Consider the following 55,212-nt stretch of genomic DNA (forward strand, 5'->3'; position numbering starts at 1 on the left):
CATCGGCCTGGCCAGCGACAGCTGGGGCACCGTGGAATTCGGCCGCCAGACCAACATGGCCTCGAAATACCTGGCCGACATCGATCCGTTCTACACCAGCTACACGCAGGCCAACCTGGGCCTGGGCTTCAGCTCGGCCAACACCACCCGCTGGGACAACATGGTGATGTACCGCTCGCCTTCGTGGGGCGGCTTCGAGTTCGGCGCCGGCTACTCGTTCAACGTCGATGACGGCAACGACGACCAGACCGGCTTCCGCACCGCCGACAACACCCGCGGCATCACCGCCGGCCTGCGCTACGTCAACGGCCCGCTGAACGCGGCGCTGACCTACGACCAGCTCAACGGCAGCAACAGCAGCAGCCAGATCGACAACAGCGCCACCCCGCGCCAGTACGCCGTCGGCCTGTCGTACGACTTCGAAGTGCTGAAGCTGGCGGCCGCCTACGCGCGCACCACCGACGGCTGGTTCACCGGCCAGGACGTGCCGGCCGGCACGCCGTTCAGCAACGAGTTCGGCTCGAACCGCTTCGTCGACGGCTTCAAGGCCAATTCGTACATGGTGGGCGCGACCTTGCCCATCGGCGGCGCCAGCAACGTGTTCGCCTCGTGGCAGCGCGTCGACCCGTCCAACGACCGCCTGACCGGCGGCGACTCCACCATGAACGTGTGGAGCCTGGGCTACACCTACGACCTGTCCAAGCGCACCAACCTGTACGCCTACGGTTCGTACGGCAAGGACTACGCCTTCATCGACGGCCTCAAGAGCACGGCCGCCGGCGTCGGCATCCGCCACCGCTTCTAACGCGGTTCGGGCGGCGGGCCCGGCGCGGCCCGCCGCCATTGCGCCAAGGGCGGGACCATCACGCGATCGCCCATCCGGCGCCTGGCGCACAGCCGTCCGGCTTTATCGATAATCCTATTGACGATAGCGCCATCCCGGGCGTAGCCTGCCTGCACCTTCGACCAGGCCGCGTCACGATGACTTCCTCCCACGATACCCCGCCCGTCGACCACACCCTCTGCCTGGGCCCGCTGCCCGACGTGGCCCCGGCCAGCTTCGACATTCCGCCCGGCGCCTGCGACACGCACGCCCACGTCATCGGCGACGGCGTGCGCCACCCCTACGTGGCAAACCGCAGCTACACGCCGCCGCCCGCCCCCGAAGAAAACTACCTGGCCATGCTGGCTGCCTGCGGCATGGCGCGCGGCGTGCTGGTGCAGGTCAGCGTGCACGGCACCGACAACCGCTACATGCTGGACGTGCTGCGCCGCCATCCCGGCCAGCTGCGCGGCGTGGCCGTGGTGGACCCCGACGTGCCCGACCGCGAACTGGCGGCCATGCACGCGGCCGGCGTGCGCGGCGTGCGCTTCAACGTGTTGTTCGGCGGCGGCGTCGGCGTGGAAGCGGTCGACCGCCTCGCCCCCCGCCTGGCGGAACTGGGCTGGCACGCGCAGTTCCTGATGGACGTGCGGCGCCTGCCCGAGCTGGCGCCGCGCCTGGCCCGCCTGCCGGTGCCCTGCGTGTTCGACCACATGGGCCACATGCCGGTCGCCGCGGGCATGCAGCACCCCGGCTTCCAGGCGCTGCTGCGCGGCGTGCGGGACCACGGCTGGTGGGCCAAGCTCTCGGGCGCCTACCGCATCAGCGAGCAGTTCGACCATTACGACGACGTCACGCCGTGGGCGCAGGCGCTGATCGAGGCCGCGCCCGACCGCATGGTGTGGGGCAGCGACTGGCCGCACGTGGCCATCCCGCGCATGCCGGACACCGGCGTGCTGCGCAACCTGCTGCCCAAATGGGCGCCCGATCCGGCGCAGCGCCGGCGCATCCTGGTGGACAACCCGCAGGCCCTGTACGACTTTCCCGCCGCCTGAGCGCGGCCGCCATAACAACCCAACCACGCGGAGACACCGCCATGAGCTGGTTCAGCGAACTCGACCAAAACGGCAAGCGCACCTTCTACGCCTCGTTCCTGGGCTGGACCATCGACGCACTCGACTACATGGTGTTCACCTTCGTGATCTCCACGCTGGTGGCGCTGTGGGGCATCGACCGCGGCCAGGCGGGCATGCTGGGCACCGTGACGCTGCTGTTCTCGGCCATCGGCGGCTGGGGCGCCGGCATCCTGGCCGACCGCTACGGCCGCGTGCGCGTGCTGCAGATCACCATCCTGTGGTTCTCGGCCTGCACGGTGGGCATCGGCTTCACCCAGAACTTCGAGCAGATCTTCGTGCTGCGCGCCCTGCAGGGCCTGGGCTTCGGCGGCGAATGGGCGGTGGGCTCGGTGCTGATGGGCGAGATCATCAAGGCCCGACACCGCGCCCGCGCGGTCGGCACGGTGCAGAGCGGCTGGGCGGTGGGCTGGGGCATCGCCGCCCTGCTCTACACCATCGCGTTCTCGGTGCTGCCAGAGCAATGGGCCTGGCGCAGCCTGTTCTGGGTGGGCGTGCTGCCCGCGCTGCTGGTGCTGTATATCCGCAAGCACGTGCCCGAGCCGGAAATCTTCGAACAGGCGCGCAACCGCCGCGCCGCCGGCGAGCCGAAGGTCTCGCCGTGGCTGATCTTCTCGCCGGCGCTGCTGAAGACCACGCTGCTGTCGGCGCTGCTGTGCACCGGCATCCAGGGCGGCTACTACGCCGTCACCACTTGGCTGCCCACCTACCTGAAAGTGGAGCGCCACCTGTCGGTGCTGAACACCGGCGGCTACCTGCTGGTGATCATCCTCGGCTCGTTCTGCGGCTACATCGCCGGCGCGCACATGGCCGACCGCCTGGGCCGGCGCGTGAATTTCCTCATCTACTCGGTGCTGTCGGGCGTGTGCGTGTACTTCTACACGCAAGTGCCGCTCACCGACGGCCAGATGCTGTTCCTGGGCTTTCCGCTGGGCTTTGCCGCGTCGGGCATTTTCGGCGGGCTGGGCGCCTACCTGACCGAACTGTTCCCGTCGGAGATCCGCGCCAACGGCCAGGGCTTCGCCTACAACTTCGGGCGCGGGATCGGCGCGCTGTTTCCCAGCCTGGTGGGCTACCTGAGCAACAGCATGGGGCTGGCCATGGCCATCGGCATCTTCGCCGGCGGCGCCTACGCGGTGGTGCTGCTCGCCACCCTGCTGCTGCCCGAGACCCGCGGCCGCGCCCTGGCCAGCCTGGGCAGCCTGGGCGAGGCGGACTGACCGCGCCGGCTCAGCCGCGCGGCTGCAGGTGGCGGTTCAGCGCCAGGTAGGCATCGCGCGACGGCGCCAGGTGGCCGCGGCACAGGCGGATCAGGTCGTCGCGCCGGCCTTCCTGCAGCGCGGCGATCATGGCCCAGTGCTCCTGGCGCGCGCGCTCGCGATATGACGCGTCTACCAGCGAGCCGAAGCGGATGGCGTGGGTCTGGCGCGCATATTCCTGGATGGCCTTCTGCAGCACGCCGTTCTGGCAGAAGCCGAACAGCGTGCGATGAAACCGCTGGTTGGTATGGAACACCGCGCGCGGGTCGCCCTCGGCCACCGCGCGGTCGTGCTCGCGCTGGATCTCGGTCAACTGGCGCAAGGCCTCGGCCGGCAGCGGGCACGGCAGCGCGCGGGCGGCCTCGGCCTCGAGCAGTTCGCGCATCTGGTAGAGCTCGGCCACTTCCTGCGCCGTGAACGCCCGCACCTCGCAGCCCACATGCTTGCGGCGCTCGACCAGCCCGCGCCGCGCCAGTTCGGCCAGCACCTCGCGCGCGGCATGGCGCTTCAGGCCGAAGCGGCGGATCAGGTCGTCTTCGATCAGGCGTTCGCGCGGATGCAGGCCGCCCAGCACGATGTCTTCTTCGAGCACGCGCACCGCGTCGGCGATGGAAGCATCGGCGGGCGCGGCGGACGGCGTGTCGGACAGGACCTGGGACATCGATGGCGACATAGGAGCTGGCCCGGCTGGGCGGGGCAACCACTATATCAACAATCGATTCAGCGTTGGACCAGCGCGGCGGCGGCCGGCGCCGGCGCGGCCGCCCGGTCGTCGATCGGGAAATGCAGCAACGCCGCCACCAGGCCCGCCAGCGCGGTGGCCGCCCAGATCGGCGTATACGAGCCGGTCAGGTCGAACACCAGCCCGCCCAGCCAGGCCCCCAGGAACGAGCCGACCTGGTGGCTCAGGAAGCACACGCCGAACAGCGTGCCCAGGTGGCGGGTGCCGAACACCTTGGCCACCAGCCCGCTGGTCAGCGGCACGGTGCCCAGCCAGGTCAGCCCCATCACCGCCGCGAACAGCACCACCGACAGCGTGCTCTTGGGCAGCAGGAAAAACGCCGCGATGGCCGCGCCGCGGATCAGGTACAGCCAGCCCAGCACATGCTGCTGGCGAAAGTGCCCGCCGAGCCAGCCGCAGGCCCAGCTGCCCGCCATGTTGAACAGGCCGATCAACGCCAGCGCGGTGGCGCCCAGCCCCGCCGGCATGTGGCACAGCACCAGGTAGCCCGGCAGGTGCGTGGCGATGAAGGCCAGCTGGAACCCGCAGGTGAAGAAACCGAGAGTCAGCAGGCAATAGCCGCGATGCCGGCAGGCATGCAGCACGGCCTGCCGCAGCGGCACCCGCGGCTCTTGCGCGGCCGCCGCGCTGCCTGCGCCGGGCCGGTCCAGCAGCAGGCCCAGCGGCGCCGCCAGCAGCATCAGCACCGCCAGCCCCCACAGCGAAGCCGACACGCCCGACAGGTCGCGCAGCATTTGCGCGAACGGCACCAGCGCCACCTGCCCCAGCGAGCCGCCGGCGCTGGCAATGCCCAGCGCCATGCTGCGCCGCTCGGGCGCGGCGGCCCGCCCCACCGAGGCCAGCACCACGCCGAACCCGGTGCAGCTGATGCCGACCCCCACCAGCACGCCCATGCCCAGCACCAGCAACAGCGGCGAATCCGCCACCGAGGTCAGTGCCAGCCCGGCCGCGAACGCCGCCGCGCCGAACGCCACCACCGGCGCCGAGCCGTAGCGGTCGGCCGCCGCGCCGGCGAACGGCTGCGCCACGCCCCACACCAGGTTGTGCACGGCGATGGCGAAGGCGATCTGCGTGACCGGCAGGCCGCGGTCGAACGAGAAAGGGCTGATGAACAGCCCGAAGGTCTGCCGTACCCCCATGGCCGCGCTGAGTATCAGCGCCGCCGCCACCACGACGGCCAGAGCCGTATTGCCGGACGCCAGGCGCCCGCTGCTGTTTGCGGTCTGCATGATGCGTTCTCCTTGCCCGCATGGTGGCAGCGCGCGGCCGCGCCGGCAAAGGAAAAGATTTTGATGGCGGGTGAAGGTTCTTCATCCGCTCCGGGCGGCCTTGCAAGCGGCCGCGCCACGGCGCCGTGCCGGTTTTGCTCAACCGCCCGGCGCGCCGCCGAACGCGCGCGCCTCGTCCAGCACCCACTGGCGGAAGGCCAGCGCCTCGCTGCGGCGCTCGACCGCGTCGGCGCTCACCAGCCAGTACGCCGTCTCGGCCTGCAGCGCCGGCAGCGGCAGCTCCACCAGCGTGCCGGCGGCCAGGTCCTGGTCCACCAGCGGGCGCCGCCCCAGCACGACGCCCAGCCCCGCCACGGCCGCCTCGAACGCCAGCTGGATGGTGTCGAAGCGCAGCCCGCCCGCCAGGTCGACGCCATCGCCGGCCGTGCCGCCCGCGCCTTCCAGCCAGGCCTGCCAGTCCTCGCTGGCCAGCGTGACATGGATGAGCGTGGCGCGCCGCCAGTCCAGTCGTCCGCGCGCGTCCAGCAGCGTGTCGCGATACGCCGGGCTGCACACCGGCGCCAGCCGCTCGTCGAACAGCCGCGCCCATGACGCCGCGGCGATCGGGCCGCGGCTCATGCGAATGGCGAAATCGAAGCCGTCGACCGGGAACCCCACGTGCCGCTGCGTCGTGTCGATGCTCAGGTGCACGCCGGGCCACTGCGCGCGAAACGCCTGCAGGCGCGGCAGCAGCCAGCGCGAAGCCAGCGTCGGCGCGCAGCTCACGGCGATGGCGCGCCCGCCCGGCCCGGCTGGCAGGCGCTGCGTGCCGGCGGCGATCAGCGACAGCGCCTCGGACACGTACAACAAATAATCGGCGCCCTCCGGCGTCAGCGTCAGCCCGCGCGGCCCGCGCGCGAACAGATCGACGCCGAGCGCCTGCTCCAGCCCGACGATGCCGTGGCTGACCGCGCTGGGCGTCACGTTCAGTTCGGCCGCCGCCAGCTTGAAACTGCAATGCCGGCCGGCCGCCTCGAAAAAGCGCAATGCGGAAAGCGGGGGCAGGCGGCGCGGCATGAGCGGAAGTCCTTCGCTGGCGAAGCCGGCGGCGCTGGCCGGCGATGGCGCCAACTGTAGCGGACAGGCGCGCGGCGTGGCTAGGGCCTGGCCACCCGGGAAGCGGCCCCGCATGGACAGGCCTCGCGCCCGTTGACGCGATCTTTACGGCGCCGCCGCGCATTTTTGCGCGCTTTATACGGGCCGGCTCCTACACTGGCTGCGTCATCAACCCGCCCGGACGAGCCGCGTCGGCCTTCGATGCGGCAAGTCCCCCGCACTCCGCCATGCCCACCCGCCCCGCGCTGTTCCTGCACCATCCGTCCCATGCCCGGCCACGCGCCGAAGGCGCGCCCGACGCGCTATTCCTGATCGTGCGGGTCGACCCGCGCCATGCCTTCCTGGCGCGCCGCCACTTGCGGCTGGCCGCTACCCCGGCGCTGCGCGTGCGCAGGCTCGCCGACCGGCACGGCCACGGCCAGGCCTGCTTCCTGGTGCAACTGCGGCGAGGCGATGCAGACGCGCTGATGGACCACCTGATGCGCCACCTGCCCGCCGCCGAATTCGGCCGCCTCGGCGCCTGCCCCTCCGGAGTGGAGCCATGAACGCCCGGCCCGGCGACCTGCCCGGCCCGTGGGACGGCCTGTGGCTGCCGCTCGTCACCCCGCTGCGCGACAGCTACCTGGACATCACCGCGCTGCAGGCCCTGGCGCGCCACTACGCGCGCGCCGGCGTCGCCGGCTTCGTGCTGTTCGGCTCCACTGGCGAGGGCAACCTGATCTCGATGAAAGAAAAATTCCTGGCCTGCGACGCCGTGCGCGCCGCCGCGCCCGGCCTGCCGATCGTGCTGGGCGCGGGCGGGGTCGACCCGCAAGCCATCTACCATGCCGTGCGCAAGCTCGACCGCCTGCAGCCCGACGGCTGGCTAGTGCCGCCGCCCTACTATCTGCGCCCGGCCCCGGACGGCATCCTGTGGCATTACCAGCAGATCGCCTGGGCCAGCCGCCAGCCCATCATCATCTATGACGTGCCCAAGCGCACCGGCACGCAGCTCAGCGTCGAACTGATCGAAACCCTGGCGCGCCACGCCAACTGCGCGGCCGTCAAGGAATGCGACCCGGTCGCCCTGGCCGCGCTCAACGCGCGCCGCAAGCTGCCCTGCCTGTGCGGCGAGGACGCGCTGTTCCTGGACCATTTCCTGCAGGGCGGCGCGGGCGCCATCAGCGCCGCCGCGCACGTGCGGCCCGACATCTTCGTGGCCGTCATGGCGCTGGCGCGCGGCGGCCATCGCGACGCAGCCCGGACGCTGTTCGGCGCGCTCAAGCCGCTGATCCGCCTGCTGTACCAGGAGCCCAGCCCCGGCCCCATCAAGAAGGCCCTGGCGGCCGGCGGCATGATCGCCGACGAACTGCGCCTGCCGATGACACCGTCCAGCGACGCGCTGGCCGGCCGGCTGGCGCAGGCCGTGGCGCGGCTGCCGTCCGAGCGCGAAGTGGCCGGCCTGTTGTCGGTGGCGCACTGAGCGCCGGCAGCCGTCAGTAGCTGACGCCGGCGGCGCGCAGCTGCGAGGCGGTGTGCCGCAGTTCCGGCAGGAACTCGCGCAGCGCGGTGGCCTCGTCGAAACTGCCGGCCGGCAGGCTGACGTTGATGGCCGCCACGATGGCGCCGTCCTTGTCGCGCACCGGCACGCCCAGCCCGGCGATGGATTCGTCGAGCTCGCCATCCACCCAGGCATAGCCCTGTTCGCGCGCCCGCACGATGGCGGCCTGCAGTTGCGCGCGGTCCACCACCGTGGCGGCGGTCAGTTTCTTGAGCGTGGCGCTGGCCAGGTAGGCGTCCAGCGCGGCGTCGTCCAGGCCCGACAGCAGCACCCGGCCCATCGACACCGCGTGCGCCGGCAGGCGGCTGCCCAGCGACGGGCTCATCGGCAGGATGCGCCGCGTATGCAGGCGCTGCACGTAGACGATGTCTTCCTCGTCCAGCACCGACACCGCGCACGACTGCCCGATGCGCGCGCACAGCTCTTCCAGCGCCAGTTGCGCCTGCCGCCAGTACGGCAGCGAATACAGGTACGACAGCCCCAGCCGCAGCACCTTGGGCGTGAGCCAGTAGTACTTGCCGTCAGTCTTGACGAACGACAGGTCGATCAGCGTCAGCAGAAAACGCCGCACCGCCGTGCGCGGCAGGTCCACGGCCTCGGCCACGTCGCCGAGGGTCTGGCGGGCCGCGCCCTGCCCCATTGCTTCGATGATTTTCAGCCCGCGCGCGAAGGTGCGGACGAACGATTCGCTTTCCGGTGTTGCCATGCGCCCCCCTGCCGTGTGCTTGACACGACAAAAAACGCCTTCCACAATGACCATAAAGCGGATGCCAATATCCGCTAAGCGGTCATTGTAGCAGAATGATCCCGTTATTCAACCCTAGCCTCACCCTAGTCCGCGACCATGACAGAACCCACCTTCGAAACCGATTTCTGGAAAGACGCCCAGGCCCGCAAGATCTGGGACGACATCGTGCCCGGCCAGCCGCGCAAGACCATCCCCTACACCCTGACCCTGGAAGCCATCCAGAAATACTGCCGCGTGGTGGGCGACCTGCACCCGCTGTATTTCGACGAGGAATACGCGCGCAACTCGCCCTACAAGGGCCTGATCGCCCCGCCCGCCATCCACATCCTGCTGATGTTCGCCTGCACGCCGGCCGACGACTGGATGCGCAGCCCCGGCACCGTCAACGCCGGCCAGTCCTGGAGCTACCACACGCCCGCCCGGCCCGGCGACGTGATCCGCCTGCAGGCCCGCGCGCTGGACAAGTTCATCAAGAAAGACCGCCTGTTCGCCGTGCACGACAACGTGTTCTTCAACCAGCGCGACGAAGTCATCTGCGCCGGCCGCGGCTGGACCATCCGCCCCATGTGACCGCACGGCCCGTATCCAAGGAATATTCCATGACCACCACCGCATTCGAAACCCTCAAGGCCGGCCAGCAGATCGACGGCACGCCGTTCTCGCCCACCCGCGAATCCATCCGCGACTTCTGCGAGGCCTCGCTCGACTACAACCCCCTGCACCTGGACGACGACTACATGCAGGGCAGCTTCGGCAAGACCCAGTTCGGCGGCATCATCATGCACGGCATGAACAACTTCGGCGTCATCACCAAGATGCTGACCGACTGGCTCTACCCGCAGGGCGGCGTGCAGCGCCGCCTGGAAACCCGCTGGAAGATCCCGGTCAAGCCGGGCGACACCATCACCCCGCGCGCCACCATCACCGCCACCCGCAAGACCGAAAAAAGCCAGTGGGCCACGCTGGACGTGCAAGTCACCAACCAGCGCGGCGAAACCGTGGCGGTCGGCGAAGCCATGGTCGAATTCCCGCCCGCCTGAGCGCCGCGCGGGCCGGGCGCCGGCACGGGCCGGACACGCCCGCCACGTCTGCCAGGTGTCAGACACCCGCAGGGTGTCTGACACCTTCCCTCCACACACCAGAACACAACACAGGAGACAAACATGAAAACCTCGACGCAAGCCGCCGCCGCCGCGCTGGCCCTGGCCGCCGCCCTGGCCGCCCCGGCCAGCCAGGCCGAGCCGCGCCAACCCTTCCCGACCCGCAGCGTCACCCTGGTCGTGCCTTTCCCGCCGGGCGGCACCACCGACATCCTGGCGCGCCAGCTGGCCCACGAGCTAAGCCAGCAATGGCGCCAGACCGTCGTGGTGGAAAACAAGCCCGGCGCCAGCGGCACCATCTATTCCGAACAACTGGCGCGCGCCGAGCCGGACGGCTACACGCTGATGCTGACCGCCACGCACCACGTCATCAACCCCAGCCTGTACAAGAACCTGCGCTACGACACCCGCAAGGACTTCACCCCCATCGCCGAAGTGGCCGCCGTGCCCAACGTGCTGGTGGTCAACCCTTCCTTTCCGCCCAAGACCGCGCAGGAACTAGTCGCCTACGCCAAGGCCAACCCCGGCAAGGTCAACTTCGGCTCGGCCGGCACCGGCGGCGCCAACCATTTGTCGGGCGAGCTGTTCAAATCCATGACCGGCACCGAAATGGTCCACATCCCCTACAAGGGCGCCGCGCCGGCGCTGAACGACCTGCTGGGCGGGCAGATCCCCATGATGTTCGACTCCGTGCCCGGCGTGCTGCAGCACATCCAGGCCGGCAAGCTGCGCGCGCTGGGCGTCACCTCGCCGAAGCGCTCGGCCGCCCTGCCCGACGTGCCCACCCTGGACGAGGCCGGAATCAAGGGCTTCGAGGCCATGGCCTGGTTCGGCCTGTACGCGCCCGGCAACATGCCGCCCGCGCTGACCCGGCAGATCTCCACCGACGTGCTGGCCGCCCTGCAAAGCCCCCGCATCAAAGAACAGTTCGCCAAGCAGGGCGCCGAGCCCGGCACCATGAGCCAGCCCGAGTTCGCCCGCTACGTCGACGCCGAGATCGACAAATGGGGCAAGGTCATCGCCGACGCCCACATCAGCATCCAATAAGCCAGCAAGGAAGCCGCGCCATGCCCGACCCCGCCGTCCCCGCCGCCACGCCAGGCGCCCTGTCGCACCTGCGCGTGCTCGACCTGAGCCGCATCCTGGCCGGGCCCTGGTGCACCCAGAACCTGGCCGACCTGGGCGCCGAAGTCATCAAGGTCGAGCGCCCCGGCAGCGGCGACGACACGCGCGCCTGGGGCCCGCCCTGGACCCGCGACGCGCATGGCAAGGACGCCGCCGACTCCACCTACTACGCCGCCGCCAACCGCGGCAAGAAGTCCATCGCCATCGACATCGCCAGCGCGGCCGGGCAACAACTGGTGCGCGAACTGGCCGCGCGCAGCGACGTCCTGGTAGAGAACTACAAAATCGGCGACCTGCGACGCTACGGCCTGGACTACGACAGCCTGCGCGCCGTCAACCCGGGCCTGGTGTACTGCTCCATCACCGGCTACGGCCAGGACGGCCCCAGCGCCCGCAAGCCCGGCTACGACTTCGTGTTCCAGGCCATCGGGGGGCTGATGAGCATCACCGGCGAACGCGACGACCTGCCCGGCGGCGGCCCGCAGAAAACCGGCATCGCCATCGCCGACGTCATCACCGGCATGTACGCCACCATCGCCATCCTCGCCGCGCTGAACCATCGCACGGTATCCGGCCAGGGGCAGTACATCGACATGGCCTTGCTGGACTGCATCGTCGCCCTGGGCGGCAACCAGATCACCGGCTACTTCGCCAACGGCAAGATCCCGCACCGCTACGGCAACGCCCACGCCAGCCTGGTGCCCTACCAGGTCTTCGCGGTGGCCGACGGCGAGATCGTCGTCGCGGTCGGCAACGACGTGCAATGGCAGCGCTACTGCGCCGCCATCGAGCGCCCCGACCTGGCCGCCGACCCGCGCTGGGCCAAGGTCAAGGGCCGCATCGTCGGCCGCGACACCCTGGTGCCCGAACTGGCCCGCGCCATGCTGACGCGCGGCGCGGCCGACTGGATCGCGCGCCTGGAAGCCGCCGACGTACCCTGCGGCCGCATCAACAACTACCAGCAAGTCTTCCAGGACCCGCAAGTGCGGCACCGCGGCCTGCGCGTCGACATCCCCCGGCCCGGCGGCGGCACGGTCGGCACCATCGCCAGCCCGCTGCGCCTGCGCGGCACCCCGGTCAAATACGACCTGCCCCCGCCCACCCTGGGCGACAGCACCGACTACGTGCTGGGCAAAGTCCTGGGCTACAGCGCCCGGCAGATCGCCGACCTGAAAAACACCGGCGCCGTCTAGCCGCGCGCGACACCCAGGTACCTTGCCAGGTGCGGCGCCGGAGTGCTGGCAGGTGCGGCACCGAGGTGCTTGCCAGGTGTGGCAGCGGGGTGCTTGCCAGGTGCGGTGCCGAGGTGCTTGCCAGGTGCGGTGCCGAGGTGCCTGCCAGGTGTCTGACACCCCTACGAGACGCCCCATGCCAGCCACCATCGCGCATGGGGTGTCAGACACCTTCCTCCACCAACCCCAACCCCCAGGGCGATATCATTAGGAGCCCATCTCCCACCCCCGCCTCATGCCCCGCACCCTGCGCTCCATCCTCTGCACCTGCGCACTACTGCTCGCCAGCCCCGCCCCGCACGCGCAGGCCGAGCCGCAACTGCTGCACACCGAACCCTCCCGGTTCGGCAAGATCCTCGTCTTCGAAGAAAACGGCGAACGCTGCCTGAACTTCAACAGCATGGTCGACTTCGGCCGCCAGACCTGCATGAGCCTGGCCGAGCCCGACACCCTGGTGTTCCGCTATACCCGCATGATGGTCAGCGCCCTGTTCGTGCAGCCCGCGCCGCGGCGCATCCTGATCGTCGGCCTGGGCGGCGCCACCCTGCAGAAGACCCTGGCCCGGCTGCTGCCCCAGGCCACCATCGACACCGTCGAGATCGATCCCGCCATCGCCAAGGTCGCCGAAGCCTACTTCGGCTACCAGCCGGGCCCGCGCCAGCGCCTGTTCCTGGAAGACGGCCGCGCCTACATCGAACGCGCCCATCGCGAGGGCCGGCAATACGACATGGTCATGCTGGACGCCTTCGACGTGGACTACATCCCCGCGCACCTGATGACCCGCGAATTCCTCGAGCACGTGCGCGGCATCCTGGCCGAGGACGGCATCGTGGTGGCCAACACCTTCACCAACAGCGAGCTGTACGAGCGCGAATCGGCCACCTACGCGGCGGTGTTCGGCGGCTTCTTCAACCTGCGGCAAGGCAACCGGGTCATCATCGCGGCGCGCGGGGCATTGCCGGGGGATGAGGTGCTGACGCGCAATGCGGCGGCGCTGAACCGCGAGATGGGGCGCGTCGGCATCGACACCGCGGAAGCCATTGGCCGCTTTTCACGCAAGCGGGACTGGAGCCCCGGCGCGAAACTCCTCACCGACACGCCCGCCGTCCAGCCTTGACGGCATGCGGCCATCCAAAATCGATTGGCTGAACTCACATTCAGCCAAATTAGCGGACATAGCCAGCATTCAGAGACAAGTAAGAATTCTTCGTTTATCCATACATGTCGTATCATTTGCCGTCAGGAGACACTAAAGACAGAGAAGAACAATGTACGAGCACACCATGTACCTGCGCCTGCGTTGCCAGGATTCCGCCACCGTCGAAGAAATTCTCCGCGCCCTGAAACCGCTGCTGGACCATTGCGGCTATACGTCCGACATTGTTCAATTCCAGCAGCGCGAAAACGTCGCTGCGGATCCGGCCGACAACGACGAATTCGTAATAACGGTCGACCAGGCAGGCAAGCCCAGCGAGATCCACGCGACCACTCGCGGCGACGCCGACGATGCCTACGAAGACGTCCTGCGCCGAGTGGCAAGCAGCCTGGCCCCGCTCTGCGAGCCCGACACGATCGAGCTCCACAACCATGAAGCATCGGAAGAGGCAAGCGCCGTCCTGCACATCTGGGTGGGGCCGGAAGACGAACTGCTGGATCAGCACTCCCAGTCGGCAGGCACGCATCGCGCATCGTCCCACCCTGCGTCCGCCACCCCGCACCCTGGCCGCGCAAGCAAAGGCCGGGGAGCCGGCGGCCGGCGCAGGGTAAGAGTGGCGTAGCAATAAAAAAACGGCGTCGCCGCGCGCGATGCCATAAGCTCGGTGCGGCCAGGACCCCGTCCATACTGTTGCCGCATCGCGCTGCCGGCCGGGCCGGCGTTCCCCCTGCGCAAGCATCCTGGCATAGGCATGCGCCCATCGCGCCGCGCCGCCATGGGCGGCACCCATATCAAAAGCAAACCGTTTCCGCAAATTGTGGTTATCCCTAGATTTTCCTTGGCAAAATAGCCTGCATAATGCTGCGGAAACGTTTCCACTTTTGAGAAAACAAATGAGCAAGGATTTGCAGGCGGCACGGGTGCAGACCGTGATCGATCACATGGCGCTCGAGTGCGCGCAGGAATGGGACAAGGTCATCGACACCTTCGAGCACCCCAGATATGAAATGCACTCCAGCGGCGCGACGTTCGACGGGGTGGACGAGGTGATGGGGTATTTCCACTCGTCGCGCCAGTCCTTTCCCGACCTGAAGAACGAGATCATCGCGGTCGCGGCCGCCGAGGACGCCGACACGGTGCTGGTCGAATTCTGGCTGACGGGCACGCATGCCGGCCCTTTCACGGTCGACGGCAAGGTCTATGAGCCCACTGGCCAGACGTTCCGGGTCCGCATGGCCGCGACATTCGAGTTCGCCCCCGGCTCCGCCAAGATTGTCTGCGAGCGGCCCTACACCTGCCAGAACGCCAAGCTGCGGTCGCTCGGCCTGCTGTAGAGCACCCGGCCCGCGCCGTTGCAGCAGGCGGCGCCGGGCCGCCACACCAAGCACCAAGAAAAACCGCCCTGCCAGCGCCATGCGCCGGCGCACAGGGCCACCAGAGAGAGGAGACAACCATGAAGAAACTGTCGATCGCGGCAGCGCTGCTCGCCGCCATCGCGTGCGGCGCCGCCCACGCCGATGATTATCCCGACCGTCCGATCCGCATGTTGCTGCCCTTCTCCGCCGGCGGCGGCGGCGACACGCTGGGCCGGATCCTGGCCGAACAATTCGCGGCGGAGCTCAAGCAACCCGTGGTCGTGGAAAACAAGCCGGGCGCCGGCGGAACAATCGGCATCGCCGCCGTGGCCCGGTCGGCCCCGGACGGCTACACGATCACCATTGGCGGCATGACCACGCACGTGCTCTCGCCGTCCGTGTACAAAGACCTGCCTTATGACCCGATCAAGAGCTTCGTCTCGCTCGGCGCGATCGGCAATTCGGCCATCATGGTCATCGCCAACAACGCCTTTCCCGCCGACGACATCGCCGGCCTGCGCAAACTGGCGGAATCCCGGCAGAACCCGGTCCAGTACGGTAGCTGGGGCATAGGCTCCACCGGGCATTTCTGCGGCGAAGTGATGGTGCAGAAGGGCGACCTCAAGCTGCAGCATGTGCCGTACAAGGGCACCACGCAAGTCATCACCGACGTCATAGGCGGCCACGTCGATCTCGGCTTCATCGACATGGCCACCGCGACGCCCATGCTCACCCAGCACAAGGTCAAAGGCCTGGCCGTCTGTACCAAGCGCTCCCCCAGCGTGCCGGACATCCGCAGCTACAAGGAACAGGGCATCGACTTCGACCGCGACCTGAACTGGGCCATGTATGTGCCCGCGGGCACGCCGGCCGCCGTGGTGCAGCGCTTGTCCGCCACGCTGGAAAAAACGCTGAAGAACCCGGCCGTGGCGGAGAAGCTGCTTGGCCTGGGCATCACGGCCAACTATGTGCCGGGCCCTGAACACACCAAGGCCACGGTGGCGGATATCGAAGCCTGGAAAGCCGTCGCCAAAGAGGCCGGCATCACGCCGCAGTGACCGCTGCCGGCCCATCGCCCACCCGCACAGCAAAGGAAGCGGATCCCATGAAACTGCTGGAAGGCCGCGTTGCCGTGATTTCCGGCGCCGCCCACCTCAAGGGCATCGGCAAAGCCACGGCGCGCCTGTTCCTGGAGCACGGCGCCCGGGTGGCCATGCTGGACCTGGACGCCGCGCAGGTCCAGGCAAGCGCCCGCGACTTGGGCGCCGCGCCGGACCATCTGCTGGCCCTGCCCTGCGATGTCGGCGACCCGCGGCAATGCGCGCAAGCCCTGCGCATGGTGGCGGACTGGTCGGCGGACCGCATCGACGTGCTGGTCAACAATGCCGCCATCACCCAGAAAGCGACCCTGCGCGAGATCACGGAAGCGGACTTCGACCGCATCCTGCGGGTCAACCTGAAGGGCGTCTTCAACCTGAGCCAGGCCGCCATCCCCTACATGATCGCGCGCGCGTGCGGCAGCATCATCAGCATCTCGTCGCTGTCGGCCCAGAACGGCGGCGGCATTTTCGGCGGCGCGCACTACTGCGCCGCCAAGGCAGGCGTCCAGGGCATGACCCGCGCCATGGCCAAGGAACTGGGCGCGCACCACATCCGCGCCAACGCCATCGCGCCCGGCCTGATCACCACCGATTTCTCGCGCACCGGGCGCTCGGACGCCAGCAAGGACCAGGCAGCGCAGATCTGGCCGCTGGGGCGCGCCGGCCGGCCCCACGAAGTCGCCGGCGGCTGCCTCTTCCTGGCCAGCGACCTGAGCAGTTATGTCACCGGCACGACGTTGGACATCAACGGCGGCGCCCACATGAACTAATGAATACGGAGCGGCAATGAGCATTCTCTTTAACGGCGCACGCCAGGTCGGCTGTGTGGTTCGAGACATCGAAAAGGCGATGCGGCATTGGTCCGGCGTGCTGGGCGTGGGTCCCTGGTTCTACAAGGAAGAAGTCGGGACGACGGAGTTCCGCTACTTCGGCCAGCCGTCGCGACCGCCGCGCCTGTCCATCGCCCTGGCGAACTCGGGGGACCTGCAGATCGAACTGATCCAGCAGCGCGACGACGCCCCGTCGCTGTACCTGGATTCCCTGGCGCGTGGCGGCGAGTGCCTGCAGCACCTTGCCTTCTGGACGCTCGACGACTTCGACAGCCACGTCGAGCGCTTGCAGCAAAAGGGTTATGTCGAGGGCCACGGCGGCCGCATGGGCACGCGCGGCCGCTTCGCGTACTTCGTCCACCCCGACCTGCCCAGCGGCATGATCGAGATATCCGAGCTGAAAGGCGGCAAAGGCGAATACTTCGACGAGATCAAGCGCGCCAGCGCCGGTTGGGACGGCTCGGACCCGATCCGGGCCAGGACCTGACCATAAGGAGCGTGCCTGAAGACGGTGTATGTTAGCCAATTTGGCTCAGGCAGAGATCCGACGATGAAAGACCGTATAACCATCCGCGAGGTCGCGAAACGAGCCGGCGTTTCGCTCGGCACCGCCTCGCGGGCGCTGAACCGAAGCGGCCGCGTCAGCGAGGCCGCCATCCAGGCCGTCGACCAGGCCATGCGCGAGCTGAACTACAAGCCCGACCCGGTCGCCCGCAGCCTGCGCACGCGCGCCTCCGGCGTCATCGGCCTGCTGGTCTCCGACCTGGCCAACCCCCTGTATGCCCGCATCATCACCGCGGCCGAAGCCGCGCTGCAGGCCGAAGGCTATTCACTGCTGGTCGCCAGCACGCACAACGAGCGCGCGCGCGAAGCCTCGCTGATCGAGATATTCCGAGGCCGGCGCGTCGACGCCCTGATCCTCGGCCCCTGCGAGAAAGAGTCCGCCGAACTAATCGGCAATCTCTCGAAAGAGCTGCCCGTCGTCGCGCTGGACCGCGACTTCGGCGCCGAATCCGCGGGCATCCTGGTCGATCACTGCTCCGGCGCCCTGCAGGCGACGCAATACCTGCTCAACCTGGGCCACACCCGCATCGCGCTGTTGACGCCCGGCACCGACCTGCGCACCGGCAAAGAACGCATCGCCGGTTTCCGCAAGGCATTCGAAGCCCATGGCCTGGAACCGGACCCGGCCCTGATCCGCGCCGAACATTCCGCCATGCAGTTCGCCTTCGCCGAAGCGATGTCCCTGCTGTCCTACGCCGAACGCCCCACCGCCTTCCTGTGCCTGGGCACGCGCATCCTGTCCGGCGTGCTGCAGGCCATTCGCCATACCGGCCACTCCGTGCCCAATGACGTCAGCGTCATCAGCATCGGCGACACCGACCTGTCGCAACTGTTCAGCCCCACCATCACCTCCCTGAGCTGGGACCTGGAGGTGGTGGGCACCTGCGCGGCGCAGCTGGTGCTGAAGCACCTGGGCCGGCAAGAACCCTCCAGCCGGCACGACCGCATCGTCATCAAGACCCAGCTCATCCTGCGCGAATCCTGCGCCCCCGCAACTCCCCCCAGCTGACCGCTTTAGACACAAGGAGTAGTCATGGCATTGCCCTATACCGTTACCCACCAGGATCGGCTCCTGACCGTGAACATCGCCGACGGCGTCGAACTACCGGGCGCCGCGCCCGGGTCGTCCATCATCCCGCTTTTTCTCGACAGGGAAAACGGCGTCTGGGTCCTGTACGGGAAATTCGCCCCGGGCACCAGGCTACCCACCCACTTCCACACCGGCGTGGTGCACTTCTACACCACCAAGGGCCAGTGGAACTACCTTGAATACCCCGACGACCCGCAAACCGCCGGCAGCTACCTGTACGAACCGGGCGGGTCCGTCCACACCTTCTCGGTGCCCGAAGACGCCGCCGAACATGCCGAGGGGTTCATGGTCGTCTTCGGCGCCAACATCAACTTCATCGATGGCGAGTTCGCCAACATCCGCGACGCCGGCGCGATCGAGGATTCCATACTGGCCGCCGCGAAAAAATCCGGGCTGCCCATCCCCCGCTATATCCGCCCCAAAGGCGGCGCCGAATTCACCCGCGACTGACGTCAAGTCCATCACATTTCGAGGATGCAGCAATGCGGCTTGCAGGCAAGATCGCGCTGGTATCAGGCGCCGGCACCCTGAAGAAACCCTTCACCACGACCGAGCAAGTCGGCAACGGCGCCGCCTGCGCCATCCGCTTCGCCCGCGAAGGCGCCACCGTGGCCTGTACCGACAGGGTCCTGGCCGCGGCGGAAGAAACGGCCGGCATGATCCGCGCGGAAGGCGGCCAGGCATACGCGCTGGCGCTGGATGTCACCGACACATCGCAAATAGAGACAGTGGTCGCCACCGTCGCGGACCGCCACGGCGGCATAGACGTGCTTCACAACAATGTCGGGATCGAAATCCAGGGCGACCTGCTGGCGGTGAAAGATGACGAGTGGGACCAGGTCATGGCGGTCAACCTCCGCGGCGCCATGGCCATGTCCCGCGCCGTACTGCCCCACATGCGCCGCCGCGGCGGCGGATCCATCACCAATGTGTCATCAACGGCCAGCCTGAAATGGAGCCCGATGCAGTTCCTGTCCTACAGCACGGCAAAAGCCGGACTCAACCACATGACCCGCGTCATCGCCAGACAGTACGCGGCCGAACAGATCCGCTGCAACTGCATCGTGCCGGGCATGATACGCACGCCGCATGCGGACGCACTGTATTCGAGCCGGGCGGAGGCGGAAAAGGGACACGAGTTTCGCGATTCGCGGTGCCCGATGGGCAGGCAGGGAACGCCGTGGGATATTGCGAATGCGGCGGTGTTCCTGGCTTCGGATGAGGCGGCTTATGTTACGGGGGTGTTGTTGGTGGTGGATGGGGGGATGAGTCTTTGAGGGAAGGACTGAAGTGTCGAGTTGCCAGGTTGTCGGTCGGGTCCGGGGCTGGTGGCTTGAGTGGGTCGAAGGCTGCTTTCGACCCAAAGCAGACATAATAAGGAGAAGGTAAAGCGAACTGCTAGAGATCGAGTCGCTTCCTTCACATGGTTTTCATCTCACCCATTCTGTACGGCTTTCACCATTAGGCGAAAGTTTCCCTTGCCGTCAACGAGCTTTTCGGTGAGAAATTTAAGAAGCATATCTTGGAACTTGCTCTGTTCATCATAAGGATCCCGCTGCGTTCGCTTCTGATATCGAGCCAAAGCATACGCCCGATAAATTGGATCCGAAAAGGAATAACGTCCGGAGTTGGAATCAAACCGCAAAATTTCACCGTATTCCAACGTACATAGTTTTGGCAGATGGCGCTTCAAACTCGCTTCTTGGTACTTAGGTTCGGCCTGTCGAATGCGATTGTAAATATCGAATCGAGCCGCACCGCTTTCATTCAGCACGCTCAAAGCCTCGATGATTAATTGAGCATCCGCATACCGCGTCTTACGACGTTGTTTCATAGCTTTATCAAACGCACTTTTAATGCTATCAGACGCCTCATCTACATAGGTTTTTACCGCATGCTCACAGTGCTCCCGAGTGAGGATCAGAGGTTCCACTTCAACCGTTTCTGTAACGCCGGCCGCAGAACACATGTTCAGACAAAGATGGTGGCAAACAGAGGCAAGTCCATTCGAGTGCCGTGCGACCAGTCGTTTGATCTCGTGACTGAAGCGAACGTTTAATGCCTGCTCGCCCTTTGCAATGATTGCCGATATTTCTTGTTCTGTCATTAGTGAAACATTAATCTCCGCCACACGGTTGCGCATTTCGCTGTCGTAATCAACCACTTGACGCGCTGTGTCTACTGCTCCGAGCGCTATGATTTTGAGATCGGGGTAATCGTCGGCGAGGTCCATGAAGACCTTCATCAGCTGGGAGAGCTTTACCTTTTCTTCATCGTCAATTTTGTGAAAATCCTCCAGAACCCAGCAGGCCTGTTGAGCGCCAAGGAAGCGCCCAAGAGCTTGTGGCGTTAATTGCGGAGGAAGGATTCGGGATATTTTCTCGCCGGCATCTGTAGACGTATTGCTACTCAACTTGATTTGAAGGGCTTGGTACGAAGCCCCAAGGTCTATCCCGTTGCTAGTCTTAATAACTTTCTGGCGCTCCTGCGTGTAGAAGGGCTCTAACTGGTCAAAGGCATCCAGAATTAGTTGCTCGAATTTCACCCCTTTCATGCAGCGCGTCGTGATGTGGCGCTCATACAGCTGGGTCAACTTATTGACAAGCAGTGTCGTCTTACCTGTACCCGAGTGGCCGTAGACGACGATTTGCTTGCCTGGTGTAGTGAGCGAGTTCACCAACTTGTCATTTACAGAATCGCGCTCCACAAATGCAATACGAGCTGGCCTGGTAGGTGTAAACACATCGCGAGTCAAGTGCGGCATAAGGACAGTAATTCTCTTCTCAACGGGTTCAAATAAAAGGGTTGATATTAAACTGGCGGGATCAGCCCGTCTCATGAGCGGAGCGAACTAACTTTATGCCGCTCGCGTTTGGTAAAGTTGTCGGCGCGGTAGAAGTTTACATCCCGACATGCAGCGAACAGCGACGTGACTGGCCGTCCGGTTCTGGCTGATAACCGCCGGTCTGAACGGCGGCTTCCGACCCTAAGCAGTCTTACCATTCTGCGACTATTCCAAAGCAATGAAGTCGTCCCCACCCAAACGATGACTTCCCCATTTAACAAGATAGCCTGGTGGCAATTGTTTTCTTAGGCTATCGGCATCGCCCCTTGACTTGAAGACGCCTGCAAGATGCCAAGGGGACGTACAAAGCACTCCGAAGCCAAGCCTGCAGCCCGGATTCTCACTATCTAATGTGGGCGTCAACTTAGATGCGTCAGGAATCATCGCTAAGGATGTGGCGAAGCCTACACCGGGCTCCCCCTCGCTAGACTGCAGCGAGGAACTTACGATTCCGACGACCTCTCCACGCTCAGTAAAGACTGGGCCACCACTCATTCCCGCGGGCCAATTAGCCGCGACCTCAAAGCCTGGCGATGGCCGACTTTTACCTCTTCCACCGGGACAAAGACTCGTAACCGTGCCGTACACACCAAACATCCCTTCTTTTAAGTACCGCGCTATCCCATTTTCATTCAAAGCCTCAAAATCTAGTTCTGGATATCCCACCGCTAAGACTCTATCCCCCACTTTAGGAGAAGCGTGAAAAATTACTGGAACTGTATAGAGTGGAGGTGCGTTCGGATGAAGGAAAGCGCTCATGCCTGCGATATCTGGGCCGATTTGATATGTAGAGTTACTGAGTAGCTCTGCCATAGGGTCTTCCCGCTCAACAATGAAGGCGTCCACTTGCTGCATAGGAGCCCAACACTCGTTCGGAATTCCTACAGTTCCAAAAACCACGCCGTAACCTAACAATACAGCTACATGTGAGTCGCGATTGACGTCGGCCTTAATTTGAGCATTCTGCGTGATTTGCCTTAAGTAAGGAGCCCGAATCTCCTCTACAACATGGTCTGCGGTAAGCAATCTGCCCCAGCCGTCAATGTGAAATGCCGTACCGCAACCCACAGCACATCCATCCGGATAACGGAGGAAGACAGGTAGGATGGCTCGGCGTAGGCCAAATGGGTCATCAATTGGGAATGGAACTCCGTCGCAAATTCCTTCGCCCCAGGGCACACGAGAGCAATGGGTTTCGAAAGAATCAAAAGTGCTAAAGGTGAAGCGTTCGTACATGATTGATTTTCTCCATATGACTGCTCCTGGCCGAAAACAGCCAACACCCCCCTCACCCCCCAAACGGCCCCGCCCCCGCCGCCGCTTCAATATCCTCAAGCGCAAAAACACAATCAAAGTATTTCTCCGCCTCGCTCCACGGCGCTTGCTCTTTCCACAGCGTCAGGAACGCCCTGCTCGCGTCGACGACATTGGGGCTGGTCTGCAATGTCTGCAAGGACAAGGCATCGAACGTATCCTCATGATCGTGCAACGAGCCATCCTGCCCCGCGTAGCTATAGAACCGACTGATCTTGCCCGGCTGGCGGAAGCGCGGTATGGCCTCGCACGCAATTCCTGTCTCGGGCTGCCTGCCTGCATGGGCTTGGGAGAAGCTGTCCTGCACCATGTGCAGCAACACGCCTAGCGCAACCTTGTCCAGGTCCTTGCGCACTTCGACGATGCCGGTCGCAAACAGGTTGGTTGCCGTCATGTCGCCGGGAAAATAAAGATCCAGGTCCGGCACGCCCAGCGTGCGGATGAAGCGATCGGTGGGAATCGTCTTGGTGGCCACGCCCCATAGGAACTGCGCCCACATTCGCATGCGCTGCCGGGTCGCGGCCGCAATTTCGCCGTCGTATGCCGCCATGGCGTGGAAGAATTGCAGGTCGCCGAAATGGGATCGGTACAGCAAATAATCTCCCGGTCCGAAGGCAGGCTGATCGGCCTGGGTCTGCAGGCGGCGCTTGGCGGTCTTGTCGGCGTCCCGGAAAAGCCCGATCCAGCACTTGGGCTGCGCGGTCGACCGCAGGGTGACCTTGGGATCGCAGTCGGAGATGCGCGGCGGCGAGGCACGGTTCAACGGAAATGGCGGATCGTCTGGCCAGCGCGTGCCGTACAGCAGCACCTGGTGTTTGCGTATTGCGTCCACCTCGACGCAGGAAGATTCCGCGCCCGGCGCGGCCGCGTACTCGACGGCGTTCAATGTGATGGCTTCGTGCACGGGATGCTTCAGCATCGGTACCGCTATGCCCGACAGCCACTGGCCGAATCCATTGATGATCCGGTTGCTGCCCAGGCTGGCCAGTTTTCTGTCCACGTCGCTGATACGCGGCAACACTTGGAAAGCCGACGCAATCAATGGCGCAATTGCAATGGCAGCGCCCAGCACCAATGCGAAACCTCGCCCAGGACTCCTCTTTCCCATCGTCCCACCCTCGTGCCGCGCTTTATTTATTGACTTTTATGTCGAATGGTAACCACACCAGACAAGGACCGACAAGACCAGACTCTAGGGGAAATCCCGCAAACAGGCATATCATCGAATCACCGCCTTCGTTGCGAGGCCCCCATGCGTCCCACCCCCGCCATCGTGCTCGCCACGCTCCTGGGCACGCTCTTCTACCTGGCCCTGGCCGTCTTCGGCTACGGCGGCGTGGCGGCGTTCTTCTCTCATCCGGCGCGCATCGCGCTGGCCGTGGTGCTGTTCGCCCTGTCGACCGCCGCGCTGTTCAGCGGCGGCAACCTGAACCCGGGCGAGTACGAGGATCGCGACAACCGCTGGGTGCTGACCGCTTTCGCGCTGCTGGGCCTGTTGAGCGGGTTCGTGCCGGCCTATACCGACCGCATCGATTTCTGGACCATGGACGGCGACACGCTGCGCTGGACCGGCGTGGCGGTGTTCGCGATCGGCGGCGCCCTGCGGCTGTGGCCGGTGTTCGTGCTGGGGCGGCGCTTCAGCGGGCTGGTGGCGATCCAGCCGGGGCACGAGCTGGTGACCACCGGCATCTATGGCAAGGTGCGCAACCCCAGCTACCTGGGGCTGCTAATCAGCATGCTGGGCTGGGCGCTGGCGTTCCGCTCGGCGGTCGGCGTGCTGCTGGCGCTGTGCATGCTGCCGCCCCTGGTCGCCCGCATGCGCAGCGAGGAACGGCTGCTGCGCGCGCATTTCGGGGTGCAGTACGAGAACTACCGCAAGCGCACCTGGCGCCTGATTCCCTGGTTGTACTGAAGGCCTGGCGCCTACTCCGGCTGGTCCAGCGTGTGCAGGAAGGCGGCCATGTCGCGCGCATCCTGTTCGCTGACGCCCAGGTCCGGCATGGCGGAATCCGGGTCGATGGCGCTGGGGTCGCGCAGCCAGCGCGCCATGTTGGCGGGGGTGTTGGGCAGCACGCCGGCGATGTAGCGCTGGCGGGCGATGCCGCCCAGCGGCGGCCCGACGTGGCGGTTGGCGCCGACCACGCCGGGGATGGCGTGGCAGGTCACGCACAGGTATTGCTGCATGGCCAGCCGGCCGGCTTCGGGATCGCCCGGCCGCAGTTGCGCCGGCGTCTCCAGCGGGCGCGGCGCGGGCGCGCCGGGGTGCTTGCGGTCCCATTCGCGGTACTGGGCCGGCGACAGGCGCGGCAGCACTTTCATGAAGGCCACCACGTCCCAGATGTCGTCGTCGTGCAGACGGTATTGCCAGGCGGGCATGCCGGTCATTTTGATGCCCTGGCGGATCACCAGGTAGACCTCGGACGCGGGCCATTGGCGGGCGGTTTCCACCAGGGCAGCCGGGGCCGGCATCATGCCGCGCGCGTAGGGGTCCGGCGCGATGCCGGGCGCGCCGTGGCATTGCACGCAGTGGGCGCGGAACAGCTTGAAGCCATTGAGGGCGCGCCGCGGGTCGTCCAGCGCTGGCACGGCGATGTCGGCGGCGCGCACGCTGATGGAGCGCCGCAGGGCGATGTCGAGCACATGGTTGACGGGCGCGGTGTGCGGGCGGGTGGCGGCGCTGTCGTACCAGCCGCTGTAGACCAGGGCCAGCGCGCCGGCCGCGCCGACGGCCGCGGCGCCTGCCAGGGTCAGGCCGATGGTGCGCGTGCGCTTTCTCATGATGGCGGCGTCCTTCAGCGCAGGGTGAGCAGGTAGGCGGCGATGTCGCGCGCCTCGGCCTCGCTCAGCCGCAGGTTGGGCATGGCGGTGTGCGGCGCGATGGCGGGCGGGTCGCGCAGCCAGCGCACCAGGTTGGCGGGGGTGTTGGCCAACACGCCGCCCAGGTAGGCGCGCTTGGCCAGGTGTCCCAGGGGCGGCCCGACCCGCGCGCCGGCGCCCTTGATGCCGGGGATGCTGTGGCAGCTGACGCAGCCCTGCGCGGCGATGCGCTGGCGGCCGCGCACGCTGTCGGCGCCCGCCAGCGCGCCGGCCTGCGGCGTGGCGGCGAGCGGCACGGGCCGTTCGCCGCAAGCGGCCAGCGCGGCCAATAAGGCGGCGGCCGGCACGGCGGCCGCCAGCCACGCCGGCAGGCGCCGGGACCGCGCAGGCGAAGCGTCCGGCGCGCGGCGCGGCGGCCGTGTCGGCGGGCCGGACCGGGCCCGGGGTACCGCGATGGTCGAGCGGTGCATGGTGGATCCCCGTTTTTGCAGCGATATAGCAAGTGCTTTGCCAGCGCCGCCGCTCCCCGCCGCGCGCGGCGGCCGGGCACGCCGCTTGCAGCAAAAAGACCGGCGGTTTGTAAATCTTCCCTTCGGTGCGCGGCCGCGCGGGGACGCGGGCGGCGCGCTGGCGCGTACCAGCCCGGCGCCTCGGCGGCCGGCCGGGCACGAGGCTTGCACCATGGCCGCGATCCGCGGCTGCGTGCGCGCCCTTGCCGGCGCCAGGCGGCCATGCCGACCCGATGGCCGCCATGCCCGATTCCAGCACTTCCACCGCTCTTGTCCTGTTGCTGTCGTCGCTGTGGGCCGACAAGCAGTCGGCCCTGCATCCGCGCGGCGACCATGCCGCGCTCAGCGCGGAGATCGGCTGGGTGATGCTGCTGGCGGGAGCGGCGATTTTCGTGGTGGTGATGGTGCTGCTGGCGCTGGCCCTGTATGGCCCGGCACGGCTGCGGCTGCGCCTGTCGGGCCGGGGGCTGGTGCTGGGCGCGGGCCTGGCGTTCCCGGTGGTGGCGCTGTCGGCGCTGTTGATATACAGCCTGGGGATCGCGGCGGCCATGCTGCGCGGCGACGCGCCGGCGGCGGCGCGCATCGAGGTGCGGGGCGAGATGTGGTGGTGGCGCGTGCGCTACCTAGACGAGCAGGGCCGCACGCTGTTCGAGACGGCCAACGAGCTGCGCATTCCGGTCGACCAGCCGGTGGACCTGGTGCTGAAGTCGCGCAACGTGGTGCACAGTTTCTGGGTGCCGAACCTGGCCGGCAAGCTGGACATGGTGCCCGGCCACGACAACCACCTGCGCCTGCGGGCCCGGCAGACCGGCACTTACCGCGGCCAGTGCGCCGAGTATTGCGGCGCGCAGCACGCCAACATGATGTTCGACGTGCAGGTGCTGACCGCGCAGGACTTCCAGGCCTGGCTGCAGGCCCAGCAGCGCCCCGCCGCGCCGGTGCCGGAGGCGGCGCGCCAGTTGCAGGCGGGCCAGCGGCTGTTCATGCAGGCCTGCGCGCAGTGTCACGCCGTGCGCGGCAGCGCGGCCGCCGGCACGCTGGGCCCCGACCTGACCCACGTGGGCAGCCGCCTGTCGCTGGCGGCGGGCATGCTGCCCAACAACGTCGGCACGCTGGCGGGCTGGATCGCCGGCAGCCAGCACATCAAGCCGGACAATGCCATGCCCTCGTTCAACACGCTGACCGGCGAGCAGTTGCGCGCCGTGGCGCGCTACCTGGAAGGCCTGCGATGACGGCGGACCCGCTACCCAACCCGCTGCCGCGCCCGCCCGGCGAGCGCGAGGAACTGCTGCGCATCTGGCGCCGCCCGCGCGGCTGGCGCGCCATCACGGTGGTCAACAACAATTACGTGGGACTGCTGTACATCGGCACCGCGCTGCTGTTCTTCGTGCTGGCGGGCATCCTGGCGCTGCTGATGCGCACGCAGTTGGCGGTGCCGGACAACACCCTGATCGGCCATGCGCTGTACAACCAGCTTTTCACCATGCACGGCACGGTGATGATGTTCCTGTTCGCGGTGCCGGCGGTGGAAGCGATGGCGGTGCTGCTGCTGCCCAACATGCTGGGCGCGCGCGACCTGCCGTTTCCGCGCCTGTCGTCCTATGCGTACTGGGCCTACGCGATCGGCGGCCTGGTGTTCTTCAGCAGCATTTTCGCGGGGCTGGCGCCGGACGGGGGCTGGTTCATGTACCCGCCGCTGACCAGCTCGACCTACTCGCCGGCGGTCAATGCCGACTTGTGGCTGCTGGGCATCGGCTTCATCGAGATCTCGGCCATCGCCGGGGCCATCGAGCTGGCGGTGGGCATCCTGCGCACGCGCGCGCCGGGCATGACGCTGGACAAGATGCCGGTTTTCGCGTGGATCATGCTGGCGTTCTCGGGCATGGTGATCATCGCGTTTCCGGCGGTCATCGTGGCTACCGCGCTGCTGGAACTGGAACGCGCCTTCGGGCTGCCGTTCTTCGTGGCCGAGCGCGGCGGCGATCCGCTGCTGTGGCAGCACCTGTTCTGGCTGTTCGGCCACCCGGAGGTCTACATCATCTTCCTGCCGGCGGCCGGCATGGTGTCGATGATCATTCCCGCCATGACCGGGCGCCCGCTGGTGGGCTACCGGGCAGTGGTGATGGCGATCGTGGCCACCACGTTCCTCAGCTTCGGGCTGTGGGTGCACCACATGTTCGCCACCGGCATCCCGCAGTTGTCGCTCAGCTTCGCCTCGGCCGCCAGCATGGCGGTGGCCATTCCCACCGGCGTGCAGGTGTTCGCCTGGATCGCCACCATCGCCGCGGCGCCGCGCCTGCGCCCGATCCGCACGCCGATGCTGTTCCTGCTGGGCTTCTTTTTCATTTTCGTGCTGGGCGGGCTGACCGGCGTGATGGTGGCGGTGATCCCGTTCGACTGGCAGGCGCACGACACGTATTTCGTGGTGGCCCACCTGCACTACGTGCTGGTGGGGGGCATGGTGTTCCCGCTGTTCGCGGCCTTCTATTACTGGATGCCGTGCGTCAGCGCGCGCCCGCTGTCCGAGCGCCTGGGGCGCTGGGCCTTCTGGCTGATGTTCGTGGGCTTCAATGTGGGCTTCTTTCCCATGCACCTGACCGGGCTGGCGGGCATGCCGCGCCGCGTCTACACCTATGCCGACCAGTATGGCTGGGGCGCGCTGAACCTGGTGTCGACGGTGGGCGCGTACATGATCGCGGCGGGCGTGCTGGTGTTCCTGGTCGACCTGGCGCGCAATTTCCGGCCCTCGGTCGAGCACAACGCCGGCAATGTGTGGCGGGCCGGCACGCTGGAATGGCTGCCGGCCGGCGTGGCCGGCCCGCGCAGCGTGCCGTGGGTGACCAGCCGCGAGCCGCTGTGGGACCAGCCTGGCCTGGCCGAGGAAGTGGACGCCGGCCGCCACTACCTGCCCGGCGCACCGACCGGCCGGCGCTCGACCCTGGTCACCAGCGCCATCGACGCGCGCCCGCAGTACGTGCTGCAACTGCCCGGCCCGGGCTGGGCGCCGGTGCTGGCGGCGCTCGGCACCGCCGGCTTCTTCCTGCTGCTGACCGCCAAGCTGACGCTGCCGGCGGCAGCTTTCGGATTGCTGGCGGTGGCCATGATCCTGCGCTGGCTATGGGACGCCGATCCCGGCCCCGACCATCCGCCGGTGGACGTGGGCGGCGGGCTGCGGCTGCCGGTGTCATGCACCGGCCCGGGCTCGCATTCGTGGTGGGCCATGGTAATGCTGCTGATGGTATGCGGCAGCATCTTCTGCGCGCTGCTGTTCTCGTACCTGTTCCTGTGGACCACTTCGCCCGAGGTCTGGCCCGCGCGCGAAGCGCTGGCCGGCCCGGCGTGGCCGGCGGCCGGGGCCGCCCTGCTGGCGTCGAGCAGCATCCTGGCGTGGCTGGCCGGCCGCCGCCTGCGCGCCGGCCGGCTCGGCTGGACGCGCTTCGGCCTGCCGCTGGGCGCCGCGCTGCTGCTGGCGGCGACCGCGCTGGAACTGGCCGCGCAGTGGCGCACCGGCCTGCGTCCGCAGGATAGCGCCTACGCCGCCGCCGTCTACGCCCTGGCCGGACTGCAAGGCGTGCTGGCGGTGGCGGTGGGCTTCATGAGCCTGTTCACGGCGGCGCGCGCCTGGGCCGGCCGGCTGGCGCCGGACCGGCGCGCCACTTTCGACAACACCGCGCTGCTGTGGCACTACACGGCGGCGCAGGGCCTGGTCGCCATCCTGGCGGCGCACGGCTTTCCGCGCCTGGTGGGCTAGGGGCCTGCCCATGCGCGGCTCCTCTTTTAGCGTGCACAGGCCCGGGATGAACGAGGACACGCCCATGCGCTTCACTCCGCTGCTGCTGTCGCTGCTGGCCGGCCCGCTGGCATGGGCCGCGCATTTCGTGTTCGTCTACGCGCTCAACGGCGTGTTCTGCGCGCGCCCGGCGCTGCACGGGCTGTGGGCCGAGGCCGGCCTGGCGGCCTGGGTGATCCTGGGCGCGGCGCTGGCGGCGGCGGGCCTCATCGGCTGGGTCAACTGGCGCCAGCGGCGCCGCTGGCCGCGCACCGACGACGCCGGCTTCTTTCCGTGGCTGGCGGGCGCGCTGGGCCTGCTGTCGGCGCTGGCGATCTTCTGGCAAAGCGTGCCAGTGCTGTGGATGCCGGCCTGCGCGGCCAGTTGACGGCGCGGCGACGCTGGCGCCGCCGCGCCGCGGGCGTTACGGCACGATGGCGGTGACGCGGATCTCGATGCGCATCGTGGGCAGGCCCAGCGCTTCCACGCCCAGCTCGGTCCAGATCGGCGCGTGGTCGGGCATGTACTGGCGGTACAGGCGCGCCATGGTGGCATTGACTTCCGGCGGGAAGCCGCCGACGTGATAGGAATTGACGTGCACCACGTGCTGCCAGCCGGCGCCGGCCGCGGCCAGCGTGCGCTCGACATTGCGGAATGCCTGCTCGATCTCCTCTTCCAGCGATTCGGGAATCTGCAGTTCGTCGTTCCAGCCGCCCTGCCCGGAGATCTCCACGCGGTTGCCGATCTTCACGGCTTGCGAGTAGTGCAGCTGGTCGCGCAGGCGTTGGCCGTAGCCGGGGGTCAGAAAGAATTCGGGCTTGTCCATGCGGGGTCCTTGGTTCGTGGGGGTTGCGTCCGCCGGCGCGACGGCGCGGGCGGCAGGGACAGCCATCCTAATGGACGCCAGACAAGAACAATAGGGGTTTCACTCGACATGTTTGTTCGTCCGTGCGAACAATTGTGGCGGCGCGCGGCGCGTTCGAACCGATGACAAGCCGTGAAACACTGTGCCATACTGCGCGACGAGCACACGCATCGGGAAACCACTCGGCATGGCAAGTCCCCTGTTTCGTTTTGCGTTGTCGCTGCTCTTCTGGGCGGCGCTCTATGTGGCCAGCGGCTATGTGTCGCTGGAACTCGATGACCCCAGCACCCGTGTCGCCTTCGTCTGGCTGCCCGCCGGCGTGGCGGTATCGGCGTTCCTGCTGACCGGCGGCCTGGGCCGCTGGGCCGTGCTGTTCATTGTGCTGCTGGCGTCGCGGCTGCTGCTGGACGCCTGGGTCCATCACGACTTCCTGCGCTCGGTGGTCATCGGCTGCATCTCGCTGGCGGGCGACGCGGCCATCGCCTGGCTGCTGCGCCGCTACGCGCGCCGGGGCGACGACCTGTACGCGGTGCTGGTGCTGATCGGCGCCACGGTAGGGGTCAGCGCCGTCGCGGCCACGCTGGGAGTGGGCTGGCTCAGCTATTTGCGCACGGTGTCGTTCCTGGACACGGTATGGGTCTGGTGGGCGGCCAATGTCACCGGCGTGCTGGTGCCCGCCATCGTGATCATGAGCTGGACCGACGTGGTGGGCGTGCCGCAGCGCCTGGGCGCGCGCGCGGTGGCGGTCGGCCTGGCCGCCTGGCTGCTGCTGTGCCTGTGCGCCTGGTATGTATTCGGCGAATTGACGCCCTACACGGGCAAGGCGGCGCTGGTGTTCCCGCTGGCCTGCGCGCCGATCCTGCTGGCGGCGGTGATGTCGGTGGCCTGGGGCAGCCGCGGCGGCGCGCTGGCCCTGCTGAGCCTGGCCGCCATCTCGCTGTATTACGCGGCCGACGACCGCGGCGTGTTCTTCCCGCACGGGCTGCGGCCGGGCGAGCCGCTGTTGCTGGCGCAATGCTATCTGTCGGCCACCGCGCTGCTGCTGGCCTTCCTGTGGGTCTACACCAATGGCCGGCGCCCGGGCGGCGCCGCCGCCAATACGCCCGCCGCCATCATGTACCAATACGACCCGGCTTCCGGCGGGCTGGCCTGGGACGGCGACCCGCAGGCGGCGCTGGGCCTGGACCCCGCGCCGCTGGCCACGCTGGACGAATTGCTGGCGCGCGTCCATCCGGACGACCGCGCCGGGCTGCGCGCGCATTGGGCGGCGGTCGCTCAGGGACAGCCGGGCGCGCCGCTGACGCTGCGCGTGGCGGCGGCCCGGGGCTGGGTGCAGGTGCTGGACCGCGGCCCCACCGCCATCGGCGGCGCGACCGGCACGACGGTGGTCGGCACCTGGCAAGTGAAACGGCAAGGAGCCTGGCGATGAGGCCGGCAAAGGCAGTGCCGGCGGACCGCAACGTAGCGAGGAGGCGGGCATGATACAGATCGCGCTGCTGTTGTTCGGCGCTGATTTCGTGCGGCGGCAGGCGGGCTTGCTGGCCTGGCTGGGCGCGGCGTGGGCGCTGCTGGGCGTGTTCATCATCATCGACGGCATGGACGGGGTGCGCTACTTCCCCGTGCACGTGTTCGGCGCGGTGCTGCTGCTGGAAAGCCTGGTCACGCTCAGCGTGGCCTCGGGCGGCGTGGGTGCGCAGAAGGCGGTGCTGTATTTCAAGGGCGGGCTGTTCCTGTTCATCGCCGTGCTGATCCTGTCCGGCCGCTCGACCAGCAACCTGCTGCTGGCCATCGTGTTCGGGCTGTCGTACTTCGTGACGGGCACGCTGCAGATGGCCTCGTCCTGGGTGGTGCGCTTTCCGCACTGGAAGCAGGCCTTCGTGGGCGGGCTGGCGCAATTGGCGTTCGCGGTGTTCCTGTTCCAGCCCTACCCCACGCACTACCGCGCCACGCTGTCCGTGTTCGTGGGCGTGACGCTGCTGGTGGGCGGCCTGAACACGCTGCGCATCGCGCTGCGCGCGCGCCACCTGCGCGAAGGCCGCTCGGTGTTCGACCTGCTGGCGCCCGGCGACCTGCTGCCGCGCCAGCGGCAGGCGGCGGCGGAGGCCGCCAGGGCCGACGCGGCGGCCGCGGCCGCCGTGCGCGAGGAAGCCGCGGCAGCGACACAGGCCGGAACGCCGGCGGCGCAGGCCGAGGCTCGCGACCCGGTGCAGTCGCCCCTGGTGGTGCACGTTTGGACCCCCGAGGGCTCGTCCAAGAACGCGCCGGTGCCGCGCCCGGTCGTCAACCGCTATATCGCGGCGGTCGACATCAAGGGCGTGATCTCCACCGGCCACGCAGCCATGGAAATGCCGCCGTCCACCTACATCAGCCTGTACCCGGCGGTGGATATCGACCGCTCGCCGTCGGAATTCTTCCGCCTGCTCAAGGCCACCCGCGACAACGACGTGCCGGGCGAATTCCAGCCCGACTACCCGACCGAGTCGGCCGCCTGGTGCCCGTCCACCCGGCAGATCCTGTTCCACAGCTACAACCGCGCCGGCCTGCTGCGCTTCTGGGAAGCCTACCGGCAGGAGGAGATCTACAACCTCACCTACCGCAACTGTTCCAGCAGCGTGTCGTTCGCCCTGGAAGCCGCGCTGGACGGCGCCCTGAGCCACGACTCGCGGCGCCCGGGCCGCGTACTGCGCACGCTGCTGATGCCGGAACTGTGGATTGCCGCGCAAGTCCGCAAGCGCGCCACCACCATGGCCTGGACGCCCGGGCTGGTGCTGGACTATGCGCGCGCGCTGCGCGCCATCGTGCACCCCTCCCACGTATCGTGGCTGACCAGCTTCCGCTGGGCGGCCCGCCAATCGCGCGCGTCGGCATCCGATTTGGTAGATTGACGGCGCCGGCGCCCCTTTGGCGCCCGCGCGCCGCCGCGCGCGCTCATTTCAGAAAGGACTCTCTCATGCGTAGCCTCTGCCTCGCCCTGGCCGCGGCCGGCCTCCTGGCCAGCGCCGCCGCCAGCGCGCAAACCACCATGCGCATCGGCCTGCAAGACGACCCCGATGTGCTCGACCCCGCGCGCGCCCGCACCTTCGTCGGCCGCATCGTGTTCGCCTCGCTGTGCGACAAGCTGGTCGACATTTCGCCCGACCTGAAGTTCGTGCCGCAGCTGGCCGAATCCTGGAAGACCGCCGACGACGGCCTCAGCCTGACTCTCACGTTGCGCCAGGGCGCGTTCTATCACGACGGCACGCCCATCGACGCGGCCTCGGTCAAGGCCAACCTGGACCGCGCCATGACCCTGCCCGACAGCAACCGCAAGAGCGAGCTGGCCTCGGTCGCCAGCGTCGAGGCGCCGGACGCGCGCACCGTGGTGCTGCGCCTGAAGGCGCCCGACGCCTCGCTGCTGTCGCAGTTGTCCGACCGCGCCGGCATGATGCTGTCGCCCGCCACCTTCGAGCAGGACCCGGGCCGCAAGCCGGTGTGCTCGGGCCCCTACAAGTTCAAGGAACGGGTGCAGAACGACCGCATCGTGCTGGAACGCTTCGACCAGTACTGGGACAAGCAGGACTACCATTTCGACGAGGTGGTCTTCACGCCCATGCCGGACACCACGGTGCGCCTGAACAACCTGCGCGCCGGCGGCCTGGACATCATCGAGCGGGTCGCGCCCAGCGACGTGAAGACCGTCAAGGAAGACCCCAACCTGCGGCTGGCCCCCGTCACCGGGCTGGGCTACCAGGCGATCTCCATCAACATCGCCAACGGCGCGCGCGCCGACACGCCGCTGGCCAAGGACAAGCGGGTGCGCCAGGCGCTCGACCTGGCGATCGACCGCGACGTGATCAACCAGGTGGTGGGCGAAGGCATGTTCCAGCCGGCCTACCAGCCCTTCCCGCCCGCCAGCTTCGCCTACGACAAGTCGGTCGAGCGCAGCGGGCGCGACCCCAAGAAGGCGCAGGAACTGCTCAAGCAGGCCGGCCATGACCGCGTCAAGTTCGAGCTGACCTACGGCAACAACACCACCATGCAGCAAGTGTTCGAGCTGGTGCAGGCCATGGGCGCGGAAGCCGGCTTCGACATTTCCCTGCGGCCGCTGGAATTCGCCTCGCTGCAATCGGCGCTGCCGCGCGGCGATTTCCAGGTCGGGCAGACCGGCTGGTCCGGGCGCGTCGACCCCAGCGGCAACATCTACCAGTACATCACCTGCAAGGGCAGCCTGAACGACGGCAAGTACTGCGACGCCGGCATGGACAAGCTCATGGAAGAAGCGCGCAGCGTGGCCGACGAGGCCAAGCGCCGCGAGCTGTATGCGCAGGCCATGCAGAAAATGCAGGAGGACGACCCGCGCATCTACCTGTTCTACCTGCCGTGGATCTTCGGCACGCAGGCCAAGGTGCAGGGCTTCGTGCCCTACCCCGACGGCCTGATCCGCCTGAAGGGTGTGACGGTGGCCGGCAAATGAGCATCGATTCCGGCTACCGCATGTTCACCACCCGGCCCGAGATCCTCGGCACTTTCGGCGTGGTGACCTCGACCCACTGGTTGGCCAGCGGCGCCGGCATGGCGCTGCTCGAACGCGGCGGCAACGCCTTCGACGCCGCGGTGGCGGCGGGCTTCGTGCTGCAAGTGGTGGAGCCGCACCTGGTGGGACCGGCCGGCGAAGTGCCGGTGGTGTTCCACTCGGCGCGCACCGGGCGCACCGAAGTGCTGTGCGGGCAAGGCCCCACGCCGGCGGGCGCCACGCTGGAGCACTACCGCTCGCTGGGCCTGGACCTGATCCCCGGCAACGGCCTGCTGCCGGCCGTCATCCCGGGCGCCTTCGACGCCTGGATGTTGCTGCTGCGCGACCACGGCACGCTGCGCGTGCGCGACGTGCTGGAGCCGGCCATCTATTACGCCGAGCACGGCCACGCGCTGATGCCGCGCATCGCCAACACCATCGCCGGGCTGCGCGACTTCTTCGCGACCCACTGGCCCACCACCGCGCAGGTGTACCTGCCGGACGGCGCCGCGCCGCAGGCCCGCAAGCTGTTCCGCAACCCCTGGCTGGCCGAGACCTGGCGCCGCGTGCTGCGCGAGGCCGAAGCCGCCGGCGGCGACCGCGAACGGCAGATCGACGCGGCGCGCGACGCCTTTTATCGCGGCTTCGTCGCCGAGGCCATCGACCGCTATGCCAGCCGCACCGAAGTCATGGACGAGAGCGGCGCGCCGCACCGCGGCGTGCTGACCGCGCAGGACATGGCCGGCTGGTCCGCCAGCTACGACGCGCCGGCCACCTACGACTACCACGGCTACACCGTGGCCAAGGCCGGCGCCTGGAGCCAGGGGCCGGTGTTCCTGCAGACCCTGGCGCTGCTCAAGGGCCTGGACCTGCAGCAGCCCGGCCCCAACGGCGCCGAGTTCATCCACCGCATCACCGAGGCGATGAAGCTGGCCTTCGCCGACCGCGAAGCCTATTACGGCGACCCGGCTTTTACCTCCGTGCCGCTCGAGCACCTGCTGTCGGACGCCTACAACGACCAGCGCCGCGCCCTGATCGGCCAGCTCGCCTCGCACGACTTGCGGCCCGGCCGCGTGCCCGGCTACGAGGCCCAGGTGGACCGCGTCATGGCCGTGCTGGCGCGCCTGTCCAGGGTCACGCCGGTGGGCGCGCCCGGCAGCGAACCCACGCTGGCCGACATGCGCGCCTCCGCCAAGCGCGGCGACACCACGCACGTCGACGTGATCGACCGCTGGGGCAACATGGTGTCGGCCACGCCGTCGGGCGGCTGGCTGCAGTCCTCGCCGGTCATTCCGGGGCTGGGGTTCCCGCTGAACACGCGGGCCCAGATGTTCTGGCTCGAGCCCGGCCTGCCCTGCACGCTGGCGCCCGGCAAGCGCCCGCGCACCACGCTGACGCCCTCGCTGGCGCTGCGCGACGGCCGGCCCTACATGGTGTTCGGCACGCCCGGCGGCGACCAGCAGGAACAGTGGCAGCTGCTGCTGTTCCTGCGCCACGTGCACCATGGCCTGAACCTGCAGGAAGCCATCGACCAGCCCATGTCGCACACCCTGCACTTCCCCTCGTCGTTCTACCCGCGCGACCGCAAGCCGGGCCACTTGGCAGTGGAGGCATCGTTCGGCGCGGAAACCATCGCGGACCTGCGCGCGCGCGGCCACGTCATCGAGGAAGAACCGCAGTGGTCCATCGGCCGCCTGACCGCCGCCGCCCGCGACCCCGACGGCCTGCTGCACGCCGCCGCCACGCCGCGCCTGATGCAGGCGTACGCGGTGGGACGCTGAACGCCGGCTGCGGGCGTCTGGTTGCCCCAAGCCCAAGGTGTCTGACACCCTTGCAGGGTGTCAGACACCTTCCGAAGTTGAGACAGCCGTCGCCGCCTCGGTGTCAGACACCCGACGGGTGTCTGACACCTGCCGATATCGGAAAAGGAATGTCCGTGCCAGCACCTCTGCCCCCCGTGACCATCGCCCGTCTGGGCGTCGATGACGTCAATGACGCTGTGGTAGCGGCGTTTGCGCGCCTGCTGCCACAACTGTCGCAAAGCGCTCCCGCCTTGACACGTCCCGACCTGCTGGAGATCGTGGGCGCGCCAGGCAACGATGTCTTCGTGGCGATCGCGGCCGCCGATGGCAGGATCGTGGGAACCCTGACGCTGGTGCACTTTCGCATTCCCACCGGCGTGCGGGCGTGGATCGAGGATGTGGTCGTCGACAGCCAGGCGCGCGGCCTGGGCGCGGGCGCAGCGCTGACACACGCAGCCATCGCGCGCAGCCGCGAACTGGGCGCCAGGTCGCTGGACCTGACCTCGAACCCGGCAAGACAGGTCGCGCATCGGCTGTATGAATCCAGCGGTTTCCGCCTGCGGGATACGCGGGTATATCGATATCAGCAAACGTCTTGAACTGCGTGGCCTGCCCCCGGAGTTGCGGCGAATCATGACCCATCTTCCGACGGTGTCAGACACCCGAGTTGCCAGACGCCTGCCGAAATTGCGACCGTCGCCGCCACCTCGGTGTCAGACACCCGACGGGTGTCTGACACCTGCCGACCTGCCGATATCGGAAGCGCTTTCCAGGTGTCAGACACCCTGCGGGTGTCTGACACCTTCCTTCCGGACGGCTCACCCCCGCTTGACGTAATCCGGATACCGCTCGCAGATCTCGTCCACCTGGCTCAGCGTGCCGGACAGGTGCTCGCGCAGGGCCTCCTGCGCGCCGGCGACGTCGCGGCGGGCGATAGCGTCGACGATGCGCTGGTGGTCGCGCAGGATGCGCTCGGCCTTGCCGGTTTCGGGCAGGTGCAGGCGGCGCAGGCGGTCGACGTGGCCGCTGTAGCGCTGCTCCAGTTCCCACAGCCCCGCCACCCCGGCGGCCTGGTGCATTTCGCGGTGGAAGGCGCGGTCGGCATCCAGGAAACCCTGGTAGCGGTCGGCGCCCTGGTTGGCGCGCTGCATGTCGATATGCGCGCGCAGGCGCTCGACCAGCGCGGGGTCGTCGCGCTCGGCCAGCACGCGCACGATCTCCAGCTCCAGCGAGCGGCGCAGGAAGTGCGCCTGGCGCGCGGCGGCGATATCGATGCGGCTGACCGCGGTGGTGTGCTGCGGATAGATGTCCACCAGTCCTTCGTCGCGCAACTGGCTCAGCGCATCGCGGATCGGCGTCTGGCTCAGGCCGAAGGCTTCGGCCAGTTCGCCGCGCGCCAGGGCGGCGCCGGGCTTGAGGTCCAGCGACACGATCAGCGCGCGCAGTTTCTCGAAGACCTGCGGCGCGGCGTGGCGCGAGCGGTCCAGGCTCAGGTCGGCGGGCAAGGCGGACAACGAGGACATGGGCATTCTGGCGACGTGGAGAACCGGCATTGTAACGGTGGGCTGCTGCATTGACGTACTAATATATTAGTGTTTTAATCCGTCGACCCTCAACCGAGCCGCTTTCCATGACCCGTTCCTACGACGACCTGCGCAGCGCCCGCTGGATGGCCCACGACGACCTGCGCTCCTTCGGCCACCGCTCGCGCATGATGCAAATGGGCTATGGCCCGCAAGACTGGGCCGGCCGCCCGGTGATCGCCATCATCAACACCTGGTCCGACCTGAACCCCTGCCACAGCCATTTCAAGCAGCGGGTCGAGGACGTCAAGCGCGGCGTGTTGCAGGCCGGCGGCTTCCCGGTGGAACTGCCGGCCATCTCGGTGTCGGAATCGTTCGTCAAGCCCACCACCATGCTGTACCGCAACTTCCTGGCCATGGAGACCGAGGAACTGCTGCGCAGCCACCCGGTCGACGGCGCGGTGCTGATGGGCGGCTGCGACAAGACCACGCCGGGCCTGATCATGGGCGCCATCAGCGCCAACCTGCCCTGCGTCTACCTGCCGGCCGGCCCCATGCTGCGCGGCAACTGGAAGGGCAAGGTGCTGGGCTCGGGCTCGGACGCCTGGAAACTCTGGGACGAGCGCCGCGCCGGCAATATCACCAAGCAGGACTGGACCGAGGTCGAAGGCGGCATCGCGCGCAGCCACGGCACCTGCATGACCATGGGCACGGCCAGCACCATGACCGCCATCGCCGAAGCCATCGGCCTGACGCTGCCGGGCGCCTCGTCGATTCCGGCGGCCGACGTGAACCACATGCGCATGTCGGCCGAATGCGGCCGCCGCGTGGTCGGGATGGTGTGGGAAGACCTCACCCCGCAGCGCATCCTGGCACGCGCCTCGTTCCAGAACGCCATCAACGTCGCCATGGCGATGGGCTGTTCCACCAATGCCATCGTGCACCTGGTGGCCATGTCGCGCCGCGCCGGCTGCGCGGTGGACCTGGCGGACTTCGACGCCGCCAGCCGCAAGGTGCCGGTCATCGCCAACATCCGGCCCAGCGGCGACACCTACCTGATGGAAGACTTCTACTACGCCGGCGGCCTGCCCGGCCTGATGTCGCGCCTGGCCGATGCGCACCTGGACCTGTCGGCCCGCACCGTGACCGGCCGCACGCTGGGCGAGAACATCGCCGGCGCGGCGGTCTACAACGACGACGTGATCCGCCCGCTGGACCGCGCCATCTACCAGGAAGGCGCGCTGGCCGTGCTCAAGGGCAACCTGGCGCCGGACGGCTGCGTGATCAAGCCCAGCGCCTGCGCGCCGCGCTTCCTGCAGCACACCGGCCCGGCGCTGGTGTTCGACGACTACCCCAGCATGAAAGCCGCGGTCGAGGACGAGAACCTCGACGTCAGCGCCGACCACATCCTGATCCTGCGCAACGCCGGCCCGCAGGGCGGCCCCGGCATGCCCGAATGGGGCATGCTGCCGATCCCGGTGAAGCTGGTGAAACAGGGCGTGCGCGACATGCTGCGCCTGTCCGATGCCCGCATGAGCGGCACCAGCTACGGCGCCTGCATCCTGCACGCCGCGCCGGAAGCCTATGTGGGCGGCCCGCTGGCGCTGGTGCGCACCGGCGACCTGGTCACGGTGGACGTGCCGGCGCGCCGCATCCACCTGAACGTCAGCGACGCCGAACTGGCCGCGCGCCGCGCCGCCTGGACGCCGCCGCCCAAGCGCTATGAGCGCGGCTACGGCTGGATGTACGCGCAACACATCCTGCAAGCCAACGACGGCTGCGACTTCGATTTCCTGGAAACCGGCTTCGGCGCGCCCGTGGCCGAGCCCGACATTTTCTGACCCTGCCCGACCCGCTTCCGAGACCGCCATGACCACCCTGTCCGACGCCACCCGCGCCCGCCTGGCCGCCGTCAGCACCGCCACGCTGTGCACCGCGCTGTTCAAGCGCGGCCTGCGCAACCAGTTCATCCAGGACGTACGTCCGCTGCATGCGGGGCTGCCCAACATGGTCGGGCCGGCCTATACGCTGCGCTACATCCCCGCGCGTGAAGACCTGAACCCGATCCAGGTGTTCGAAGACCCCCGCCATCCGCAGCGCGTCGCCATCGAGGCCTGCCCGGCCGGCGCCGTGCTGGTGATGGACAGCCGCAAGGACGCGCGCGCCGCCTCGGCCGGCTCCATCCTGGTCACCCGCCTGATGAAGCGCGGCGTGGCGGGCGTGGTCACCGACGGCGGCTTTCGCGATTCCCCGGAGATCGCCCGGCTCGGCATTCCGGCGTATCACCAGCGGCCTGCGGCGCCCACCAACCTGACCCTGCACCAGGCGCTCGACCTGAACGTGCCGATCGGCTGCGGCGACGTGGCGGTGTTCCCCGGCGACATCGTGGTGGGCGACGCCGAGGGCGTGGTGGTGATTCCCGCCGGCATCGCCGACGAGATCGCGCGCGAGGCCGAGGAAATGACCGCCTTCGAGGACTTCGTCACCAGCGAAGTGCTGGCCGGCCGCGGCATCGCCGGCCTGTACCCGCCCACCGACCCCGCCACGCGCGAGCGCTACGCCGCCTGGCGCGCGCAGCACGGGCGCTGACGGCGACGCCGCGCCCGCCCCATAACCCAGAGAGGAGACACCCCATGAACCCGATCCGACGGCGCCACCTGGCGCTGACCCTGGCCGCGGCCGCGCTGGCCGCTGGCGGCCTGCCGGCCCAGGCGGCCGACTGGCCCGCCGACAAGCCTATTTCCTACGTGGTGCCGTTCACCGTGGGCGGCTCCACCGACGTGGTCGGCCGCATGCTGGCGCAGAAACTCGGCGAACGGCTGCACCAGAGCGTAGTGGTCGAGAACAAGCCCGGCGCCGCCGGCGCCATCGGCGCGGCCTACGTGGCCAAGGCGCCGGCCGACGGCTACACGCTGTTCGGCGGCACCATCAGCACCCACGCCATCAACGCCAGCCTGTACAAGAACCTGCGCTACGACCCGGTCAAGGATTTCGAGCCCGTCTCGCTGGTGGCGACGCTGCCCAACGTGCTGCTGGTCGATCCCAACCTGGGCGTCGACTCGGTGGCCGACCTGATCGCCCTGCTCAAGCGCGATCCGTCCAAGCGCACCTTCGCGTCGTCCGGACCGGGCACGTCGACCCACCTGGCCGGCGAACTGTTCGCCGACACTATCGACGTGCCGCTCACGCACGTGCCCTACAAGGGCACGCCGCCCGCCATGGTGGACGTGTCCTCCGGCGCGGTGACCTTCATGTTCGACCAGATGACCGCGGCGCTGCCGCTGCTGCAGAACGGCAAGCTCAAGCTGCTGGCGGTCACCACGCCGCAGCGCATCGCGCTGGCGCCCGATACGCCCACCATGGAAGAGGCCGGCGTGCACGGCTTCCAGATGGCGTCGTGGCAGGCCGTGTACGCGCCCAAGGGCACGCCCAAGCCCGTCGTCGACCGGCTCTCGCAAGAGATCGCCGCCATCCTCAAGGAACCCGACGTGCAAGAGAAGCTGGGCAAGACCATGGGCATGCAGCTGGTCGGCAGCAGCCCCGAAGCGCTGCGCGACCTGATGGCCAGCGAAATCCCGCGCTGGGCCGAAGTCGTGCGGAAGTCCGGCGCGCAGGTGGATTGACGCACCGGGCGGCCAGGCAGGACATCAGGTGTCAGACACCCGTGGGGTGTCTGACACCTACGGCCGCAGGGGCATGGCGGAGGTGTCGGACACCTGCGGCCGCAGAGGCATGGCGGGTGGTGTCAGACACCCCTGGGTGTCTGACACCTGACAATCCCTGTTCCGCGCGGCCCCCTCTTCTTTAGAGTTGCGGCGCGGGCATCGTGGGGAACGGCTCGGTGTCCGCGTGCACGTCGCGCCAGGCCTCGGCCAGCCGGTCGGCGCGATAGAAGGCCACGCCGGGGCGGCGTCCCAGGTCGCGCAGGAAGTCGGCCACCATGCGGGCGCGCGGCAGCCGGCTGGACCCGACGTCGCCGCGGGTATGCAAGGTCAGGTTGACATAGCCGCCGGCGCAGTACTGCGCGTCGGCCTCCTCCGCCCAGGCCTTGGCGACGCGGGCGTGCGTGTGGCGCTGGCTGTAGAACTTGGCGTCGCTCAGGTAATCGAACACCGGCAGCTCCACCAGCGCCGCGCCGCCTTGCGCCATCACATACGGCGTGTCGTCGTCCTGCGCGCTGCTGTCGTAGCCATAGCCCGCCTGCGCCAGGGCCGGCAAGGCGGCTTGCGTGACCAGCCCGTTGGCGGCCCGCCAGCCCCGCGGCGCGGCGCCGGTCAGGCGCGCCAGCGCTTCGCGGTCGCGCGCCAGCTGGTCCAGCGTCTCCGGCGCGCCGGCCTGGGCGCGCACATAGCCGCGTACCGCCACTTCGTGGCCGCCATCCAGCATGGCCTGCAACAAGTGGGGATGCTGGGCGATGTCGGCCGGCATTACGAAGAAGGTGGCGTGGGCGCCGTTCTCCGCCAGCGCGTCGAGCAGTCGCCACAGGCCTTCGCGCGCGCCGTAGCGGCCATAGGAATAGCGGCCGAACAGGCCCGCGCTGCCAGCTTCCTGCGCATCGATGGCCGCCACGTCAACGTTGACGCCCACCACCACCGGACACGCGACCAGTCGTTCGGTCTTGCTCATACGCGCACCTCTTCATAGCTGTGGGGGTCGGCCGCGACCCATTGCTGGATCTCGGACAGCGTGGCGAAATGCACGCCCGCGTGGCGCTGGATGTAGCGCAGGGTTTCTTCCACCGCGCGCACGCGGCTGGGCGTGCCCGAGCCCCAGCCGGCGCGCGGATGCACGGTCAGCATGAAGAAGCCGCCCTGCGCATAGCGCGCGTCGAATTCCGCCTGCCATTGCTCGACCACTTCGGACACCGGCGTCATCGAGAAATTGAAGAACGGGAAATCGTCCAGGCTGTAGGTGTTGTTGGGAATCTCGACCATGGTCCGCCCGGCGCCCAGGTCCAGCATGTACGGCGTGTCGGCGTCCTTGTCGCTGCTGTCGTACTGGTAGCCCAGCTCGTGCAGCACCGGCAGCGTCACGCTGGTCTTCTGCCCCGACGGCGATCGCCAGCCGCGCGGCGCCTGGCCCAGCAAGTCGCCCAGGATGCCGTGCGTCAGTTTCAGGCGCCGCGTTTCCTCGGCGGGCTCGAACAGCGTGCCCTCGTGCACATAGCCGTGCGCGCCGATCTCATGCCCGGCGCGCTGGATGTCGCGGATCGATCCGGGCGAACACTGCGCGTCGTAGCCCGGCACGAAAAAGGTCGCCGGGATGCCCAGGCGCTGGAGCATGTCCAGGTGGCGCGGCACGCCGCGCCGCGCCGAATAGCGGCCGGCCGAATGCATGCCGAAGGGCTCCAGGCCCTTGCCGACCTCATTGCCGGTGCCGTCGAAATCGACGGTATAGGCGACCAGGCAGCGGGCCTGGCCCGGCCAGGCGGGCTCGGCCGTGCGCGGCGCCCGTCCGGGCAGGCGCAGGCCGCGTGTCAACAGGGGTTGGGACATGGCGGTTCCTCTCAGTCTGCAAACCCGTAGGTGGTGAAGGCGGGATCGACGGCCGGCAGCGCGGCCACTTCCATTTCCGCGTCGGCCGGACGCAGCACCACGGTGGCGACCGTGGCGCTCAGGTTGCTGGCCAGGTTCATGCGCGGCGGCCGGCATACCGACCAAGGCGACGCGTAGTCGTCCAGCAGGGCGGCCTTGACTTCGGCCACGCCGATCCGCCCCAGGTGCGGCCGCAACAGCGCCTTGACGCGCATGTCGCGATACAAGGTGTCCGGCGTGGAGGCGATGCCGGCGTCCTTCAGCTTGCCCAGCGCGACCGGGCTTACCCAATGATTGGCGTGCACCAGCAGGCCGTCCTCGTCGCGCACCAGGAAGGTCTCGTCGGGCGCGCACTCGAAATTCAGCGCCACGCCGCCGCGATGGCTGATCATCATGTTGTTCGAGCCCGACTTCGGCGTCACGTAGGCGGCGCGCATGGCCAGCGCCAGGTGCTCCTGTTCGAGTATCTTGCGGCGGATCAGCGGCAGCGGCACGCCCACGCGCTGGTAATCCAGGCTGGACTCCAGGAAATTGGCGGTCAGGCCGATGCCGGCCGCGTTCAGGCCCGAGCGGCCCAGCGCGCCGGCCTCGGTGAAAGTCAGGATGTCCGGGCCGTCATCGCGGCGGATGCGCAGCACCACGGCGGTCTCGGCGCATTCGTATTTCCAGTCCCAGTTTTGCGCATGCACCAGCACGCCGCCGGCGGCGGCCTGCGGCAGCACGATCACGCCGGTGCAGCCGTCCAGCTCGCCGGCCCCGATCAGCCGCTCGCGCAGCGCGGGGCTGGCCGCCAGCTTGAGGATCTCGGTGCGCGCGTTGAGCAGCACCACGTCGTCGAACGGCACGTCGGCGCCCGCCGCGATGCCGCGCATCTCGGCCACATGGGCGGCGTCGAATTTTTCCATCACGGGCAGGTAGTCGCGCACCACCGCCGCCAGCGACGCGCGGTCCAATTCCAGCGCCTGCAATTGCGCGGTGTAGTGGCCGATGCCCTTGTGGATGCGCTCGGCGGCCTGCCGGCCGTATTGCCGGCCGCGCGCCTCGGGCGGCCCCGCGACTTCGATAAGAGGAAACGCTGCAGTCATGTTGCTCCTTGGTTGGCCTCGTCCGCGCCCATGCGGGCCGGGACGCGATTCAGATCAGCTTGGCGCGGCGCAGCAGTTCGCCGGACGCCTCATAGGTCTGCCGCGCATAGGCGGCGAAATCCTGCGGATTGCGGTACCACTCGGGCTGGTTCAGCGTCGCCAGCACCCGCTCGATGGCGGGCTCGGCCATGGCGCGGCGGAACGCCTGGTGCAGTGCCTGCACGATGGCGGGCGGGATGCCCTTGGGCCCGAGCAGCCCCATGGGCGCCGACAGCACCAGGTCGTAGCCCTGCTCGGTGGCGGTGGGCACCTCCGGCCAGGCCTTGAAGCGCGCCGCGCCCAGCGCCCCCAGCAGCCGCAGCCTGCCGCTCTGGATGTAGGGCACGTAGGTGCCCACCGAGTCCATCACCACGTCCACGTAGCCGCCCATCAGCGCGGTCGCCATGTCGGCGCCGCTCTTGAAGGGGATATGCTGGAAGCGTACGCCGTACTGCTCCTGGAAGGGCACCATGGTGACCGGCACCAGCGTGGTGGGGTCGCCCGCGGCATACTGGACCTGGCCCGGCCGCTCCTTGCCGGCCCGCATGAAATCGGCGAACGACTGCAGCGGCGAATCGGCGCGCACCACGGCGCAGAACTCCAGGCTGGTCATGCCGATCACATAGGTGAAGTCGTCCAGCGGCGAAAAGCCGATCTTCGGCTCCAGCCAGGGCGCGCGGAAGGTGGAGCCGGTCGACATGGCCAGCGTGTAGCCGTCCGGGCGCGCCCGCGCCACCAGGCTGGCCGACAGGTTGCCGCCAGCGCCCGGCTTGTTCTCGATGATGACCGGCTGCCCCAGGTGCGGCGCGGCCGCCTGGCTCAGCACCCGCATATATTGGTCGACCGAGCCGCCCGCGCCGAACGGGCAGAACAAGGTCACCGGCCGCGCCGGGAAATCCTGGGCGCCGGCGGCGCGGCCCACCAGGCCGAGCGCGGCGCCCGCGCCCAGGGCCTGCAGCGCGCGGCGCCGCCCGCGTGAAACTGGACTTTGCATGACGAGTCTTCCTGTCGAAAAGGAATGCCGACACAGCCCGGCGGCCCGGCGAGCCTGCGCGCCGCGGCCCCGGACGGTGGCGCGCTACGACGGCTTGATATTGCCGGCCTTGACCAGCCGGCCCCACTTGGCCGACTCCTGGGCGATGAAGGCGGCCATTTCGTCGGGCGTGGTGTACTGGGTTTCCAGGCCGCCGAGCTTCAGGTTGTCGAAGGCCGGCGAGGCCAGCGTCTGCTTGACCGCCTGGTTCAGCGCCTGCACGGCGGCCGGCGAAGTGCCGGCCGGCGCCATGATGCCGCCCCAGCCGATCGCCACGATGCCCGGGAAGCCGCTTTCGGCGATGGTGGGCACGTCGGGCAGCACGGGCGAGCGCTCGGCTCCGGTGGTGGCCAGCGCAATGACCTTGCCGGCGCGGATATGCGGCAACTGGTTGATCACCGTGTCCATCAGCACCGGGAACTGGCCGCCCAGGAAATCGCCCACCGCCGCCGAGGCGCTGCGGTACGGCACGCCCGGCATGGTCAGCTTGGCTTCGCTCTTGAGCAATTCGGTGGCCAGGTGGCTGGAACTGCCGTTGGCCGTGATGCCGTAGAAGTACTTGCCGGGATTGGCGCGCACGAGCGCGACCAGGTCCTGGAAGTTCTGCGCCTCGAAGTCGGGCCGCACCACCAGCACGTTGTTGTACTTGCACACCAGCGAGACCGGCGCGAAATCCTTCTCGGGGTTGTACGGCAAGTCCGGATACAGAAACTGATTGACGGTGTGCGTGCCGGTGATCGCGAACAGCAGCGTGTGGCCGTCAGGATCGGCCCGGGCCACCGCCTGCGCGCCGATGATGCCGGCCGCGCCGGGCATGTTCTTGACCACGACGTTGTGAGCCAGGTGCTCGGCCAGCCCCTTGGCGGCCACGCGCGCCACCACGTCCGTGCCGGCGCCCGGCCCGCCCGGCACCACCAGCTCGATCGGCTTGGAGCCCGGATAGGCCGCGCCCTGTGCCTGCGCGCGCCCGGCGCCCAGGCCCGGCAGCAACAGCGCCGAGCCGGCCGCCATGCCGCCCGCCAGCAGGCGGCGGCGCCTGGATGAAAAACCGGCCGCGGCCGTGTGCCTGTCGTACTGCGTCGACATTGTCTCCCCCTTGCCGCGCCAGCGCGGCGTCGATTTGTGGTCAGGAGACTTTGCAGGACTTCGCTAGGAAAGTAAATCTAGAATAAATTTCTGCTGTATAAAGTATTTCTTTATAAACCGCCACACGGCAAAGATCCGGCCATGAGCAGTATTCGCGTCCTGCGCAGCTTCATTGAAGTGGCCCGCTGCGGCTCGTTCGCGGCGGCGTCGGAACACGTATCGCTGACGCCGGCCGCGGTCGGGCTGCAGATCCAGAGCCTGGAAAACGACCTGGGCTATCCCCTGTTCGACCGCGTCGGCAAGAGCATCACGCTGAACCAGCGCGGCCATCGGCTGGTGCCGCGCGTGCAGCAGTTGCTGATGCAGTACGACGCGCTGCGCCTGCAGGAACCCGACCCCAAGGACCTGGCCGGCTCGATCAAGGTCGCGTCCATCGCCACCTCCATGAGCATGGTGGTCAAGGCCGTGCTGCGCATCCGCAAGCAGTATCCGCGCCTGGCGGTCGAGCCCGGCATCAGCTATTCGGGCGACCTGGTCTCGCGCGTGAAGGAAGGCGAGCTGGACGCCGCCGTGTCGGTGAAGAACGCGCACAAAGTGCCGGCCGGCGTGCTGTGGACGCACCTGTACCGCGAGCCGCTGGTCTTCATCGCCAGCAAGCAGGCCGCCGCCCGCCCCGCCATCGAGGCCCTGCTGGCCAGGCGCCTGTTCCTGCGCGTGTCGCGCAGCTCCAACACCGGCACCCTGATTGACGAGTTCATGCGGCGCCGCCACCTGAAGGCCGGCGAGTTCCTGGAAATGAACGCCATGCGCACCATCGTGGACATGGTCAAGGAAGACATGGGCGTCACCATCCTGCCGCTGCCGCGCGGCACCGGCTGGGACCGCGACCCGGACCTGCATGTGATCCGCTTCGACGACCCCACCGCGCATCGCAGCATCGGCCTGTTCGAGAACGAAAGCCGCAGTTTCCTGAGCAGCGTGCTGCGCCAATACCTGCTGGAGGAACTGGCCCGCGACGACGCGGGCCAGCCGTGAAGAGCCTGATCGCCCTCATCTCGGTGTCAGACACCCATGGGTGTCTGACACCCCCGGACACCCCCGTCCCGTCAGGTGTCAGACACCCTGCGGGTGTCTGACACCGCCGGATACTTCCGGCCATCCGCCGCCGTCTCGCCAGGGTGTCTGGCACATCCCGGCCCCGCCGCTAGGCGGCCCCCGGCGCGGGCAGCCGGCCCAGCACGCGCTCCAGCGTCATGCCGATGGCCAGCACGCGGCGGTCCGCGCCCGGCAGGCCGTCGATTTCCAGCCCCACCGGCAGGCCGCCCGCGGACAACCCTGCCGGCAGCGCCAGCCCCGGCAGGCCGGCATTGCTGCCGGGGTCGGTATTGCGGATCAGCCGCTCGAAATTGGCCGGGCTGCTGGCCTCGGGATTCGCCGGCATGGGCAGGATCGGCACCACCGGAAACAACAGCCCGTCCAGGTAATGCCGCTCGAAGGTCTCGCGATACGTGTCGAGCAGCGCCGCGCGGCCGCCGGCCATGGCGGCGCGATACGCCGGCAGGACGTCGACCAGCGTGCCGTCCGGCGCCGGCAGCTTGCCCGGCGCCACCATCGTGCGGAAGATCGCCTGCACGTCCGGGCTGGCAATCTGCGCCAGCACGTCGTCGAACGACACGCCGGTGCCATGCTCGCGCAGGTAGCGCGCCAGGTCGACCCGCTGCTCGTGGATGGCCACCGGCATGCTCACCGCCGCGTTGCGCGCGGCCAGTTCGGGCATCTGCACTTCGACCAGTTGCACCCCGGCGTGGGCCAGCCGCGCCAGCGCCCGGCCGGCCACGGCCCCGACCTCGGCGTCCAGGTCGCGCCAGAAATAATCGGGCAGGCCCAGGCGGATCCGTGCCGCGGGCGGCGCCTCGTCCACCGGCGGCTCGCCGCTCAGCACCGCGTCCAGCAGCACCAGGTCGGCCATGTCGTTGGCCATGGGGCCGGGAGTGTCGCGCGTGTGGGAAATGGGCGTGATGCCGTCGCGCGGATAGCGGCCGATGGTGGGCCGCAGGCCCGTGCCGCCATTGAAGGACGACGGCACCCGCACCGAGGCCCCTGTGTCGGTGCCCAGCGCCGCCGGCACCAGACGCGCGCCCACGGCCGCCCCGCTGCCGGCCGACGAGCCGCCCGCGATGCGGGCCGGGTCATAGGCATTGCGCACGCCCACCACGCCGGGCACATGGAATGCGGTGTTGTAGCCGGACGAGCCGAACGCCAGTTCGTGCATATTCGCCTTGCCGACGATCACCGCGCCGGCGTCGCGCAGGCGGCGCACCACCGGCGCGTCGGCGGCGGGCCGGAAATCGCGCAGCGCGGGCGTGCCGGCCGTGTTGGGCAGGCCCGCGACGTGGATATTGTCCTTGATGGCGATGGGCACGCCATCCAGCGGCAGGCCGGCCTGGCCGGCGCGCCGGCGGCTGTCGCAGGCACGCGCCTGGGCCAGCGCGCCTGCTTCGTCCACCGTAATGAAGGCGTTCAAGGCCGCGTGCGCGCGCATGCGCTCCAGGTAGGCGCGCGTCAGCGCCTCGCTGCTGGCGGCGCCCTGGCTGACCAGGCGCGCCGCCGCGACGGCGGTCAAGGTGTTCAGGTCGGGCAACGGGCGGTCGGTATGGCGCATGGCGGGTCTCCTGGAAGCCGGCGCGCGCCGGCCCGGCCATTCTAGGTACGCGGCGCGCCGGCCGGTATCCTCAATCCTGAGGAGGCCGGTCCCCCGCCAGCCAGCGCGCCGCCAGCGCGGTGCGGTTGGCGCAGTCGAGCTTTTCCATGGCGTGCTTCAGGTGCGTGCGCACGGTGGTGAACGCCATGCCCAGTTCCCGGGCGATCTCGCGGTCGCCGCGGCCCTGTGCCACCAGGCGCGCCACCTGCTGTTCGCGCGGGCTCAGGCACGCCGCCGCGCCGGCGCGCGCCGGCTCGTCGGCGGCCAGGGCCCGCGCGAAGTACGGCGCCAGCAGATCCAGCAGCCGCAGGTCGCGCTCGCTGAAATCCGCGACGCCCGCCGCGCGCCATAGCCGCAGATCGCCGACGTCGCGCCCGCACGCGTCGGCGAAATAGATATTGACGCCATGATGCAGGCCGTCGCGCGCCAGGAAATCGTTGTAGAACTCGGAATGCTCCAGCTCGCGCCGGCCCAGCGCCTCGTCGACCAGCGCGGCGCGGCGCAGCGGCCGCAGGCGGTGCGAGATCGGGTCGCGGAACTGGTAGCGCTCGTCGTAGGCGCGCAGGTTGGCGGGATTCATGTTGTGGCCGGCGCCGTCGACAAAGCGCCGCGCCGCGGCGTCCCAGCGGTACGACGCGCCGAACTGGCAGCGCAGCAGGCGGGCCATGCCCGGCAGCACCTGGGCCCGCAGGCCGGCGCGCGCGCCGCCGCCGCCGGCCAGGGCGTGGACGATGTCGGCCAGTTGCGCCAGTTCGCTGGCGCTCATGTCGTAGATGGCGGAAGGCATGGCGGCTCCTGCCCGCGACAGCGCGCGGCTGCGCCAGTGTCACATGGCCGGGCCGGCGGCGCTATACGTAGCGTTCCCGATATCCCACCGGCGACATCCCGCAGTACTTGCTGAATACATCGCGAAACGCCTTGGTGTCGCTGTAGCCGACCTCGTACATGACCTCGGCCACGCTCTTGCGTGAATTCTCCAGCTGCTTCTTGGCGGCCTCGATGCGGATGCGCTGCAGGTATTCGACGATGCTGTTGCCGGTGGCCTGGCGGAAGCGCCGCTCCAGCGTGCGGCGGCCCAGCGCGAAGCGGCCGGCCAGGCCTTCGACCGTGAGGCGCTCGGCATAGCGGGCCTCGATATATTGCTGCACCGCGCGCACCACCTCGTCGGCATGCGCCTTGTGACCGACGAACACCGAAAACGGCAGCTGGCTCTGGCGGCTCCAATCCAGCTGGAAGAACTTGGCGCACCAGATGGCGGTCTCGCGGTCGGTGTATTTCTCGATCAAGTGCAGCACCAGGTGGGCGGCCGAGAACGCCCCGCCGCTGGTGTACAGGCCCTGCTCAGCCAGCACGACCCGGTCGCTGACCCACTGCACCGCCGGGAACCATTGCGCGTACAGGCCCTGCGCCACCCAGTGCACCACCGCGCGGCGGCCGTCCAGCAGGCCGCCGGCCGCCGCCAGGGCGGCGCCCAGGCACAGGCAGGCGACTTCGCCGCCGCCCTTGTAATGGCGCACCAGCCAGTCGATCAGTTGCGGGTTGGCGGCCACCGCCTCGGGGCCCGCCGCCAGCAGCGGCGGCACCACGCAGATGTCCACCGTGCCGGCCTCGGCCAGCACGGCGTCGGCTTGCACGCTGATGCGGCCGTGGTCCAGCTGCACCTGCGGCGTGGCGGCCAGCAGCCGCACGTTGAAACAGGGCGGGCGGCCCTGCTCCTGCAAGTACTGGTTGGCCACCAGGAAGCCGTGCCGGGCGGTCTCCAGCGAGGCGATATTGGCCCCCACGGGCAGCAGGAAGGCGACGTTCTTCATGGCGCCAGCATAGCGCCACATGGCTGTCGCAATCCACCCGCAAGATTGTCGCAATTCCCCATCGGCAACGGGGGAATTTCCCGATACAGTAGTTGTCCGGCCACCCGCCGGCCCACCCAGGAGCATCGCCATGGAACAGTACGTAGACGGCTTCCTGCTTGCCGTCCCCAAAGACAAGCTGGACGCCTACAAGGCCATGGCCACCCTCGCCGGCCAGGTCTGGAAAGAGCACGGCGCGCTCGACTACCGCGAATGCGTCGGCGACGACCTCAACATGGATCCGAACTGCGCCAGCTTCACCGCCGCCGCGGGCGCGCGCGACGACGAGGTGGTGGTCTTCGCCTGGATCCTCTACCCCAGCAAGGCCGACCGCGACCGCATCAACGCCGCCGTCATGGCCGACCCGCGCCTGCACGAAGGGGCGGTGGAAGGCGTCTTCGAGATGCGCCGCATGGCCTGGGGCGGCTTCCGCACCCTGGTCGCGGCATAGCGCCGGGCGCCCGCGCAAAAAAAATCGCCGCCGCTGTCGATCCAGCGCCCGGCCGATCGTCGTACCCCTATAGCGGCCTGCCATCCCGGCGCCGCCCTATTGGAGCCCATCATGGCCACCGTCAAACCCATTCCCGACGACATGCACTCGCTGACCCCGCACCTGACCTGCGACGGCGCGGCCGAGGCCGTCAAGTTCTACGTCAAGGCATTCAACGCCGTCGAGCTGGCATGCCTGCCCACTCCCGACGGCAAGATCGCGCACGCCGCGGTGCGCATCGGCGACTCCACCCTGATGCTGTGCGACGCCTTCCCCGAATGGGGCGGTTTCGACCCCAAGGCCCTGAAAGGTTCGCCGGTGATCATCCACCTGTATGTCGAGGACGTGGACGCCACCGTGGCCCAGGCGGTGGCGGCGGGCGCCACCGTGACCATGCCGGTGACCGACATGTTCTGGGGCGACCGCTACGGCCAGCTGACCGATCCCTTCGGCCATCGCTGGTCGGTGGCCACGCACAAGCAGGACCTCACCCCCGAGCAGATCCAGGAAGCCATGCGCAATGCCCCGCCGTGCCCCGACATGGCCGGCAAGGGCCAATCATGAGCGGCGGCCAGACCATCACCACGTTCCTGTGGTTCGACGGCCAGGCCGAGGAAGCGGCCCGCTTCTATACCTCGGTCTTCAAGCATTCGCGGCTGGGCGACATCGTCCGCTACCCGGCGGGCGCGCCCGGCCCCGAAGGCGCGGTCATGACGGTCGCGTTCACCCTGAACGGCCAGGAATTCGTGGCCCTCAACGGCGGCCCGCATTTCAGCTTCACCCCGGCCATCTCGCTGGTGATCAACTGCCAGGACCAGGCGGAAGTCGATTACTACTGGGAACACCTGTCCACCGGCGGCCCGGGCGAACAATGCGGCTGGGTCCGGGACAAGTACGGCCTGTCCTGGCAGGTCGTGCCGGTGGCGCTGACCGGCATGCTCAAGCGCGCCGATCCCGCCGCGGCGGGGCGCATCATGAAGGCCGTGCTGGGCATGCGCAAGCTGGACCTGGCGGAGATCCAGCGGGCCTCGCAGGCGGCGTGACCGCCCGGTCGGCGGCGCGCGGCCAGGGCGGGCTTTGCGCAGCGGCAAGCCCGCCCCGGGTACGCGGCTTGAATCGGCGCCCGTAAACACCTAAGGTGTGCTATTGCTTCCGCACGACACCCGACCCGCCATGCCCGCCTCCGACCGCCCCCAGACCCTCGGCGAAGAAATCGCCAACAGCATCAGCCATGGCCTGGGCGCGCTGGGCGCCGTGGCGGCGGCGCCGCTGCTGATCATCGGCGCCACGCGCCGGGGCGATGCCGCGCTGATCGCCGGCGCGGCCGTCTTCGCGGCCAGCATGTGCCTGCTGTACCTCGCTTCCACGCTGTACCACGCCCTGCCGCGCGGGCGCGCCAAGCAGGTCTTCAACGTGCTGGACCACTCCGCCATCTACCTGCTCATCGCCGGCACGTACACGCCGTTCGCGCTCGGGCCGCTGCGCGGCCCCTGGGGCTGGACCCTGCTCGGCCTGGTGTGGGGCCTGGCGGCGCTGGGCGTGGCGCTCAAGGCCGCGCGGCGGCTCGACCGTCCGGCGGTCTCGCTGGCACTGTACCTGACCATGGGCTGGCTGGTGGCCATTGCCGTCGATCCGGTCCTCGAGCACGTGCCCGCCGGGGGCCTGTGGCTGCTGCTGGCCGGCGGCCTGGCCTACACCGGCGGCGTGCTGTTCTTCGTGTTCGACTCGCGCTGGCGCTACAGCCATTTCGTCTGGCACCTGTTCGTGCTGGCCGGCACGGCCTGCCACTTCTTCGCGGCGCTGTGGTACGCCGTGCCGCCCGCCTGACGTCCCTCAACCGCCGGCGGGCGCGAAATCGTAGCGCCGCACCTGTCCCCCGCCCGCGATAATGGCGCAGGCCTCGGGCACTTCCTCCCAGGCGCCCGGCAGTTCGGTCAAGGGCTCCGACAGCAGCATGTAGGTATCGTCGTCCAGCGCCGCGATGCGCGGCTCGTCGGGGTACAGCTGCTTCAGGTGGCGCACATCGGTGTTGTGGAACAGCGAGCGCGAATTCGCCTCGCTGGAATAGCGCACCGCGATCAGCCGCTGGCCGTCCAGCGCGCATACGGTCATGTTCAGCGGGTGCGCCACGCCATGGCGATGGCCCACCTCCTCCACCACCGCCGCCATGCGCTGCAGCGCCGGCAACGGATCCTTCTCCAGGCCGAAGCTCAGCGCCAGCAGGAACATCACCTCCGAATCGGTGGATCCCTCCAGCGACGGAAAGTACGACGGCGCAATATGCAGCATCAACTCGCGGCGCAGCAGCGGGTATTCGCGGATCAGGCCGTTGTGCACGAACAGCCAGCGGCCGTGCCGGAACGGATGGCAATTGGTCTCTTGCGCGGGCGTGTCGGTCGCCGCGCGGATGTGGGCCACGAACAGCGACGCCTTGATGGCGCGCGCCGCCTCGCGCAGGTTGCGGTCATTCCACGCCGGGTGAATGCTGCGGTAGCGGAACGGCGCCTCGTCCGGATCGCGCCCATACCAGCCCACCCCGAAGCCGTCGCCGTTGGTGGTGGTGGCGCCCAGGCGCGCATGCAGGCTCTGGTCTATCAGGGAATGCCGGGCCTTGAAAATCACGGTCTCCAGCTTCAGCGGACTGCCGGTATAAGCCATCCAGCGGCACATGGTGTTTCTCCCGCTTATTGTTCACTTTGCGTTTATATATGGATTTCAATAATTGAACTTTGCGTCTTACAACCAATTGACATAAAGAACGGCATTGCCCATGATGACGGGCAGCCGCCCTCCTCGGGCGACGGCCGCCGCATGGCGGCCCACGATAACCACAATACCGCGCCAGCCCGCACTGTGCGCGGCGATCACGGAGGCATGCCATGAACACCACTCCTCTCGACCCCGCGCGGCGGCGCCTGCTGGCCGGCGGCGCCGGCGCCCTGGCCGCCGCCGGGCTGGGCGCTGCCCCAGGCCTGGCGCGCGCCAGCGAAGCGGCAGCCAAGGAGGCCGCGCCGGCGGCCAAGCCGCTGCCGGCCTATGCCGCCTGGAAAGACGCGGACAGCGTCATCGTACACAGCGCCAACACCATCGAGACGCGCCGCGGCGCGTTCGGCGACGGGGTGGTCACGCCGTCGCGCGAACTGTATGTGCGCAACAACCTGCCGCCGCCGGACGCCTCCATTCTCGACGACCGCGACGCCTGGACGGTCGAGATCCAGGGCGTGAAGAATCCGCGCAGCTTCACCCTGGCCGAACTCAAGACGCTGGGCGTGGACACGATGGCCACCGTGCTGCAATGCTCGGGCAACGGGCGCGGCTTCTTCCCTCACAAGCCCAG

Annotated in this window: 56 protein-coding genes (2 of these 56 running past the window's edge); 36 read left to right on the plus strand and 20 right to left on the minus strand. The window is 68.4% G+C overall.

What is annotated here, in order from left to right:
* The 3 genes from ACKTT0_RS23995 to ACKTT0_RS24005 form a co-directional block, all read left to right on the plus strand.
* On the plus strand, window positions 1-805 hold the 3' portion of the coding sequence (locus tag ACKTT0_RS23995) for a porin (protein ID WP_407852226.1). 308 nt of this gene lie to the left of the window's left edge; 805 of the gene's 1,113 nt are visible here — the last part of the coding sequence; its start codon lies beyond the left edge, outside the window; it ends in the stop codon at window positions 803-805.
* A gap of 176 nt (window positions 806-981) precedes the next feature.
* Entirely contained in the window at window positions 982-1,878 is an 897-nt protein-coding gene (locus ACKTT0_RS24000; protein ID WP_407852227.1) for an amidohydrolase family protein, read from the plus strand.
* Window positions 1,879-1,919: 41 nt separating this feature from the next.
* The gene (locus ACKTT0_RS24005) at window positions 1,920-3,176 is read left to right on the plus strand and encodes an MFS transporter (protein ID WP_407852228.1); all 1,257 of its coding nucleotides are present in this window, start codon (window positions 1,920-1,922) and stop codon (window positions 3,174-3,176) included.
* A gap of 10 nt (window positions 3,177-3,186) precedes the next feature.
* Here the strand turns inward: ACKTT0_RS24005 and ACKTT0_RS24010 are convergent, their stop codons facing one another.
* The 3 genes from ACKTT0_RS24010 to ACKTT0_RS24020 form a co-directional block, all read right to left on the minus strand.
* A complete protein-coding gene (locus tag ACKTT0_RS24010; RefSeq protein ID WP_407852229.1) occupies window positions 3,187-3,876 on the minus strand; it encodes a GntR family transcriptional regulator in 690 nt (229 codons plus the stop codon).
* Window positions 3,877-3,935: 59 nt separating this feature from the next.
* Window positions 3,936-5,186, minus strand: coding sequence for an MFS transporter (locus ACKTT0_RS24015; RefSeq protein ID WP_407852230.1), 1,251 nt, complete (start codon window positions 5,184-5,186; stop codon window positions 3,936-3,938).
* 138 nt (window positions 5,187-5,324) lie between these two features.
* The gene (locus tag ACKTT0_RS24020) at window positions 5,325-6,242 is read right to left on the minus strand and encodes a LysR substrate-binding domain-containing protein (protein ID WP_407852231.1); all 918 of its coding nucleotides are present in this window, start codon (window positions 6,240-6,242) and stop codon (window positions 5,325-5,327) included.
* A gap of 266 nt (window positions 6,243-6,508) precedes the next feature.
* Here ACKTT0_RS24020 and ACKTT0_RS24025 point away from each other — a divergent pair, with 266 nt between their 5' ends.
* Together ACKTT0_RS24025 and ACKTT0_RS24030 are read left to right on the plus strand one after the other, a co-directional pair.
* On the plus strand, window positions 6,509-6,826 hold the full coding sequence (locus ACKTT0_RS24025; protein ID WP_407852232.1) for a hypothetical protein: 318 nt from the start codon (window positions 6,509-6,511) through the stop codon (window positions 6,824-6,826).
* Entirely contained in the window at window positions 6,823-7,743 is a 921-nt protein-coding gene (locus tag ACKTT0_RS24030) for a dihydrodipicolinate synthase family protein (protein ID WP_407852233.1), read from the plus strand. The genes ACKTT0_RS24025 and ACKTT0_RS24030 overlap by 4 nt, the downstream gene beginning before the upstream one ends.
* A 13-nt stretch (window positions 7,744-7,756) precedes the next feature.
* Here the strand turns inward: ACKTT0_RS24030 and ACKTT0_RS24035 are convergent, their stop codons facing one another.
* Window positions 7,757-8,527, minus strand: coding sequence for an IclR family transcriptional regulator domain-containing protein (locus ACKTT0_RS24035; protein WP_407852234.1), 771 nt, complete (start codon window positions 8,525-8,527; stop codon window positions 7,757-7,759).
* A gap of 138 nt (window positions 8,528-8,665) precedes the next feature.
* Between ACKTT0_RS24035 and ACKTT0_RS24040 the strand changes: the two genes are divergently transcribed.
* The 13 genes from ACKTT0_RS24040 (at window position 8,666) to ACKTT0_RS24100 (ending at window position 19,398) form a co-directional block, all read left to right on the plus strand.
* Window positions 8,666-9,139: a MaoC family dehydratase gene (locus ACKTT0_RS24040; protein WP_407852235.1), complete on the plus strand. Its 474-nt coding sequence runs from the start codon at window positions 8,666-8,668 to the stop codon at window positions 9,137-9,139.
* A gap of 29 nt (window positions 9,140-9,168) precedes the next feature.
* On the plus strand, window positions 9,169-9,609 hold the full coding sequence (locus tag ACKTT0_RS24045; protein ID WP_407852236.1) for a MaoC family dehydratase: 441 nt from the start codon (window positions 9,169-9,171) through the stop codon (window positions 9,607-9,609).
* Between the two features lie 123 nt (window positions 9,610-9,732).
* Window positions 9,733-10,716: a tripartite tricarboxylate transporter substrate binding protein gene (locus ACKTT0_RS24050; protein ID WP_407852237.1), complete on the plus strand. Its 984-nt coding sequence runs from the start codon at window positions 9,733-9,735 to the stop codon at window positions 10,714-10,716.
* Between the two features lie 20 nt (window positions 10,717-10,736).
* A complete protein-coding gene (locus tag ACKTT0_RS24055) occupies window positions 10,737-11,987 on the plus strand; it encodes a CaiB/BaiF CoA transferase family protein (RefSeq protein WP_407852238.1) in 1,251 nt (416 codons plus the stop codon).
* Window positions 11,988-12,261: 274 nt separating this feature from the next.
* Window positions 12,262-13,143: a spermidine synthase gene (locus tag ACKTT0_RS24060; RefSeq protein WP_407852239.1), complete on the plus strand. Its 882-nt coding sequence runs from the start codon at window positions 12,262-12,264 to the stop codon at window positions 13,141-13,143.
* A 166-nt stretch (window positions 13,144-13,309) separates the two neighbouring features.
* On the plus strand, window positions 13,310-13,804 hold the full coding sequence (locus ACKTT0_RS24065) for a hypothetical protein (protein ID WP_407852240.1): 495 nt from the start codon (window positions 13,310-13,312) through the stop codon (window positions 13,802-13,804).
* Window positions 13,805-14,075: 271 nt separating this feature from the next.
* Window positions 14,076-14,516 (plus strand): ester cyclase, encoded by a 441-nt coding sequence (locus ACKTT0_RS24070; RefSeq protein ID WP_407852241.1) that lies wholly within the window; start codon window positions 14,076-14,078, stop codon window positions 14,514-14,516.
* Window positions 14,517-14,635: 119 nt separating this feature from the next.
* The gene (locus tag ACKTT0_RS24075) at window positions 14,636-15,595 is read left to right on the plus strand and encodes a Bug family tripartite tricarboxylate transporter substrate binding protein (RefSeq protein WP_407852242.1); all 960 of its coding nucleotides are present in this window, start codon (window positions 14,636-14,638) and stop codon (window positions 15,593-15,595) included.
* Window positions 15,596-15,642: 47 nt separating this feature from the next.
* Window positions 15,643-16,407 (plus strand): SDR family NAD(P)-dependent oxidoreductase, encoded by a 765-nt coding sequence (locus ACKTT0_RS24080; RefSeq protein ID WP_407852243.1) that lies wholly within the window; start codon window positions 15,643-15,645, stop codon window positions 16,405-16,407.
* Window positions 16,408-16,423: 16 nt separating this feature from the next.
* Window positions 16,424-16,954, plus strand: a complete 531-nt coding sequence (locus ACKTT0_RS24085; protein ID WP_407852244.1) for a VOC family protein — start codon at window positions 16,424-16,426, stop codon at window positions 16,952-16,954.
* Window positions 16,955-17,017: 63 nt separating this feature from the next.
* Complete coding sequence (locus tag ACKTT0_RS24090) at window positions 17,018-18,040, plus strand: LacI family DNA-binding transcriptional regulator (RefSeq protein ID WP_407852245.1); 1,023 nt, start codon at window positions 17,018-17,020, stop codon at window positions 18,038-18,040.
* Between the two features lie 24 nt (window positions 18,041-18,064).
* Entirely contained in the window at window positions 18,065-18,571 is a 507-nt protein-coding gene (locus tag ACKTT0_RS24095) for a 2,4'-dihydroxyacetophenone dioxygenase family protein (protein WP_407852246.1), read from the plus strand.
* A gap of 32 nt (window positions 18,572-18,603) precedes the next feature.
* Window positions 18,604-19,398 carry an SDR family NAD(P)-dependent oxidoreductase gene (locus tag ACKTT0_RS24100; RefSeq protein ID WP_407852247.1) on the plus strand — a complete coding sequence of 265 codons (795 nt, stop codon included), beginning with the start codon at window positions 18,604-18,606 and terminating at the stop codon, window positions 19,396-19,398.
* 158 nt (window positions 19,399-19,556) lie between these two features.
* Here ACKTT0_RS24100 and ACKTT0_RS24105 read toward each other — a convergent pair whose 3' ends face one another.
* The 3 genes from ACKTT0_RS24105 to ACKTT0_RS24115 all read right to left on the minus strand — a co-directional run bounded on the left by ACKTT0_RS24105 (window position 19,557) and on the right by ACKTT0_RS24115 (window position 23,352).
* Entirely contained in the window at window positions 19,557-20,798 is a 1,242-nt protein-coding gene (locus ACKTT0_RS24105; RefSeq protein WP_407852248.1) for a hypothetical protein, read from the minus strand.
* Window positions 20,799-21,131: 333 nt separating this feature from the next.
* Window positions 21,132-22,202 carry a trypsin-like peptidase domain-containing protein gene (locus tag ACKTT0_RS24110; RefSeq protein WP_407852249.1) on the minus strand — a complete coding sequence of 357 codons (1,071 nt, stop codon included), beginning with the start codon at window positions 22,200-22,202 and terminating at the stop codon, window positions 21,132-21,134.
* 52 nt (window positions 22,203-22,254) lie between these two features.
* Complete coding sequence (locus tag ACKTT0_RS24115) at window positions 22,255-23,352, minus strand: hypothetical protein (protein WP_407852496.1); 1,098 nt, start codon at window positions 23,350-23,352, stop codon at window positions 22,255-22,257.
* Window positions 23,353-23,532: 180 nt separating this feature from the next.
* On the opposite strand from ACKTT0_RS24115, the gene ACKTT0_RS24120 reads away from it, so the two are divergent.
* Window positions 23,533-24,192: a methyltransferase family protein gene (locus tag ACKTT0_RS24120; protein ID WP_407852250.1), complete on the plus strand. Its 660-nt coding sequence runs from the start codon at window positions 23,533-23,535 to the stop codon at window positions 24,190-24,192.
* Window positions 24,193-24,203: 11 nt separating this feature from the next.
* Here ACKTT0_RS24120 and ACKTT0_RS24125 read toward each other — a convergent pair whose 3' ends face one another.
* Window positions 24,204-25,058, minus strand: coding sequence for a c-type cytochrome (locus ACKTT0_RS24125; RefSeq protein WP_407852251.1), 855 nt, complete (start codon window positions 25,056-25,058; stop codon window positions 24,204-24,206).
* A gap of 14 nt (window positions 25,059-25,072) precedes the next feature.
* A complete protein-coding gene (locus tag ACKTT0_RS24130) occupies window positions 25,073-25,567 on the minus strand; it encodes a c-type cytochrome (protein ID WP_407852252.1) in 495 nt (164 codons plus the stop codon).
* Window positions 25,568-25,848: 281 nt separating this feature from the next.
* Between ACKTT0_RS24130 and ACKTT0_RS24135 the strand changes: the two genes are divergently transcribed.
* The 3 genes from ACKTT0_RS24135 (at window position 25,849) to ACKTT0_RS24145 (ending at window position 29,763) form a co-directional block, all read left to right on the plus strand.
* Complete coding sequence (locus ACKTT0_RS24135; protein ID WP_407852253.1) at window positions 25,849-26,838, plus strand: cytochrome c oxidase subunit II; 990 nt, start codon at window positions 25,849-25,851, stop codon at window positions 26,836-26,838.
* A complete protein-coding gene (locus tag ACKTT0_RS24140; RefSeq protein WP_407852254.1) occupies window positions 26,835-29,357 on the plus strand; it encodes a cbb3-type cytochrome c oxidase subunit I in 2,523 nt (840 codons plus the stop codon). The genes ACKTT0_RS24135 and ACKTT0_RS24140 overlap by 4 nt, the downstream gene beginning before the upstream one ends.
* A gap of 64 nt (window positions 29,358-29,421) precedes the next feature.
* Window positions 29,422-29,763, plus strand: coding sequence for a hypothetical protein (locus ACKTT0_RS24145; protein WP_407852255.1), 342 nt, complete (start codon window positions 29,422-29,424; stop codon window positions 29,761-29,763).
* A 36-nt stretch (window positions 29,764-29,799) separates the two neighbouring features.
* Here ACKTT0_RS24145 and ACKTT0_RS24150 read toward each other — a convergent pair whose 3' ends face one another.
* Window positions 29,800-30,201, minus strand: a complete 402-nt coding sequence (locus ACKTT0_RS24150; protein ID WP_407852256.1) for a RidA family protein — start codon at window positions 30,199-30,201, stop codon at window positions 29,800-29,802.
* Between the two features lie 226 nt (window positions 30,202-30,427).
* Here ACKTT0_RS24150 and ACKTT0_RS24155 point away from each other — a divergent pair, with 226 nt between their 5' ends.
* From ACKTT0_RS24155 to ACKTT0_RS24175, 5 genes are all read left to right on the plus strand, one after another.
* Complete coding sequence (locus ACKTT0_RS24155; RefSeq protein ID WP_407852257.1) at window positions 30,428-31,669, plus strand: MASE1 domain-containing protein; 1,242 nt, start codon at window positions 30,428-30,430, stop codon at window positions 31,667-31,669.
* A 49-nt stretch (window positions 31,670-31,718) separates the two neighbouring features.
* Window positions 31,719-33,125, plus strand: a complete 1,407-nt coding sequence (locus tag ACKTT0_RS24160; protein WP_407852258.1) for an HdeD family acid-resistance protein — start codon at window positions 31,719-31,721, stop codon at window positions 33,123-33,125.
* A 65-nt stretch (window positions 33,126-33,190) separates the two neighbouring features.
* Window positions 33,191-34,693, plus strand: coding sequence for an ABC transporter substrate-binding protein (locus tag ACKTT0_RS24165; protein WP_407852259.1), 1,503 nt, complete (start codon window positions 33,191-33,193; stop codon window positions 34,691-34,693).
* A 20-nt stretch (window positions 34,694-34,713) separates the two neighbouring features.
* The gene (locus ACKTT0_RS24170; protein WP_407852497.1) at window positions 34,714-36,513 is read left to right on the plus strand and encodes a gamma-glutamyltransferase family protein; all 1,800 of its coding nucleotides are present in this window, start codon (window positions 34,714-34,716) and stop codon (window positions 36,511-36,513) included.
* 155 nt (window positions 36,514-36,668) lie between these two features.
* Complete coding sequence (locus ACKTT0_RS24175) at window positions 36,669-37,133, plus strand: GNAT family N-acetyltransferase (protein WP_289786364.1); 465 nt, start codon at window positions 36,669-36,671, stop codon at window positions 37,131-37,133.
* A gap of 219 nt (window positions 37,134-37,352) precedes the next feature.
* Here ACKTT0_RS24175 and ACKTT0_RS24180 read toward each other — a convergent pair whose 3' ends face one another.
* Window positions 37,353-38,057, minus strand: a complete 705-nt coding sequence (locus ACKTT0_RS24180; RefSeq protein WP_407852260.1) for a GntR family transcriptional regulator — start codon at window positions 38,055-38,057, stop codon at window positions 37,353-37,355.
* 107 nt (window positions 38,058-38,164) lie between these two features.
* Here ACKTT0_RS24180 and araD point away from each other — a divergent pair, with 107 nt between their 5' ends.
* From araD to ACKTT0_RS24195, 3 genes are read left to right on the plus strand one after another with little or no spacing between them, the layout of a single operon-like run.
* Window positions 38,165-39,898 (plus strand): L-arabinonate dehydratase, encoded by a 1,734-nt coding sequence (gene araD / locus ACKTT0_RS24185; RefSeq protein ID WP_407852261.1) that lies wholly within the window; start codon window positions 38,165-38,167, stop codon window positions 39,896-39,898.
* A gap of 28 nt (window positions 39,899-39,926) precedes the next feature.
* On the plus strand, window positions 39,927-40,646 hold the full coding sequence (locus tag ACKTT0_RS24190) for a ribonuclease activity regulator RraA (RefSeq protein WP_407852262.1): 720 nt from the start codon (window positions 39,927-39,929) through the stop codon (window positions 40,644-40,646).
* Between the two features lie 44 nt (window positions 40,647-40,690).
* Window positions 40,691-41,680 carry a Bug family tripartite tricarboxylate transporter substrate binding protein gene (locus ACKTT0_RS24195; protein WP_407852263.1) on the plus strand — a complete coding sequence of 330 codons (990 nt, stop codon included), beginning with the start codon at window positions 40,691-40,693 and terminating at the stop codon, window positions 41,678-41,680.
* 181 nt (window positions 41,681-41,861) lie between these two features.
* Here the strand turns inward: ACKTT0_RS24195 and ACKTT0_RS24200 are convergent, their stop codons facing one another.
* The 5 genes from ACKTT0_RS24200 to ACKTT0_RS24220 form a co-directional block, all read right to left on the minus strand.
* Window positions 41,862-42,683, minus strand: coding sequence for a polysaccharide deacetylase family protein (locus ACKTT0_RS24200; protein WP_407852264.1), 822 nt, complete (start codon window positions 42,681-42,683; stop codon window positions 41,862-41,864).
* A complete protein-coding gene (locus ACKTT0_RS24205; RefSeq protein ID WP_407852265.1) occupies window positions 42,680-43,552 on the minus strand; it encodes a polysaccharide deacetylase family protein in 873 nt (290 codons plus the stop codon). Before ACKTT0_RS24205 ends, ACKTT0_RS24200 begins: the two co-directional genes overlap by 4 nt.
* 11 nt (window positions 43,553-43,563) lie before the next feature.
* Entirely contained in the window at window positions 43,564-44,676 is a 1,113-nt protein-coding gene (locus ACKTT0_RS24210; protein WP_407852266.1) for a C45 family autoproteolytic acyltransferase/hydrolase, read from the minus strand.
* 49 nt (window positions 44,677-44,725) lie between these two features.
* Window positions 44,726-45,709, minus strand: a complete 984-nt coding sequence (locus tag ACKTT0_RS24215) for a Bug family tripartite tricarboxylate transporter substrate binding protein (RefSeq protein WP_407852267.1) — start codon at window positions 45,707-45,709, stop codon at window positions 44,726-44,728.
* Between the two features lie 84 nt (window positions 45,710-45,793).
* Entirely contained in the window at window positions 45,794-46,834 is a 1,041-nt protein-coding gene (locus ACKTT0_RS24220) for a Bug family tripartite tricarboxylate transporter substrate binding protein (RefSeq protein WP_407852268.1), read from the minus strand.
* 141 nt (window positions 46,835-46,975) lie between these two features.
* On the opposite strand from ACKTT0_RS24220, the gene ACKTT0_RS24225 reads away from it, so the two are divergent.
* Window positions 46,976-47,869: a LysR substrate-binding domain-containing protein gene (locus ACKTT0_RS24225; RefSeq protein WP_407852269.1), complete on the plus strand. Its 894-nt coding sequence runs from the start codon at window positions 46,976-46,978 to the stop codon at window positions 47,867-47,869.
* Between the two features lie 169 nt (window positions 47,870-48,038).
* Here ACKTT0_RS24225 and iaaH read toward each other — a convergent pair whose 3' ends face one another.
* The 3 genes from iaaH to ACKTT0_RS24240 form a co-directional block, all read right to left on the minus strand.
* Window positions 48,039-49,496: an indoleacetamide hydrolase gene (iaaH, locus tag ACKTT0_RS24230; RefSeq protein WP_407852270.1), complete on the minus strand. Its 1,458-nt coding sequence runs from the start codon at window positions 49,494-49,496 to the stop codon at window positions 48,039-48,041.
* Window positions 49,497-49,566: 70 nt separating this feature from the next.
* The gene (locus tag ACKTT0_RS24235; RefSeq protein ID WP_407852271.1) at window positions 49,567-50,322 is read right to left on the minus strand and encodes a helix-turn-helix transcriptional regulator; all 756 of its coding nucleotides are present in this window, start codon (window positions 50,320-50,322) and stop codon (window positions 49,567-49,569) included.
* A 61-nt stretch (window positions 50,323-50,383) separates the two neighbouring features.
* Window positions 50,384-51,367 carry a GlxA family transcriptional regulator gene (locus tag ACKTT0_RS24240; RefSeq protein ID WP_407852272.1) on the minus strand — a complete coding sequence of 328 codons (984 nt, stop codon included), beginning with the start codon at window positions 51,365-51,367 and terminating at the stop codon, window positions 50,384-50,386.
* Window positions 51,368-51,476: 109 nt separating this feature from the next.
* Between ACKTT0_RS24240 and ACKTT0_RS24245 the strand changes: the two genes are divergently transcribed.
* The 4 genes from ACKTT0_RS24245 (at window position 51,477) to trhA (ending at window position 53,702) form a co-directional block, all read left to right on the plus strand.
* A complete protein-coding gene (locus ACKTT0_RS24245; protein WP_407852273.1) occupies window positions 51,477-51,836 on the plus strand; it encodes a DUF1428 domain-containing protein in 360 nt (119 codons plus the stop codon).
* Between the two features lie 111 nt (window positions 51,837-51,947).
* Window positions 51,948-52,439 (plus strand): VOC family protein, encoded by a 492-nt coding sequence (locus ACKTT0_RS24250; RefSeq protein ID WP_407852274.1) that lies wholly within the window; start codon window positions 51,948-51,950, stop codon window positions 52,437-52,439.
* Window positions 52,436-52,918, plus strand: a complete 483-nt coding sequence (locus ACKTT0_RS24255; RefSeq protein WP_407852275.1) for a VOC family protein — start codon at window positions 52,436-52,438, stop codon at window positions 52,916-52,918. The genes ACKTT0_RS24250 and ACKTT0_RS24255 overlap by 4 nt, the downstream gene beginning before the upstream one ends.
* Before the next feature lie 130 nt (window positions 52,919-53,048).
* The gene (gene trhA / locus ACKTT0_RS24260; protein ID WP_407852276.1) at window positions 53,049-53,702 is read left to right on the plus strand and encodes a PAQR family membrane homeostasis protein TrhA; all 654 of its coding nucleotides are present in this window, start codon (window positions 53,049-53,051) and stop codon (window positions 53,700-53,702) included.
* Window positions 53,703-53,708: 6 nt separating this feature from the next.
* On the opposite strand, the gene ACKTT0_RS24265 is transcribed toward trhA, so the two are convergent.
* Entirely contained in the window at window positions 53,709-54,545 is an 837-nt protein-coding gene (locus ACKTT0_RS24265) for a class II glutamine amidotransferase (RefSeq protein ID WP_407852277.1), read from the minus strand.
* A 209-nt stretch (window positions 54,546-54,754) separates the two neighbouring features.
* Here ACKTT0_RS24265 and sorT point away from each other — a divergent pair, with 209 nt between their 5' ends.
* Window positions 54,755-55,212: the beginning of a SorT family sulfite dehydrogenase catalytic subunit gene (gene sorT, locus ACKTT0_RS24270; protein ID WP_407852278.1), read on the plus strand. 772 nt of this gene lie beyond the right edge of the window; the window shows 458 of its 1,230 coding nt (coding positions 1-458); its start codon is at window positions 54,755-54,757; its stop codon lies beyond the right edge, outside the window.

The organism is Bordetella saccharivorans (assembly GCF_045862855.1).
Taxonomy (GTDB): domain Bacteria; phylum Pseudomonadota; class Gammaproteobacteria; order Burkholderiales; family Burkholderiaceae_B; genus Bordetella_A; species Bordetella_A petrii_F.

Coding starts and splice junctions, on each gene's coding strand:
- ACKTT0_RS24215 (WP_407852267.1), bottom strand. CDS start 45,709: ATGCAAAGTCCAGTTTCACGCGGGCGGCGCCGCGCGCTGCAGGCCCTG.
- araD (WP_407852261.1), top strand. CDS start 38,165: ATGACCCGTTCCTACGACGACCTGCGCAGCGCCCGCTGGATGGCCCAC.
- ACKTT0_RS24005 (WP_407852228.1), top strand. CDS start 1,920: ATGAGCTGGTTCAGCGAACTCGACCAAAACGGCAAGCGCACCTTCTAC.
- ACKTT0_RS24220 (WP_407852268.1), bottom strand. CDS start 46,834: ATGTCGACGCAGTACGACAGGCACACGGCCGCGGCCGGTTTTTCATCC.
- ACKTT0_RS24100 (WP_407852247.1), top strand. CDS start 18,604: ATGCGGCTTGCAGGCAAGATCGCGCTGGTATCAGGCGCCGGCACCCTG.
- ACKTT0_RS24120 (WP_407852250.1), top strand. CDS start 23,533: ATGCGTCCCACCCCCGCCATCGTGCTCGCCACGCTCCTGGGCACGCTC.
- ACKTT0_RS24200 (WP_407852264.1), bottom strand. CDS start 42,683: ATGAGCAAGACCGAACGACTGGTCGCGTGTCCGGTGGTGGTGGGCGTC.
- ACKTT0_RS24150 (WP_407852256.1), bottom strand. CDS start 30,201: ATGGACAAGCCCGAATTCTTTCTGACCCCCGGCTACGGCCAACGCCTG.
- ACKTT0_RS24080 (WP_407852243.1), top strand. CDS start 15,643: ATGAAACTGCTGGAAGGCCGCGTTGCCGTGATTTCCGGCGCCGCCCAC.
- ACKTT0_RS24205 (WP_407852265.1), bottom strand. CDS start 43,552: ATGTCCCAACCCCTGTTGACACGCGGCCTGCGCCTGCCCGGACGGGCG.
- ACKTT0_RS24050 (WP_407852237.1), top strand. CDS start 9,733: ATGAAAACCTCGACGCAAGCCGCCGCCGCCGCGCTGGCCCTGGCCGCC.
- iaaH (WP_407852270.1), bottom strand. CDS start 49,496: ATGCGCCATACCGACCGCCCGTTGCCCGACCTGAACACCTTGACCGCC.
- ACKTT0_RS24110 (WP_407852249.1), bottom strand. CDS start 22,202: ATGTACGAACGCTTCACCTTTAGCACTTTTGATTCTTTCGAAACCCAT.
- ACKTT0_RS24045 (WP_407852236.1), top strand. CDS start 9,169: ATGACCACCACCGCATTCGAAACCCTCAAGGCCGGCCAGCAGATCGAC.
- ACKTT0_RS24140 (WP_407852254.1), top strand. CDS start 26,835: ATGACGGCGGACCCGCTACCCAACCCGCTGCCGCGCCCGCCCGGCGAG.
- ACKTT0_RS24265 (WP_407852277.1), bottom strand. CDS start 54,545: ATGTGCCGCTGGATGGCTTATACCGGCAGTCCGCTGAAGCTGGAGACC.
- ACKTT0_RS24035 (WP_407852234.1), bottom strand. CDS start 8,527: ATGGCAACACCGGAAAGCGAATCGTTCGTCCGCACCTTCGCGCGCGGG.
- ACKTT0_RS24020 (WP_407852231.1), bottom strand. CDS start 6,242: ATGCCGCGCCGCCTGCCCCCGCTTTCCGCATTGCGCTTTTTCGAGGCG.
- trhA (WP_407852276.1), top strand. CDS start 53,049: ATGCCCGCCTCCGACCGCCCCCAGACCCTCGGCGAAGAAATCGCCAAC.
- ACKTT0_RS24235 (WP_407852271.1), bottom strand. CDS start 50,322: ATGCCTTCCGCCATCTACGACATGAGCGCCAGCGAACTGGCGCAACTG.
- ACKTT0_RS24225 (WP_407852269.1), top strand. CDS start 46,976: ATGAGCAGTATTCGCGTCCTGCGCAGCTTCATTGAAGTGGCCCGCTGC.
- ACKTT0_RS24130 (WP_407852252.1), bottom strand. CDS start 25,567: ATGCACCGCTCGACCATCGCGGTACCCCGGGCCCGGTCCGGCCCGCCG.
- ACKTT0_RS24000 (WP_407852227.1), top strand. CDS start 982: ATGACTTCCTCCCACGATACCCCGCCCGTCGACCACACCCTCTGCCTG.
- ACKTT0_RS24195 (WP_407852263.1), top strand. CDS start 40,691: ATGAACCCGATCCGACGGCGCCACCTGGCGCTGACCCTGGCCGCGGCC.
- ACKTT0_RS24145 (WP_407852255.1), top strand. CDS start 29,422: ATGCGCTTCACTCCGCTGCTGCTGTCGCTGCTGGCCGGCCCGCTGGCA.
- ACKTT0_RS24240 (WP_407852272.1), bottom strand. CDS start 51,367: ATGTGGCGCTATGCTGGCGCCATGAAGAACGTCGCCTTCCTGCTGCCC.
- ACKTT0_RS24250 (WP_407852274.1), top strand. CDS start 51,948: ATGGCCACCGTCAAACCCATTCCCGACGACATGCACTCGCTGACCCCG.
- ACKTT0_RS24155 (WP_407852257.1), top strand. CDS start 30,428: ATGGCAAGTCCCCTGTTTCGTTTTGCGTTGTCGCTGCTCTTCTGGGCG.
- ACKTT0_RS24085 (WP_407852244.1), top strand. CDS start 16,424: ATGAGCATTCTCTTTAACGGCGCACGCCAGGTCGGCTGTGTGGTTCGA.
- ACKTT0_RS24090 (WP_407852245.1), top strand. CDS start 17,018: ATGAAAGACCGTATAACCATCCGCGAGGTCGCGAAACGAGCCGGCGTT.
- ACKTT0_RS24095 (WP_407852246.1), top strand. CDS start 18,065: ATGGCATTGCCCTATACCGTTACCCACCAGGATCGGCTCCTGACCGTG.
- ACKTT0_RS24210 (WP_407852266.1), bottom strand. CDS start 44,676: ATGACTGCAGCGTTTCCTCTTATCGAAGTCGCGGGGCCGCCCGAGGCG.
- ACKTT0_RS24010 (WP_407852229.1), bottom strand. CDS start 3,876: ATGTCCCAGGTCCTGTCCGACACGCCGTCCGCCGCGCCCGCCGATGCT.
- ACKTT0_RS24065 (WP_407852240.1), top strand. CDS start 13,310: ATGTACCTGCGCCTGCGTTGCCAGGATTCCGCCACCGTCGAAGAAATT.
- ACKTT0_RS24040 (WP_407852235.1), top strand. CDS start 8,666: ATGACAGAACCCACCTTCGAAACCGATTTCTGGAAAGACGCCCAGGCC.
- ACKTT0_RS24255 (WP_407852275.1), top strand. CDS start 52,436: ATGAGCGGCGGCCAGACCATCACCACGTTCCTGTGGTTCGACGGCCAG.
- ACKTT0_RS24025 (WP_407852232.1), top strand. CDS start 6,509: ATGCCCACCCGCCCCGCGCTGTTCCTGCACCATCCGTCCCATGCCCGG.
- ACKTT0_RS24125 (WP_407852251.1), bottom strand. CDS start 25,058: ATGAGAAAGCGCACGCGCACCATCGGCCTGACCCTGGCAGGCGCCGCG.
- ACKTT0_RS24245 (WP_407852273.1), top strand. CDS start 51,477: ATGGAACAGTACGTAGACGGCTTCCTGCTTGCCGTCCCCAAAGACAAG.
- ACKTT0_RS24070 (WP_407852241.1), top strand. CDS start 14,076: ATGAGCAAGGATTTGCAGGCGGCACGGGTGCAGACCGTGATCGATCAC.
- ACKTT0_RS24015 (WP_407852230.1), bottom strand. CDS start 5,186: ATGCAGACCGCAAACAGCAGCGGGCGCCTGGCGTCCGGCAATACGGCT.
- ACKTT0_RS24180 (WP_407852260.1), bottom strand. CDS start 38,057: ATGTCCTCGTTGTCCGCCTTGCCCGCCGACCTGAGCCTGGACCGCTCG.
- ACKTT0_RS24030 (WP_407852233.1), top strand. CDS start 6,823: ATGAACGCCCGGCCCGGCGACCTGCCCGGCCCGTGGGACGGCCTGTGG.
- ACKTT0_RS24160 (WP_407852258.1), top strand. CDS start 31,719: ATGATACAGATCGCGCTGCTGTTGTTCGGCGCTGATTTCGTGCGGCGG.
- ACKTT0_RS24060 (WP_407852239.1), top strand. CDS start 12,262: ATGCCCCGCACCCTGCGCTCCATCCTCTGCACCTGCGCACTACTGCTC.
- ACKTT0_RS24055 (WP_407852238.1), top strand. CDS start 10,737: ATGCCCGACCCCGCCGTCCCCGCCGCCACGCCAGGCGCCCTGTCGCAC.
- ACKTT0_RS24135 (WP_407852253.1), top strand. CDS start 25,849: ATGCCCGATTCCAGCACTTCCACCGCTCTTGTCCTGTTGCTGTCGTCG.
- ACKTT0_RS24190 (WP_407852262.1), top strand. CDS start 39,927: ATGACCACCCTGTCCGACGCCACCCGCGCCCGCCTGGCCGCCGTCAGC.
- ACKTT0_RS24075 (WP_407852242.1), top strand. CDS start 14,636: ATGAAGAAACTGTCGATCGCGGCAGCGCTGCTCGCCGCCATCGCGTGC.
- ACKTT0_RS24170 (WP_407852497.1), top strand. CDS start 34,714: ATGTTCACCACCCGGCCCGAGATCCTCGGCACTTTCGGCGTGGTGACC.
- ACKTT0_RS24165 (WP_407852259.1), top strand. CDS start 33,191: ATGCGTAGCCTCTGCCTCGCCCTGGCCGCGGCCGGCCTCCTGGCCAGC.